A 57,671-nucleotide genomic window follows, 5' to 3' on the forward strand; every position below is an offset into this window, starting at 1 on the left:
TATTTAGGAATAGCCATCATTTCCGGTTTTTTCTGCAACAGAAAGGATTTTTTGCCATGAGTTGCGCAGTTTTTCACCTTGAAGACGGTCGTCGTTGCCGTGAGATGCCGAGACCATGTACCACGAAGACGGTCGTCACGGCGATAAGAACGGTCGTCATAGGCATGAAGACGGTCTTCGTGGCAAAAAAAGCGGTACATCGCTTTTTGGATATTCAGGCTCATGCCCACCTTTTGTTTGCTACAGACGATTCTCCGGAAGTTTAGCTTTTTCACAATGTTAGCAGTCCTTGCTTTTCTGTAACAAATATTTTTTGTTTTTCAATTTCTTGCCGATCTTATTCTACTAATTGCCAACGAATTTCTATAAAGAAAATAAAAACGTCATACATAAATCATTCAAAATTTCATTCAAATTAGAAAGATGTCCCAATAGGGGATATTGTACTTTTTAACAATTTGTTTTAAGATTCGGCAAAAGCTACAAAAGTGAAGAACAAACCGAGTACGAAAACAGGAACAAAATCAATATTTTAGGCGAATCTCCGCTTTTCACATTTCACTTAGTTTCATCCATTGCACTTGGTCGCATTTAAAGTGTTTCTATTTGGCATACTATTTTGTATCGTTTCGGACAATCTTTCATGTTTCAGCCTGCTGCTTGTATGGACATTACTCTCTATGACAAATGACAGTCAGGGTATTAGCTACCCCAAAGGCTATCGGGCTGTATAGCGGACAAGCGTGTATCGACCATGCAAATGGCAGATAATAAACTACTGTAAGTGTGTCAAATTGCGTCAGCCAATTCAAAGGTTTATGAGTTGCAAGCAGTGAATAGACACACAGATATAGAAACATCATTCTTTGGGTTGTCGAACGATCCCTATATAACAATACTTTATGCAGGCTACCTTTAATCCATAAAAAAGTTGTCCAAATTATGATTTTGTCATTTAATTTGTTATATTTGCAAATGAATTACAAATTTTGAGAATAAAATGGTACTTGAAATTCGTTTGAGCAACTTCTTCTCAATTAAAGATGAGGTGGTGCTGGATATGCAGGCAGCAAGCATCCAGACTAAAAAGGCAAAGGAACTTGAAGATAATACATTTGTATGCGGTGGTGAGCGGTTGCTTAAAACTGTTGCCATTTATGGTGCAAATGCCTCCGGAAAGAGCAGTGTTATCAAGGCTATTCGCGCTTGCGTGGGAATGATATTCTCATCTCACAATTACAACGAGAATACGATATTTGCCTTTACTCCGTTCAAATTCGGGGGTATTTGGAAGCCAAGTACATTCTTCATTCGATTCCTTCTTGACGGTATCGAATATGAATATTCTTTTGAACTCAATAAAGTTGAGATACTGAAAGAGGCACTGTACTATTATCCGAATGGCCGGCGTTCGCTGGTATTTTCTCGTGATGAGACAAAGGGACCCGCCAAAAAGGATATCTATGAATTCCGTTCAGTGATTCGCCGCCCTTTGGATGTTGCTGCCAATACGTCCAAGAAAACGCTTTTCGTATCGCGTGCCAGCCAGATGGATCGTGATGTTGCAAAAGATGTTTTTCGATATTTCAATGAGCGTTTTATTTTGAATTATTTCGGATATAATTCGTTCTCTGTCGAGCGCTTGTTGAATGAGAACAAAGAGCAGTTCCTTAATGTGCTGCGAATTGCCGACAGCGACATTGTCAAAATCGACAGCCGGCACGAGAATAAAGTCCTGTCTACTGCAGTGATTGACCCTGCAGATAATCAAATATTGTCAGTAGAAGATATTCAGAAACCACAGCTGCTCATTACGACCTATCACAGGAATAACCCAGATGTTCCTTTCAACTTTTTTGCAGAAGAGTCTGATGGAACACAGCGTTTATTCAGTATGATGCTGACAATTCTGGATATCGTAAAGAATAATAAAATATTATTGATAGATGAAATCGAAACGCAGCTGCATATAAAATTGGTAGAGTATATTATCGGTTTGTTCAATAAAAGCGAATCGGCGCAGCTGATATATACTACACACAATACATACCTGCTTAATACCAACAAGTTGCGCAAGGATCAGATATATTTTGTCAACAAACGGGATGACGGGTCCTCGGATTTGTATTCGCTGTTTGATTACAAAGATTTCCGCGACGGGCTGGATGCAGAGAAGGCATATCTGCAAGGTCGTTTCGATGCCATCCCGTATATTGACGAACAGACGGATAGTTTTATAAAATAGAAACTGATATGGGACGACAAATAAGAAAATCCAAAGGCAAAACAATGAAGCCAAACTTCTTTGTTTTCTGTGAAGGAGAGTCTGAGGTTGCTTATATCAGTCACCTCCGTTCACAATACCGTGCACCTATTCAGATTATCCCAAGAAAGAGCGATTCAAACATATCCGTTCGGTATATAGAGAATTGCAAGCGGGAATATATTGTAACCGAAAATGATAAAACATTTCTAATGTATGACCTTGATGTGGACAGGATGCTGGAACACCTGCAAAGTATTCCAGATGCAGTATTGCTGGTGTCGAATCCATGTATTGAGTTGTGGTATTTGCTACACTTTGAGGAGTGTCATGCCGAACTAACTCAAAACGCTTGCATCAAGAAACTGAAAAGACATCTTGAACACTATGTAAAGGGAATTTTGGCATTAAATGAGAAACAGCAACTGTCCGAAAAAACATCAGAAGCAACGGCAAGAGCCAAGGTGTTGGAGACATATAATAATCCGTCAACTACCATCTATAAAATGATAGAACTGCTGGAAAGTTTGTAATTTGAGAATCATGGAGAATAGGGGAATAAAATTGTAGGTAGAGGATGGAAATTCTTTCAGAGACAGTGAAAGTAGCCTGACATTCTAAAAAAATAATATGTCAAAAAGAAAAACTTCATGTGATGATAATTTTCATAGAGTGAATTGAAAAAAATCATTTATTCCATTTTACTTTTATTCCTTTGCAAGGTCTTTTATATAGAACGCCCATACGAATGAGTTCATAAAAAGGTTCGTGGAACATGAATGTATAACGAAATAACAATAACTATGTGTACAACGAGAAAATAGAAAACAGGAATACTGTTTATCACGATGATATTGGTTTGCGGAGTCGTAAATGCACAACATTGGCATCAGACAATGGTGAAGAGATTTGACAATTAACAAGAGAGCTTTTTGTAGAAACGTAAGTTTGACAAATTTTGATGTCGCTTTTGTTAAGCTTACGTTTCATATTTCAAACTTCCTTCAACTATTATCCCAATAATATGGATTTTCTCCGAAATTAACAATATATTTGCATCCTAATAACATGAATCAAACACATTATAATGCAAAAAACGATGGAATATTGGCAGAAAGATATTGAAACCATGAATCGCGAAGACTTGGAGAAACTGCAGTTGGAGCGATTGAAAAAGACAATTGAAGCGGCCGGAAATTCTCCTTTCTACAACAAAGTATTCAAAGAAAACGGCATAACAGCCGACAGTATCCAATCACTGGACGATTTGCAGAAGATCCCTTTCACGACGAAAGACGACCTTCGCAACAATTATCCGTACGGCATGGCGGCTATTCCTATCAAGGACTGCGTCCGCATCCACTCGTCGAGTGGCACGACCGGGAACCCGACAGTCGTGTTGCATTCGGCCAAAGACCTGGACCAATGGGCCAATCAGGTGGCACGCTGTATGTATATGGTAGGCATTCGCGACACGGACGTATTCCAGAACACTTCCGGCTACGGAATGTTCACCGGCGGATTAGGGTTTCAATACGGAGCTGAAAAATTAGGCTGCCTGACCGTACCGGCAGCAGCGGGAAATACCAAACGGCAGATCAAGTTCATCACGGATTTCGGGACGACCTGCCTCCACATCATTCCCAGCTACGCTACCCGCCTGGCGGAAGTGATGTATGAAATGGGCCTCGATCCCCGACGCGACACCAAACTGCACACCGTTTGTATCGGCGCCGAGCCCCACTCGGAAGAACAACGCCGCCGGATCGAGCAGTTGTTAGGCGTAAAAGCATACAACTGTTTCGGGATGTCGGAGATGAACGGTCCCGGCGTCGCATTCGAATGTACGGAACAGAACGGACTCCATATCTGGGAAGATAATGTAATCGTAGAAATTATCGATCCGGTCACACTGCAACCGGTAAAAGAAGGTGAAGTCGGCGAAATGGTCCTGACGACCATCAATCGCGAGGCTATGCCTTTGCTCCGCTACCGTACCCGCGACCTGACCTGTGTCCTTCCGGGCGAATGCCCCTGCGGACGGACGCACAAACGCCTGGCACGTTTCAAAGGCCGCAGCGACGATATGATCATATTGAAAGGGGTCAACCTCTTCCCTATCCAGATCGAAAAGATACTGATGCAGTTTAAAGAACTGGGCAGCAATTATCTGATTACAATCGAAACGGTAGGAAACAATGACGAGATGCTGATCGAAGTGGAATTGAGCGACCTGTTTACCGACGATTACAGCGTTTTGCAACGTCTGACAAAGGAAATCACCCGCCAGTTGAAAGACGAGCTGCTTCTGACTCCCCATCTCAAACTGGTGGCCAAAGGGTCCCTGCCGGTACAGGAAGGAAAAGCCGTCCGGGTAAAAGACTTGCGTAAACTTTGCTGAACTCATACATCATACATCTAATAAAATCATAAATCAACATGACAGTCAATCAGATCTCCATTTTTCTGGAAAACAAATACGGTAAGTTAAGCGAAATCCTCGCTTTACTGGCCGAAGAGAAGATACGGATTATTGCCGCAACGGTAGCAGACACGTCCGAATACGGAATCCTGCGCATTATAGTCAGCGATCCGCAAAAGGCTTATAAAATCCTGAAGAGCAACAATGTCAGCGCGAACCTGACCGATGTGCTGGCAATCGTCACAAACTCCTGTGCAGGCAGTTTTGCCCAGACATTGTCCTGTTTCACGAAAGCCGGCGTCAGTATCGAATATATGTATTGCTTCTCAGCCAATGAGAAATCGATCCTGATCTTACGGACGAACAACCGGGAAGCCGCCCGCGAAGTGATCCGTCGTCAGAATCTGGAATATATTAATGAAAGTGATTTGATCAAATTATAAAAAGCAACAATACATGTTCGGAATAAGCGATCCCGGCATATGGCTGGCCTACCTGTTAGCCCTCGTCTGCCTGTTCTATTCCATTTGGTTCGGTGTAACCCATTGGAATAAAGGCGACGAGGATAGTACTAACCCACAACAGCCGGAAAAATGAACACACTGACTTTAGGTATCGTAGTAATCATCTATATGTTCATCCTGGCCTGGCTGGGATACATCGGATACAAACAGACGAAAAATGCCAGCGACTATCTGCTGGGGGGACGGAAAGTGAATCCCATCATCATGGCCCTTTCCTACGGGGCGACCTTTATCTCCGCATCGGCCATTGTCGGTTTCGGAGGGGTTGCGGCCACGTTCGGTATGGGAATCCAATGGCTTTGCTTATTGAATATGTTTATGGGCGTCGTCATCGCTTTTATCATATTCGGGCGGAACACCCGTAAGTTAGGCGAAAAGTACAATGCCCGCACATTCCCGCAATTATTGGGATTGCACTACAATTCGCGTGCCATACAGATATTCATTGCCGCCATCATCTTTATCGGCATGCCGCTGTATGCAGCAGTCGTGATGAAAGGAGGTGCAGTGTTCATCGAACAGATGTTCCATATAGACCTGCATCTGGCACTGCTTATTTTCACGCTTATAGTAGCGGCCTATGTCATCACGGGAGGTATTAAAGGCGTGTTATATACGGATGCTTTGCAAGCCGTCATCATGTTCGCCTGCATGCTGTTCCTGCTATTCTGGTTCTATCGGGTGATGGATATGGGCTTTATCGAAGCCAACCGGAAACTGACGGAAATCGCCCCGCTTGTCCCTGAACGGTTCAAGGAGGTAGGACACCAGGGATGGACAGCCATGCCGGTGACCGGGTCTCCGCAATGGTACACCCTCGTAACCTCGCTGATCTTGGGAGTCGGCATCGGCTGCCTCGCCCAACCGCAGTTGGTCGTACGTTTCATGATGGTGGAAAGTACCAAGCAATTGAACCGGGGCGTTCTGATCGGCTGTGTTTTCCTGATCGTGACCGTCGGAGCCATTTATCATGTCGGAGCCTTATCGAACCTCTTTTTCCTGAAAACGGAAGGCGTGGTTGCATCGGAAGCCATCAAGGATATGGATAAAATCATCCCGCTGTTCATCGACCGGGCAATGCCGGAATGGTTCAGCGCCGTTTTCATGCTCTGCATCCTGTCGGCAAGTATGTCCACGCTCAGCGCCCAGTTCCACACGATGGGGGCCTCTTTCGGGGCAGACATATTCCCCAAGCTGGGACATCGGAAGAATGCCAACTCGACGATAGGCGTACGTATCGGAGTGCTTTGCTCCATCCTTGTCAGCTACATAATCTGCTATACGCTGAGCGCAGGAGTCATAGCACGCGGAACGGCCCTGTTCATGGGGATTTGCGCCGCCACTTTCCTCCCGGCCTACTTCTGTTCCCTTTTCTGGAAGAAAGCGACCAAGGAAGGAGCGCTGGCAAGTTTATGGACGGGGGCGCTGGCAAGTTTGTTCGCCATGTTGTTCCTCCACAAGGCGGAAGCCGGGGCGGTCGGTTTATGCAATATGCTGTTTGGGCGTGATGTCCTGATCGACGTTTATCCCTGGTTCGCCATCGATCCGATCCTGTTCGCATTGCCTTTATCCACCCTTGCGATGGTTCTCGTAAGCCTGATAACATATAAAAAGCAAGATATTTGAAGATATTAGATTTTATTAAAATCGGAAGAACAAAATTTAATACTTTATCTATTGACAATGACAGGAGTATCCGTACATTTGCAATGTGGTTTTTTCATAATAGTATTAGATTTAAGGTTAACAAAGTTGGTTAGGGGTTGTCGTGAGACAGCCTTTAATTTTTTATATACATGCCTTCCCTTTTCCCCTCCACCCCTGATAACTTGTCAGTCAAAATGTCATTTTGTTCGTTTGGCATTGTTTTTGTAACTAAACATTGCGTGAACAATTATAGTTATAGGTAACAATAAGTATAACATCAAAATATTTTATATCGGATTATGGCAAAACAAGGAAACATCGGTGTTACGAGTGAGAACATCTTCCCCATCATCAAAAAGTTTTTGTATAGTGATCACGAAATTTTTCTTCGTGAACTGGTATCTAACGCAGTTGATGCAACGCAGAAGTTGAAGACACTGGCTTCTGTCGGCGAGTTCAAAGGAGAACTGGGAGATTTGACTGTACATGTCAGCTTCGATAGCGATACGATCAAAATCTCCGACCGCGGTATCGGTATGACTGCCGAAGAGATCGACAAATATATCAACCAGATCGCCTTCTCCGGCGCTGAAGAGTTCGTTGAAAAATACAAGAACGACGCAGCCGCCATCATCGGCCACTTCGGACTTGGTTTCTATTCTTCTTTCATGGTTGCCAAGAAAGTGGAGATCGTCACCAAATCGTATAAAGAAGGAGCCGTTCCTATGAAATGGAGTTGCGACGGCACACCCGAATATACATTGGAAGAGACGGAAAAAGAAGATCGCGGAACGGATATCATCCTGTATATCGACGACGAGAACAAAGATTTCCTGAACAAAGACAAGATCAACAGCCTCTTGACCAAATACTGCCGTTACCTGCCGGTTCCCATCGCATTCGGAAAGAAGCAGGAATGGAAAGACGGCAAATATGTCGATACCGACGAAGACAATATCATCAACGATATCCAGCCGGCATGGGTTCGCAAGCCGACGGATATGACGGATGAAGACTATAAGAAATTCTATCAGGACCTGTATCCGATGTCCGATGAACCTTTGTTCTGGATTCACTTGAACGTGGATTATCCGTTCCACCTGACCGGTATCCTGTATTTCCCGCGCATCAAGAGCAACATCGACCTGCATCGCAACAAAATCCAGTTATACAGCAATCAAGTGTTCGTCACCGATTCGGTTGAAGGCATCGTCCCTGAATTCCTGACATTGCTGCACGGCGTGCTCGATTCTCCGGATATCCCGCTGAACGTGTCCCGTTCTTACCTGCAGAGCGATCAGAACGTGAAAAAGATCTCCAACCACATAATGAAAAAGGTGGCAGATCGCCTGGAAGAAATGTTCAAGAACGACCGTCCGCAATTCGAAGAAAAGTGGGACAGCCTGAAACTCTTCATCCAGTACGGAATGTTGAGCGAAGAAAAATTCTACGATCGCGCAGCCAAATTCGCCCTCTTGAAGGATGTAGACGGCAAATACTATACATTCGAAGAGTACAAAGCGCTGACGGAAGCCAACCAGACAGACAAGGAAGGCAACCTGATCTACCTGTACACAACGAATGCCAATGACCAGTACAGCTATATCCAGGCTGCAAAAGACAAAGCCTACAGCGTGCTGATCATGGACGGTCAGCTGGATGTCCATGCCATCAGCCAGATGGAACAGAAGTTCGAAAAGACACGCTTCGTCCGTGTGGACAGTGACACGATCGACAATCTGATCCGCAAGGACGATGTCAACAAGGTAACGCTGAACGAGGACGAAAAGAACGCCCTGCAAGAGATGTTCAAGAGCCAGCTGCCGAAGATCGAGAAGACGGACTTTATTGTCACATTCGAAGCGTTGGGCGAAAGTTCCAACCCGGTCATGCTGACGCAAAGCGAGTATATGCGCCGTATGCGTGAAATGTCAGCCATGCAACCCGGCATGTCGTTCTATGGCGAATTGCCGGACAACTACAACTTGGTAGTGAACACAGACCATGAACTGGTTAAGAAAATCCTGACCGAAGAAGAAGCGGCCTGTGCCGAAAAACTGAACCCGATTCTTTCCGACCTGAAAGGCTGGAAGACACGTCAGTCCGACCTGCGTGAGGCTCAAAGCAAAAAGAAAGAAGAAGAAATCACTTCCGAAGAAAAGGAAGACATGACGAATACGAACAAAAAGATCGACGAACTGGTAGAACAACGCAACAGCATCCTGTCCGAATATGCCGGCGAAAATAAACTGGTCAGCCAGTTGATCGACCTTGCCTTGTTGGCAAACGGCATGTTGAAAGGCGAGGCATTGAGCCGGTTCATCAAACGCAGCGTTCAGATGATCGGTTAAACCGAAGCCGGAATATAATAACAAAAGGGTGTCAAAATCCCCATTTCCGCACTTGATATGGGAAGGGGAAGTCGGACACCCTTTTTTATTCCGGCCGGCAACCGGAATCAAGTTTATCCGCATGATTAACAAAACGGACCCATTTTATGTTGTATTTTATATATCTCAAACTCTTGTAGTCTGAGAAATAACGACTACATTTGAATTCATTAAGCAGAGAAGATACAAGTATGAAAAGAATAGCTGTACTGACAGCCCTGTTGTTTGCGGCCTTACAAATAGGATATGCCCAGAAAGTGGGATTGGTTCTGAGCGGCGGCGGTGCGAAAGGAGCCGCCCATATCGGAGTGATCAAAGCACTGGAAGAAAACGGAATACCAATTGATTACATAACGGGGACATCTGCCGGTGCGATCGTCGGCAGCCTCTATGCGATGGGATATACCCCCGAAGAAATGGTAGACCTGATGCTCTCCGAGGAGTTCAGCTACTGGCAGACCGGTACGGTGGAAAACGAATACAAATACTATTTCAAACGCCCCGACCCGACACCTGAATTCGGACATTTCTCCATCGACATGACCGACTCGTTGCAAGTAAAAGCCAGTTTCTTCCCGCAAAGCCTGATCAACCCGATCCAGATGAACCAGGCGTTTATGGCCCTGTTCTCGCAGGCTACGGCAAAAGCCGGCTGGAATTTCGACAATCTTTTCGTCCCGTTCCGTTGCGTGGCCTCGGATATTTACAGCAAAAAAGCCATTATCTTCAAGAATGGAGACCTCGGAGACGCCGTCCGTGCATCGATGACATTCCCTTTCTTTTTCCAGCCGATCTGGAAAGACAGCGTCCCCATTTTCGACGGCGGCATCTACGACAACTTCCCGGTCGGCCCGATGAAGGAGGCTTTCCACCCGGACTTCATCTTCGGTTCGACAGTGGCAGGCGGCGACAACAAACCTTCGTCCAATCCTTATAACCAGCTTGAAACGATGATCATGCAGAAGACGGAATACGACGTTCCGGAAGACGAAGGGATGATGATCAAATTCAGCTTCCCTACCGTCTCCCTGCTCGATTTCCAAAAAGCGCGGGATTTGATGGATATCGGCTACAAGCGGACGATGGCGATGATCGACTCCATCAAAGCGCGTGTCCCCCGGCGTGTGGAACTAAACGAAGTCAACAAACGCCGCGAGGCTTATAAGCAAGGCCTCCCTCCGCTGATTTTCCAGAATATATATGTGACGGGGGTGAATGAATCGCAGAAGAAGTACATTGAATCCCAACTACATCGCGACATCAACCATGAGTTCTCGATGGAAGAATTCAAGCGGGCCTATTTCAAGATGCTGACCTATTCAAAGATCAAAGAGATATTGCCCCACGCCGTTTATAACCGGAAGGAAAAGAAGTTCGACCTGTATCTCGATGTCAAGATGAAGGAAGAGATCACAGTCGGATTCGGAGGCAACATCTCCTCCTATCAGGCCAACCAGCTGTTCCTCGGACTGGGATACCAGTATTTGAGACGGTATGCAGCCGATGTGAACGCCAATTTCCAGGTCGGCAATTCTTTCAGCGGCGTGATGCTGAACGGCCGTATCTATTTACAGACGAGAATACCGACCTACCTGAACTGGCAAGGCGTATTCTCGGACAAGAAATACTCCGAAAGCCAGTCTTTGTTCTACGAAGACGTGTTGCCGGCTTTCATCCACCAGAAAGAATTGTACACGAAGGTCAAGTTAGGATTCCCGTTCCTGAACCGTGCCAAAGCGGAGATCGGTTTTGCATACGGTCGGCTGAACGATTACTATTTTCAGACTTCCAACATGACATTTCCAAACGCGACCACCGATCACAGCTGGTATGATCTGTTTGCCGGCTCTCTCAGCATCGAACGTAACTCGTTGGACTACAAACAATATCCGATCTCCGGGCGAAAACAATTCTTAGTGGCGCAATATGTAACCGGCACAGAAAAGTATATGCCGTCCCCCATTACGGATATGGGCTCATTCGACCGGAAAGTCCATAGCTGGCTGCAAATGAAAGGCGAATGGGAACAGTACAAGACGATCAGCCCGCATTTCAACCTCGGCTTTATGAGTGAGCTCGTGCTCTCCAGCAAGAATCTGATGAACAACTACACGGCTTCCGTTTTGCAAGCGCCCGCCTTCACGCCGACGCCGCATAGCCGGATTGTCTTCAACGAAGCGTTCCGTGCCAACCAGTACGTGGCATTCGGATTATCGCCGATCTGGAAATTCAGCAAACTGCTGCACTTCCGCCTCGACATGTACGGTTTCGCGCCGTTATACGAGATAAAGAAAGAAGAAGTATGGAACAACAGCACATACACGGCCATCCCCTATTACGGGAAATTCCTTCATTCTTTTAAGTATATGGGAGAAGCAGCCCTTGTTTTGCAATTGCCTTTCGCCAGCATCAGCCTGTACGCAAACGGATACAGTTATCCGGCGAAAAATTTCAATTTCGGCTTGAATATTGGTTATCTGATATTTAACCCGAAGATGCTTGATTAGTTAAAAAAAAGATATCAAAAAGGCTTGCAAATATAAAAGAAAGTGCTACCTTTGCACTCGCAATCACGAAATAATGGCCGCGTAGCTCAACTGAATAGAGTAGCTGACTACGGATCAGCCGGTTACAGGTTTGAATCCTGTCGCGGTCACCATTTCAAGATGAAGTTTAAACAAAAATGAAGATTGGCCGCGTAGCTCAACTGAATAGAGTAGCTGACTACGGATCAGCCGGTTACAGGTTTGAATCCTGTCGCGGTCACCATTCAGATGAAGTTTAAACGAAAATATAAAGATTGGCCGCGTAGCTCAACTGAATAGAGTAGCTGACTACGGATCAGCCGGTTACAGGTTTGAATCCTGTCGCGGTCACAAAAAAAAGAGAATGTTATCAATTAGCATTCTCTTTTCTTGTTTTTTGAGGCATCATGAAAGTTCATTCTGCTCTTCACTATTTCCCGCCTTCTTTTGCGCCTCCATAAACTCCTGATGCAATTCGTAGAGCAAATCAATATCCTGTATGTCTTTAACACCCAATATCTCCTGTATCAAAGCAACCTTTCCGTTTTCAGCGTCTGTGTACGATATCATACTTTTCATGTTTTTTTAGATTATTCGAATTTACATTACTTGATATACCCAGATAAACAGTCTTGTTTTTTATATTGTTCACCGACCTCTGATATTTTTTCATTTCGCCACGTCAATCCGTTGCAGGCGGAGTGCGAAGTGCCGACACAGTATCTTGGGTGAAGTGCATATTTTAATCGATTTAAGACTGCACATATCTACTATTTTAAACAAAAACTCTACCTTTGCGAAAAGAACATATCACATTGGAGGTACAAGATTTACTAAAACAATATGCCGCTCATCCGCAGGTGGCGGCATTGAATACCCTGTTAAAAAGCGAAACGTCCCGCAATATATTTCTGAAAGGACTGAACGGTTCAGGGGCCGCAATGACAATAGCTTCTCTTTTTTCAAAAAGAAGGGGGAGCTATGTGTGCGTGTTGAACGACCTGGAGGAAGCCGGCTACTTTTATCATGATCTGGTGCAGCTCACCGGAGGCGACGGAATCTATTTCTTCCCCTCTGCCTACCGGCGTGCCATCAAGTACGGGCATGTGGACCCGGCCAACGAGATCCTGCGGACGGAAGTTCTCAGCACATTGCAGGATCCGACTGTCCCCTTCGTCATTGTCACCTATCCGGAAGCATTGGCGGAGAAAGTGATTTCACGGGAGGTCTTGAAAGAAAACACGCTGAAGATCAGTGTCGGCGAGAAGTTGGACAATATGTTTGTTTCCGACGTACTGGACGAATACGGCTTCGAGCAGGTAGATTACGTTTATGAACCGGGGCAATACGCGATGCGCGGCAGTATCTTGGACGTGTTCTCGTTCTCGTATGAATTTCCCTACCGTATCGACTTCTTCGGAAACGAGGTAGAGACGATCCGTTCGTTCGATGTGGAGACGCAGCTATCCAAAGAAAAACTGGACAGTATCCATATCGTGCCCGAAATGACAAAAGGGAACCGGACCAACTCGTCCCTGCTGGATTCATTGCCGTCCGAGACACTGCTCGCCGGCAAAGACCTGGCATGGGTAAAAGAGCGTATCGGCAGTATCTGGAATGAAGAGCCGATCATCGGGGACGAAGAATCGTTTGCCGACATCGAACAACTACGGGCCAAGTTGATTACCGGAGAAGATTTCCTGCGTGCGGCGCTCGGTTTCCGCCGGCTCCATTTCGGTACGCGGCCAACGGGAGTAGCCGATGCCACCCTGGCTTTCTCAATGGAGGCACAACCGATCTATCACAAAAACTTCGACTTGGTAAGCGAATCTTTCCACAAATATTTAGAAGACGGCTATACACTATATATACTGAGTGACGTAGAAAAGCAAGCCGCCCGCATCCGGGCCATCTTCGAGGACCGGGGAGACGATCTCCCCTTTACCTCTGTCAACAAGACCATCCATGAAGGCTTCGCCGACGAGACTTTGCGCGTCTGCCTTTTCACGGATCACCAGTTGTTCGACCGCTTCCATAAATTCAACCTGAAAAGCGACAAGGCAAGAAGCGGGAAGCTTTCCCTGTCGTTGAAAGAGTTGAACCAATTCACGACCGGCGATTACATCGTACATATCGACCATGGCGTCGGACAGTTCGGCGGATTGGTCCGCACCGAAGTGAACGGCAAGATGCAGGAAGCCATCAAGCTGATCTATCAGAACAACGACATCATATTCGTCAGCATCCACTCCCTCCATAAGCTGTCCAAGTATAAAGGCAAGGACAGCGGGGAACCGCCCAAGCTGAGCAAGCTCGGAACGGGAGCCTGGGAGAAGATGAAGGAACGCACCAAGTCGAAAGTAAAGGACATCGCCCGCGACCTGATCCTCCTCTACTCCAAACGGAAACAGGAGAAAGGGTTCGCCTACAGCCCGGACAGCTTCATGCAACACGAACTGGAAGCCAGCTTCATCTACGAAGACACCCCGGACCAGATGAAAGCGACAGCCGATGTCAAAACCGACATGGAGAACGACCGCCCGATGGACCGCCTGATCTGCGGAGACGTGGGCTTCGGGAAAACGGAGGTAGCCATCCGCGCCGCTTTCAAAGCCGTTTCGGACAACAAGCAAGTGGCCGTGCTGGTCCCCACTACGGTGCTGGCGTTCCAGCATTACCAGACCTTCTCCGAACGGTTGAAAGATTTTCCCTGCCGGATCGAATATATCAGCCGGGCACGTACGGCGAAAGAGATAAGGGAAACCTTGAAAGGCCTGAAGGAGGGAGAGGTCAACATCATCATCGGTACCCATCGCATCGTCGGCAAAGACGTCACATTCAAAGACCTCGGCCTGCTGATCATCGACGAGGAGCAGAAGTTCGGCGTGTCCGTCAAAGAGAAACTGCGCCAGCTGAAAGCCAACGTCGATACGCTCACCATGACCGCCACGCCGATTCCCCGTACCCTGCAATTCTCGCTGATGGGAGCCCGTGACCTGTCGAGCATCACGACCCCCCCGCCCAACCGCTACCCGGTCCAGACGGAGGTGGAACGTTTTAACCCGGACATCATCCGCGAAGCCATCAACTTCGAGATGAGCCGTAACGGGCAGGTTTTCTTCATCAACAACCGCATCCAGAATATCTATGAAATGGAGGCGCTTGTCAAACGCGAAGTGCCGGATGCCCGCATCGCCGTCGGGCACGGGCAGATGGAGCCGGACAAGCTGGAAAAGATCATTCTGGATTTCGTGAATTACGAATACGACGTGCTGATCGCCACGAGCATCGTGGAGAGCGGCATCGACGTGCCGAATGCCAATACGATCATCATCAATAACGCGCAACAGTTCGGACTCAGCGACCTGCATCAATTACGCGGCCGTGTCGGGCGAAGCAACCGGAAAGCCTTCTGCTACCTCCTCTCTCCGCCCCTGTCAAGCCTGACGCAGGAAGCCCGCCGCCGTTTGCAGGCGATCGAGAACTTCTCGGAATTGGGAAGCGGCATTCATATCGCCATGCAGGACCTCGACATCCGGGGAGCCGGCAATATGTTAGGAGCCGAACAAAGCGGTTTCATCGCCGATCTGGGCTACGAGACGTACCAGAAGATCCTGGAAGAAGCCGTTGACGAACTGAAAGCGGAAGAATTTGCCGACCTGTATTCCGATGCCACCGAAAAGCGGCCCGACACCGGTAGCGAATATGTCCGCGAGACCTATATTGAAAGCGATTTGGAACTGATGTTCCCGCCGACCTATATCCCGAACGATTCCGAGCGCGTCTCCCTCTATCGCGAATTGGACAAGATGGAAGAAGAACGTGATATCCTTGCTTTCACCGAGCGTCTGAAAGACCGTTTCGGGAAAGTGCCGAGAGAAGGGAAAGAGCTGATCCGTGTCGTTCGCCTCCGCCGCATGGCAAAAGCGTTAGGCATGGAAAAAATCATTCTGAAAAAAGGGCAGATGAGCATCTTCCTCGTCACCAATCCCGAAAGTCCCTATTATGAGAGCGAAGCTTTCGACAAACTGCTCGGCTTCATCCAGAAGCATCCGCGTGAATGCACGCTTCGCGAACAAAACGGAAAACGCAGTATCGTGATCAAGAACGTACCGACGGTGGAGGCGGCCTGCAGCTACCTCGATGAGATAGAAAAAGTTCGGACAATCGAGCGGGGTTAACCTCGAACCGGGGTTCGGAGCATGAACCGCATGCCGGTTGCCACGCCGAACACGTTCAGAGGCATAAAACACACGCCGTTTGCCTCTCCGAACACGTTCAGAGGCATAAAACACACGTCGTTTGTCACTCCGAACACGTTCGAAGGCATTAAACACACGCTGTTTGTCACTCCGAACACGTTCGAAGGCATTAAACACACGCTGTTTGCCACTCTGAACACGTTCGAAGGCATTAAACACACGCTGTTTGCCACAACGAACGCGTACGAGGACATAAAATACAGTTTGTTTACCACAACGAACACGTACGAGGACATAAAACCACGCTTGTCGGTGGAAAAGAACCCGGTCAATGAAGAGAATAAAAAGGTCCTCAGCCCCAAGAAGGTTCATAAGTATTTATCCAGCACCTTCATCAGAGTTGCGATATCGATCGGTTTAGCCAGATGGTAATTCATCCCTGCTTCGATGGCGTTCACCACATCTTCGGAGAAGGCATTCGCCGTCATGGCAACAATAGGCATGTTAGCGACATCCGAGCGGGCAAGCGTCCGGATACGGCGAGTCGACTCGTAGCCATCCATGACCGGCATCTGGATATCCATCAGAATCATTTGATAGTAGCCTTCTGCCGATCGGGATACGCTGTTTACGGCTTCAAGCCCGTTTACCGCCGTATCGATTGTGACACCTGTGCTTCCGATTATTTCGACTGCGATCTCCCGGTTCAATTCGTTGTCTTCCACCAGCAGGATCCGTTTGCCGGTGTAGTCGGCAACAGACAGTTTCCTGGGGCTTGCCACGGATTTCATCTCCTCATTCCTCGTAAACTTATTCAGCACCTGAAGCAATTTTGATTTGAACAGCGGTTTGGAGATGAAACCGTCGGCTCCCGCTTCCCTGGCATCAGCCTCATATTCTTCTATGTCATAAGCAGACAAAATGATGATCGGTACGTCCGGGCCTATCGCTCTTCTAAGCAGGCGAGTGGCTTCAATGCCATTCATGTCCGGCATCTTCAGGTCCATGATAACGATAAAGTATTCGTCGTTCATCTTTTGCCGCTTCTCAGCCATAGCGATCGCCTCCCGGCCGGAACAAACCCATTCGCTATCTATACCGATTTCCTCCAAACAATTGCAAGTGCTCTCGCAAGCGATCCGGTCATCATCCACCACGAGAACGGACAATCCCCGAATCTTTATTGTCTCGGCTGCAACCTGTTCCTGAAGTCGTAAAGGCATCTTGACCGTGAAACGGGAACCTTTTCCATATTCGCTTTCGACCCGGATCTCCCCACCCATCAATTGTATGATCTTATGGCTGATAGACATCCCAAGTCCTGTTCCTTGTATGCCTTTGATCAACCGGTCATTGGCCCGTTCAAACGGTTGGAAGATCTTTTCGAGGAATTCGGGTTCCATCCCTCTCCCGTTGTCTTCAAACACAAACTCATAGTTCCCCGTTCCATCTTGCGAAGGATGCTCGTCGATGCTTATCAGGATCCTTCCTCCATCCGGAGTGTACTTAACAGCATTGGAGAGGATATTCATCAGTACCTGCTTAATCCGCTGCGTGTCACCGATTACATTCTCATGTTGTATTCCCATCACATGAATATCCAGTTTATGCCGCTTGCTTTTAATTTCCGGTTGCATCATGACAATCAGATCTTGCAGCAGTTCCCCGATGTTTAACTCATCGGCAGACAGATTTAACCTTCCACTTTCGATCTTAGACATATCCAGCACCTCGTTGATCAGGCTAAGCAGCAGTTTGGAAGCGCCCGTGATCTTATTCAGACAATCTAAAACCCGCTCCTTATCATCGATATGAGCAGCGGATATTGCCGTCATCCCCACTATCGCATTCATCGGAGTACGGATATCATGGCTCATACGCGCCAGGAAATCGGATTTAGCCTGATTGGCTTTTTCTGCCGCAATAAGCGCCTCTTTCAATTGCATCGACTGCTCTTCCAGCTTTTTCTGCAGCTCACGCTGTTCGGTGATATCCGTGATATCGATATACACGATCAGATACACCGGTTCTTCCCCTTCCCACCCGATGCACTCCCCGTTCAATTGCAACCAGACATCATTCCCGCAACAGCTTTCCGATCGGATGACAAAGTGGACGGATTCACCTTTCTGCATACGCGGGACATGCTCATTCAGCAACTTACGGCTTTTCCTATCCAACCTCGAAAAAGGCGTAAAGGAGGAGAAAGATCCCTCGTCTACACCCGCAAAATGCTTATACTTGTCATTTGCTTCCATCAGCGTAAAACCACCGTCTTTTCTGATCCTATGCTTGGCTATGAAACCGGGAAGATTCTCGTAGGCAATCGTTTGTTCCAACCGCGCCTGCATGATGTCTTCCACATCGGTCATGACCGTATAGGACATCGGGATACCGTCCTGAAGCTGATCGGTGAAGGTCGAAGTCAATTTGATCCATCTCAGTCCGCCCTTCACCGGCATCCGGGTGACAAGTTCATAGCCTTCCGCTTTATTTTCAATCGTTTCATAAACTTTTCCGGCTAATACGTTCCAGAGATCCTGATGTTCCTTATAATATAAATCCGGTCTGTTGTGAAAAAGAGTTTCATATTCTTCTTTGGAATACTTTATCAGATCATAATAAAAATCATTCGCCCACAAAAGGGTGAAGTGTTCGTCCAACAGATGCTTGCTGACACTGACACCTGTGAGCCCCATCAGCAGGCTATATTCGAGATTTGTTTCCGATTGCATGATTCAATGATATTTTCTGATTATAGTACACAGTTTGTTATAACGGATTTCCAAATCCTCTTGTTCTTCCGGTATCCTTCCCAATTCCCCATGCCTGAGCTGTTCCGTGATCGGGACCAGGACTTCCAATAAATATCCGAGTTCAAGATTGGCAGCAATGCCTTTCATCGTATGAGCCTGCATAAATGCTTGCGAAATATCTCCTGCATTTATAAACCCGATCATTCTTTGAAAAGAACGATCCTGAATAAATTTCAACAGAAATTTTTCATATAACGCTTCATTCCCCATAAAGCGATCTAACGCTTTATCGACATCGACCCCCACACCGACCAGTTCTTGTTTGTATTCGCTTGTCATATAAAATAAGTTAATAAAGTATTTGGGAACATCCCTCTGACCACACCATTAATAGCTCATAAGAAATTATGATTCTTATCCTTCTGCAAAGGAAGGATTATCGGCAATAAGATGCAAAATTCATTTTTGGCATTATATGTTCCATTCTTTTCATTTACTTCCGGGATATCAAATAATATCTATATTTGACGCCAAAAAGAAATTTCAAATATGGATAAGCACATTACCTGGCTCGATTCACCTACGGATATTATGGTTAGCAAGTACACTTCCGCCAGTGAGCTTAGACCCTATATCGGTTCCTTCTTTAAAATCAGATCCGCCGTTTTTATCCTCTGCATGGGAGGCACCATAGAATGCTCCGTAAATTCATCCGAATGTATCGTCAAACAATACAATGTCATAACGCTTGTGCCGAATAGTTTTGTAGAAGTACATACGATTTCTCCGGATATCGAACTCTATTTAGTCGCTTTTTCTTCCGATTTCATGGGGTGCGTCAATTACATAAGAAGCACGATGAATTGCATAACGTACATATACCGGAAACCGATCATGCCTGTTCCTGCAAGCACGGCTTGTCTGTTCAAAGACTTTTATGACGTTCTATCAGGATATACCACCCGTCTCCATACGGTGGTCAACAAAGAGATGACAAAAGCAATTTTCATGATCTGCAGCCAGGGAAGCGTGGGACTATACAAAAAAAACGAGCCATTGGATGAACATGAGTTGAACCGTTATACCGAGATCTTCCAGAACTTTTTAGACTTGGCGCTAAAATTTTACACCACCCAGCATAACGTTTCTTTTTATGCGGAGAAGTTAGGGCTGACACTTTCCTATTTCTGTACATCCGTAAAAAAGGCGATTGGCAGGACTCCGTTGGAAATCATCGTCCAAATCATCATCACGGATGCCAAAGCCGAATTAAAAGGCACGAACCTCGAAATCAAAAAGATTGCGATCGGATTGGGGTTCAGCAACCTGTCGTTCTTTAATAAGTTTTTCCGCCAACATGTAGGGATGACGCCACAGGAATACAGAGGGAAATCATATACTTTTTGAATCCGCTGCCGTTTCACGCGCACGGATGCTTACAGCCGTTCTTACACGACGCGTTAAAAATTCAAGCACAATGAAAGTCCCGGACGATAAGAAACAGAACCGTTTGGCAACGGCGAAACGAGGCTCCGGCCTTGCAAAGAAAGCGAACGGGCTTTCTGCTTGTTGGAACGGGCCAAACCGAACATCGGGACACTGGCTAACACCAGACAGCCTCCACCAATCAGCGCTCCTATCGCTTTGTCCTGAGACATATCTGAAAAAAGCCCATACCCCACTCCGCCAACCCCGGCCAACAAAGAGGTCCATCCCAAGGTCTTGAAGATTTTATGCCTTTTCCAATAGACGGACTGTTGGATTTGAGGATGATCAAACGTCGCTGAGATATCCGAAACACCAGAAACAGTCTGTTCCGTCATGCCACAACAACAATCATCTGCGGGCATTTTATCCTGCCCACAGACGGATGTTGCCAACAATGAGATCAAAAGGAATGAAACAAATTTCAATTTCATATCATATAACTTAACAACAAATGTACTGTCTTTCTTTCATGCCGAATGTTTCCAACCCACCTTCGTCACCTTAAAACCAACTATCGGTATCCTCCCTTTTCAGAATTGGAAATAGATGAACGGCTGCACGCCGGCACTCTTGAACTGCACGACCACAAAGATCGCAATCGCCAGCATCACCGCCTGCACAAGCAAAGGGGAACGGGTCACGACTGCCTGCAAGCCGTTTTCCGCCGATTTCGGCATGAAATGCAGGACATACCCCACCACCATCAAAACGAATACGCCTTTATAGCCCATCACGAACTGCGTGAAGACCTCCGGATGGAAGTTCGTGAAAATCTGCGTCAGCATCTCGCCTACCGCCTGCATCGAGTCGGCACGGAACAGGATCCAGCCGAAGCAAACCAGATGGAAAGTGACCAGGACGCCCAACACTCTTCTCCAGGGCTTCATTTCCGATCCCAACGGCTTGAAGCTGCTGAAATGGTTCATCATGAACTTATGGACGGCCAGCGCGACCCCATGCAGGGCGCCCCAAAGGATGAAGCTGACGGAAGCCCCGTGCCACAGACCGCCCAGCAGCATCGTAATCAGCAGGTTCAGATACGTTCGTATTTTCCCCTTCCTGTTGCCTCCGAGCGATATATACAAATAATCTTTCAACCACGAAGAAAGCGAGATATGCCACCGCCGCCAGAACTCCGTGATGGTCGCCGACTGGTAAGGCGAATCGAAGTTCATGTTAAAGCGGAACCCCAACAGCAACGCGATCCCGATCGCCATATCCGAATAGCCGGAAAAGTCGCAATAGATCTGCAAAGCATAGCCATACACGCCCAACAGGTTTTCCACCCCGGTGTAGAGCAAAGGGGCATCGAAGATACGGTCGACGAAGTTCAGGCTGATATAATCGGAGATGACCGTCTTCTTGAAAAGCCCGCACAAGACGAGGAAAAGCCCTTCGCCGAACTCCGCCCGCGTGACGACCGGCGTCTTGTAAATCTGCGGGATGAAATCACGTGCCCGGACAATCGGGCCGGCTACCAGTTGCGGGAAGAAGGAGACATAGAAGACATAGTCGATCCAACGCCGGAGGGGTTCGATCCTTCCCCGATAGACGTCGATCACATAACTGATGGTCTGGAACGTAAAGAAGGAGATGCCGACCGGCAGGAAGATATCCAACGGTTGATAGGTGATGCTCTGCAACGATGTATTTCCTAACTGGTATCCTAATTCGTGGGCGGCGGCAGCCACGATCTCACGGAGGAAATTGAAATATTTGAAATAGCCTAATAACCCCAGGTCGATACACAGGCTCAGGACGACCCACGCCTTGCGCCTCCACCGGGAAGCCGTCGCGGCCATGCACCGTGCAATGCAAAAATCGGATGTCGCGACAAACAGCAGGAGAAAGAAAAACAATCCGCTGCTCTTATAATAGAAGTAGATGGAAAACAACGTGACATAGATGATGCGGGCCAACAGATGTTTCCTGAGCGACATATAAATGATCAGGAAACCGATGAAAAGAAAGAAAAACAATCCGCTGCTGAATAATATCGGGGCATTTTGCTGATAAATTAAGAGGTCTTTCAATTTATCAACTGAAAAGTGAGAATTGAAAAGTGAAAATTGAATGTCCATTACTTTCCAATCTGCCAATAATCCCGTCCACATATTTATAAATCCGTCCATTTTATTCTTCAATTTTCAATTCTCAATTCTCACTTTTCAATTTGCCCTGCATCAGGGCACGGTATAACAAGATTCCCTGCTCGCGATAGCCTTCCTTTGTGAAATGGATGCGGTCGCGGCCCATCAACTTTTCTTTCTGCCATTTGGCACAAGAGCTTTTCCCTCCTGTGGCGGCAAACAAATCCCAGCAGGCAACGCCTTCCTCACGGGCCGCTCTCACGATTGTCCTGGCGGCAAGCTGGGTGTTCGCGTTGCGGACATACGTCCGTTTCTTGTTGACATATGTCCGTTTGTAACATTCCGGCGGAGTGGTGAGCAGGATGGCCGTACCAGGCATATATTTCTTGACGAGAGAGACAAACGAGCGTACCTGGCCGCCAAACTCTTCCGAGTTAAAACGGCGGCCGAAAGTCTCGTTCGTTCCCATCGAGATGATCAGCAGGGAAGGCTTCAGCAAAGCCAACTGGCGCACGTAGGATTCATCCGTGTAATTGACATACATCGCCCCGTTCACACCGACCGAATGATAGAGGACGCCCGGACGGCCGTTTGTCAGGCTGAAACCGTAATAGACATTCTTGAAGGAAGAGGCCGGAAGCAGCTGATCCGTTCCCTGTTTCCGGCGGGTACTATGAAGTTGCAACGTGTCCACCTGATAAGCGATACGGAACGTATCGGCCAGGACACCCGCGACAGCCGGAGCCGTGGCCAACGAGGTCTTTACGGAATCTTTGAGCGGGCCTGCCGGCAACATCGGCATGGCTTTCTCCCCCCGGTAGAGGATCGCCTGGTTGAAGGAATAGCCGGCTCCGTTGTTAGGCGCTATCCGGACATCCAAATTGATAGAGGGGGAAACAGACTGGATACCGATCCCGCCGATCCCGACCGGGCATTTTTTATTACTCTGGATGCAACGTCCCGCCACCCATTCGCGGACGGAAGAAGAGATGAAATAGTCGTCCGGCTCATTCGTCTTGCTCAATTTGAACGGAGCGATCCATCCGCGTCCGGCATTCCCGAACTGCGCCTGCAAAAGACGCATCATCTTGCCGGAAAAATAACCGGCCTGTATGTGGGAATCGCCTAAATGGACGATCGTCAATACGGTGTCCTTTCCCGCCCTGAGCGAATCCAGTCCGGCAAAGAAGGGCTGCAACGACGAGGGCGACAGGATCGAGTCGACCTCCTTCCCGATCGAATAAGTGCGGGAAGGGAGCGGGATCGTGTCGAAACCGGCCAGTTCCCGCGCCTGGCGCGGATTCGCCAAAGAACTATCTTTATCCTGATAAAGCCGGTTCCCCTGCAATTCCACGTTTAACGCAGAACCGGGTAGCTTTCCTTTGGCACCGGCGGCGCTGATGCCTATCAAAACCAGGTAAGCCGATAGGCTAACGAGCCACTTTGTCTGCTTCATCATAAAACTCCTTTTCTAATAATATTGCTTTCAACAAGGCAGAAGCGATCTCTTTACCTCCCCTGAAACTCAAATGCGTATAATCTTTGCTGGCCCAGTTGTTCTCCACGAAGCGGACCATGCTGTTCTCTCCTCCCATCGCCCCGAAGACATTCCAGAACGCGACGCCCGAACGGCGGGCTGTCTGCCGCTGTGCGTGCAGCAAGGCCAATACGGCGGGCATCGTTTCGAATGTCCCGTCCACCTGCCGGCTCCTGTCCGAAACGCCCAACATCAGGATATCGGCATCGGGGAAGCAGACGCGCACGTGGCGTACGGCTTCTTCCATCCGCTTGGCGTACCAGCCGTACTGGAGCATGCTGTCGCTGACGATATTCAACCCGTACTGCAAAACGACCAGATCATAGGGGCGTATCGCGTTCAACTCCCGGCAACGGGCGCTGTCCAGCCTCGAAAGGATCATCCCCGAATTGCCGCGCAACGAATAATTGTCCACGATCACCCCGGAATTATCTTCGAGCGCGACTCCGAGAGCCCGGAAACCTGCCGTATCGGCAAAGCTGAAAGCGGCTTCCGTAAAGGTCCCTGTTTGTTCATATTGCGTGATGACGGATGTCGGCTCCAATGTTTCGCGGATCGTGTCCTGCGTGCCGTTGCAAACCAACGTCATCCGGGTGCGGGTATTCTTTTCATACAAGAGCTTGAGGGAAGAAACCGTTTTCAGTTCCGGATAGCGGTCTGTCGTCTTGACCGAGATAGTCGGCTTCTCGCCTTTCGGTTCGAACGTCATCCCGGAAAGCGTAAACCGGTGACGGTGGTCCGTCAGCATGGACCGGGTGGTCCAGCCTTCCGCCTTTTGCTCGACCGTCGGACGGAACTGGGCGGCTACCGACGTAACCGGGACGAAACCGACTCCGCGCCCTCCGAACCGCTTCTGCATTCCCGAACGGAAATCGGCCACCACGATATCGCCTTCGATAAACGAATCGCCCAAAAAGGCGACACGCACCGGGCGACCCGCCTGCCTGCTATTCCTCAAAGCGGCAAAGAACCGTTTCAGGCCGATGTGGCCGACGGAGTAATCCTCGATACGCGTTCCCAGCGAATCGGCTCCCTTGTCCGCGTACATAACCTTGTAGAGCGAATCGCGCAGTGCAAGGGCGACGGAATCGATACCGGTCGTTTTCAGGATCGAATCGCGCATGGCGGCCGAATCTATCCGGACCGTATCCGGTTGTTCCAGTTGCATACGCAAGGAATCCATAGACAGGGATTCAGGCTTTACCCTGAGATCGGAAAGCAAATCAACCTTTTTTATTTTCATTCCGAACAGCTGGTCCGGTAAGTAATAAAGCCCCAAACAGATACCTAACGCAATCAGTAGCAGGAGCAAAAGCCTGCCGAAATTATTATCTTTATTCATCTAAGTCCTCTCTTTCGAAGCCACAAAGATAAGAAACAAACGCAATTTATTACAAACTCTGCCGTTTCATATATACATATCCGTTACTTTTGGCTTGATCCAAAAGTAACCAAAAGATCAAGGCCGAACCTGCTTCGCTACTCCGTTCCCTTCGTTCGCTGTCGCGTCTGAAACTCGCTTCGCTCAAACAGCAGACGCTCCGGACGCTCACTACGGTCTCTGCGCTTAACGCTCACCAGCTTAGGCCGGAAGTAGAGCCTGACGGCTCTTGGGGGATGGCCGATACCGACACCTATATGACAGACGGTATCGGCCATCCCAAGAGAAAGCGGAGCTTTCTTGGAAAGGCCTAAGCGGACGGGCGTCAAGCGGAGGACAAAGGTGAAGCGGCAGGAGCCTGCGCTGTCTGAGCGAAGCGAGTTTCGCAGGCGACAGCGGAACCTTTGCCCGGAGTAGACCGGACGGTTCAGCCTTGATCTTTTGGTTACTTTTCCATCAAGGGAAAAGTAACATTAACAAATTACAAATATGGAAACTCCGAAAAACAAAAACTGGAAAGTACTGAAAAGTGAATATCTATCCCGCCAACCCTGGTTTACCGTACGCCGGGAAGAGGTGGAACTGCCGAACGGAAACAGGATTCCTGAATATTATATATTCGAATATCCGGAATGGATCAACGTGATCGCAATCACCAAAGAGCAGAAATTCGTATTTGTCAGCCAATACCGTCATGGCCTGGGTATCACGGCCTACGAACTTTGCGCCGGTGTCTGCGAAAAAGAAGACGCCTCCCCGCTCGTCTCCGCCCAGCGGGAATTGCTCGAAGAGACCGGCTACGGCAACGGGAACTGGAGCGAACTGATGGTGGTGGGCGTCAATCCGAGCACCCATACCAACCTGACGTACTGCTATCTCGCCACAGATGTAGAACCGGTCATGGCACAACATCTGGAAGACACGGAAGACCTGAGCGTCCATCTCCTGACTCTCGACGAAGTAAAAGAATTACTCCTGAACGACCAAATCAAACAAGCGCTCCATGCCGCTCCGCTTTGGAAATACATGGCGATGAATCATTTGATTTGAGAATACCGAATCGGCAACATCATTCCAGAATCAAGTTATTTTTTTTTACCGAACAATTCAGAATGGCTGCCGATTCTAAGCACATCAATTATATTTCCGTCAATCCAGATAAGAAGAAAATCTCCCTCTATGTGACATTCCATACAACCCCTATATTCGCCTTTCAACATGTGGGCTCTATACCCGTCCGGCAATTCAATTTCATTCTCCAGCATTCGAAACACCTCTAACAACTTTGCCAGCTTGATGGGGTCGTTCCGATACTTTTTGAAGTCCTTTTTATATTGTGTTGAATAACGCAATGTTTTCATCACTCACAGGACTTTATGAAGGCATCCATGCTGCTCGTGTTTATTGTACCGGCGAATTTACCTGCACGTGCCTCCTTTATGGCTGCAATCGTTTCCTCATTTGGTTCGGTGTACATAGCGTCCATTAAAGTGCTCTCTACAAAATTATTCAAGCTTCTGTTCGCTTTTTTAGCGTGCTCCTGCAAAAGTTGCAACAAGTCTTCACGCAGACGAAACGAAGTTTGTTTTCTTATCACTGTATCCATATTGTTGTTCTATTATATCGTATTACAAAAGTAATATACTTGCACACGAAAAACAAACTTTTAACGTACTTCGTTCATTCTACTTTGATGGTAATAAAGCAACGGATGGGTGGCAATTTTTCTTTTTCCCCCAAGAAAATGAACCATAAAAAGAATGCATCAAAAAGCTTTTGTGCAAAAAAAATGAATGGTCAGCTCAAACCCTTATTGTTCATTTTCCCAAAAATCCCCATTCGTCCAAATCGAAACCCATAGGCATGAAAATCGATTTTCATACCCGTGAAAATGGAATTTCCCGCAAGGGTAATATTTTTTAATAATCTTACACATGCTATAACGCTGATTCTCAACAGGCGTCAAAACCACGTTTTCCAGGGGGGATATTGTCATATTTTTTTGATTCTGCATACCGATGTATTGCACAATCCCGAAAAAGCATTATTTTTGTTCGCATTAGCAACATATCACCAATGAAGTTCAAACTTAGTATCATATTCGCGTTATTCTTTACCATACTTTGCGCCAACCGGTTACAGGCCCAGGAGAAAGCATTTCCCAAGAAAGGGGAAGGCGTCACCCTGTTCCTCAAACGCCACAACCGTACAGGCGCCGCTTATCAGAAGCAGTTCATCGAGCTGAACAAAAACAAGTTAGGCAAAGGGAACGCCCTTCGGATGGGAGTCAAATATACGCTTCCCCCCTTGCAGGGAAAAGAAGCTGTCGCAGCCGCCGCCAAACGGGCGGACTATGAACCGTTGTTCGGCAAAGAACTGGCCTCCTATAAAGTGACATCGTCCGAACTGAAAGGCGCCTGTTTCTACCTGGTCAGCGGGCATGGAGGCCCTGATCCCGGAGCAATCGGGCGGATTGGCAAAATCGAGTTGCACGAAGACGAATATGCCTACGACATCGTGCTTCGCCTGGCACGCAACCTGATGATGAAAGGAGCCAAAGTCCACATTATCATCCAAGATGCCAAAGACGGAATACGGAACGACAAATACCTGAAGAACAGCAAACGGGAGACCTGCATGGGCAGTCCGATCCCTTTCAACCAGGTTCGCCGCCTGAAACAACGGAGTGACAAGATAAACACGCTGTTCAAGCAGGATAAACACGCCTACAAACGGGCTATCTTCGTGCATGTGGACAGCCGGAACAAGGGGCACCAGACCGATGTCTTTTTCTACCACCAGGACAAGAACTCCGAAAGCAAGCATCTGGCGAAAACCATGCGGACGACTTTCACCCATAAGTATAAAAAGCACCAGCCGGGACGCGGATTTACAGGGACGGTGGACGGACGGAACCTCTACGTGTTGAGGCATACGACACCGGCCTCCGTTTTCGTCGAGTTAGGCAACATCCAGAACAGTTTCGACCAACAGCGAATCATCCTGAGCGATAACCGTCAGGCGCTCGCGAACTGGCTTTGCGAAGGATTTGTCACCGATTACAACCGATACAGGAAAAAAACACGGTAAAAAACAACATTCATCCGTTAAAAAGACTACTTTTGCATGTGAAACTAAATAGAACATCGTTTTAAGCATATCATGAGTACTCCATATATATCCCCGTTCGCGAAACCCGTATATGTCATGTTGAAGCCCGTCGGTTCGGTTTGTAACCTAGCGTGCGAATACTGCTATTACCTTGAGAAAGGGAAACTTTATCCGGAGGTGAAGAATCATATCATGAGCGAACAGTTACTGGAAAAATTCATCAAGGAATATCTGGAATGCCAGACGATGCCGCAGGTTCTCTTTACCTGGCACGGGGGTGAAACGCTGATGCGTCCGATCAGTTTCTACAAGAAAGCGCTGGAATTGCAACGCAAGTACGGCCGAGGACGCCAGATCGACAACTGTATCCAGACAAACGGGACGCTGCTGAACGACGACTGGTGCCGTTTCTTCAAGGAGAACAACTTCCTTGTAGGAGTCTCGATAGACGGCCCACAGGAGTTTCACGACGAATATCGCCGCAACAAACAGGGACTTCCCTCCTTCTATAAAGTGATGAAAGGAATCGAGCTGATGAAAAAGCATGGCGTGGAATATAACGCGATGGCAGTCGTCAATGACTACAACGTGGATTATCCGCTGGAATTCTATCACTTTTTCAAGGAAATAGATTGCCACTACATCCAGTTCACCCCGATTGTGGAACGCCTCGGATTCCATCAGGACGGAACATTGCTCACCTCGCCGGAACAGCAGGATGCCAATATCAAGCTGGCCCCTTTTACGGTCGATGCCGGAAAATGGGGAGATTTCCTTTGCGCGGTCTTCGACGAATGGCTGAAAGAGGATGTCGGGAATTATTATATCCAGCTTTTCGACTCCACACTGGCAAACTGGGTCGGCGAGCAACCGGGCGTCTGTACGCTGGCACGCACTTGCGGACATGCCGGAGTGATGGAGTTCAATGGCGATGTATATGCCTGCGACCACTTTGTATTCCCGGAATATAAGTTGGGGAACATCCATGCCCAGACGCTTACCGAGATGATGTACAGCCAGCGCCAACTGAAGTTCGGGGCGGACAAATATGAAAAACTCCCTACCCAGTGCAAGGAGTGTGATTACCTGTTTGCCTGCAACGGCGAATGCCCCAAGAACCGTTTCCTCCACACGGCAAACGGCGAACCCGGATTGAACTATCTATGTAAAGGTTACAAGAAATTTTTCAAGCATGCGGCTCCTTACATGGATTTCATGAAAAAAGAATTGTTGGCCGAACGCCCGCCTGCGAATGTCATGCAATGGGCGAAAGAAATTAAAAATTGAGAATTAAAAATTAAAAAATAAATCATCATTTATTATATGAAAATCAACAGACGTGATTTTATTAAAACAGGAGGTATGGTTATGCTTGGATCATTAGCGGCTCCTTCATTCTTAGGAAGCTGTACCGGGAACGGGGCAGATCAGGCTACCGGCATCTCATTCGCTCAGAACCATTTTGGTGTCAGTGAAAGCGACATGAAAAAAGTGCTGACTGCAGCACTTGAAAAAGGCGGCGACTATGCCGATCTTTTCTTTGAACATTCTTACCGGAATAACATCGGATTGCAGGACGGAGCCGTAAACCGTGCTTCTTCCAATATCGATTTCGGTATGGGTGTACGCGTATTGGCCGGTGACCAGACCGGTTATGCGTATGTAGAAAACGTGACTCTCGACGAGATGCTGAAAGCAGCCCGTACGGCAGCCCGTATCGCAACCGGTTCGGCGGGAAAAGCTCCGGCGGGCCTGACGGAGGAACCGATCCAGAATAATTATTACGGTGTACAGACTCCCTGGGACGAACTCGCCGTAAATGCAAAGACTCCGTATCTTCAGAAACTGAACGACCAGATTTTTGCGCTCGACAAACGGGTACACAAGGTAATGGCCTCATTGGGAGACACGACTTCACACATCCTGTTCTGCAACTCCGAAGGACAGATGTACTACGACTATCGCCCGATGGTGACGCTGAGTGCCGTCTGCATCATGGAGGACAACGGGAAGATCGAAAATTCGTATGCCTCCCGCGCTTTCCGTATGGGAGCCGAATTCCTGACAGACGATATCATTGCCGAAGTGGCCAAGGAGGCGGTGGAGAAGACTTCCATCCTGTTCCAGGCCATCAAGCCTAAAGGAGGCGAAATGCCGGTCGTAATGGGTGCCGGAGGGTCCGGTATCTTGTTGCACGAAGCAATCGGCCATGCTTTCGAAGCCGACTTCAACCGCAAGAACACGTCTATCTTCTCCGACCAGCTGAACAAGAAGGTTTGTAACGAACATATCAATGTGGTGGACGACGGTACGATTCCTTTCAACCGCGGTTCTGTCAATATCGACGACGAAGGCATTGCCGGACAGAAGACCTACATCGTGAAAGAGGGTGTACTGACCAGCTATCTGCACGACCGTATCAGCGCCAAGCACTACGGTATTCCGTCAACGGGCAACGGCCGCCGCGAATCATTCCGCCAGATGCCGATCCCGCGTATGCGTGCTACCTATATGGAAGCCGGAAACGTGACGGAAGAAGAGATGATCTCGACCGTGAAGAAAGGCATCTATGCCTCCAGCTTCACCAACGGGCAGGTACAGATCGGTGCGGGCGACTTCACCTTCTTCGTGAAAGACGGTTACCTGATCGAGAACGGCAAACTGACACAGCCGATCAAGGATATCAATATCATCGGTAACGGTCCGCGTGCGTTGGCCGATATCACGATGGTCGGAAACAATTACAAGATGGATAACGGCACCTGGACATGCGGCAAGGACGGACAATCCTGTCCGGTAACCTGCGGTATGCCGTCAGCATTAGTTAGTAAACTTACAGTAGGAGGAGAAAATTGATATGATAACAAACGAAAATAAAAAGCTGGCTCAGTGGGCCATGGAATTTGCCCTGAAAAACGGTTGCCAGGCCTCACGTGTAAGCATCTATAACGGATCGAGCAGTTCTTTCGAAATACGCGACATGAAAATGGACCGTTTGCAACAGGCATCGGAAAACAGCTTGGTGATCCATTTGTATGTCGACGGGCGTTTCGGTTCCTTCTCTACCAACCGCCTGGATAAAAAGGAACTGGAAGGTTTCATCCGTAACGGCATCGCTTCCACCCGCTTCCTGGCGGAAGACAAGGCGCGTACGTTGCCCGATGCTTCCCTTTATTATAAAGGAGGAGGCGCCGATCTGAAGCTGATCGATCCGAAGTTCGACTCGATCCAGCCGGACGATAAAGTGGCGTTGGCCATGAACGTCTGCAACGAAATGATGGGGAAAGATGCCCGTATCATCTCTGCCAATTCATCCTACAGCGACGAAAAGGATTTCAAATATATGGTTGCCAGCAACGGCTTCGAAGGGGAAGCATCCGGTTCTTCTTTCAGCCTGGTTGCCAGTGTAAGCATCAAGGGCGAAGGGGATGCCCGCCCGGAATCTTACTGGTTCGATTCTTCTCTTTACTACGATACGCTGGTCAAGGAAGGTTTGGGGGCAAAGGCTCTGGAACGTGTAATGCGTAAACTGGGACAGAAAAAAGTCGCCTCAGGCAAATATCAGATGGTTGTGGACAATATGAATTCCTCCCGCCTGCTCTCTCCGGTAATCGATGCGTTGTACGGTTCTTCCATCCAGCAGAAGAACTCGTTCCTGTTGGATAAAATCGACCAGAAAGTATTGGGTGACCGCCTGACGATCATCGACGAGCCGCACATGGTGGGTGCATCCGGCGCCCGTTATTTCGATGGCGAAGGGATAGCGACAAAACGTTTGCCGGTGTTTGAAAACGGCGTTCTGAAAACCTATTATATCGATACCTATTCAGCCAACAAGATGGGTATGAAACAAACGATCGCCTCTCCTTCTATCCTGACCATGCAGATGGGAAATAAAGATACGGATGGTCTGATCGCTTCTGTCGATAAAGGTATTCTGGTAACGGGTTTCAACGGCGGTAACAGCAACAGCACGACCGGGGACTTCTCCTACGGTGTGGAAGGTTTCCTGATTGAAAAAGGCAAACTGACACAGCCCATCTCCGAAATGAACGCGACAGGCAACATGATCTCCTTATGGACGGGCTTAGCCGAGGTCGGCAACGACCCGCGCACGTTCTCCAGCTGGCGTGTCCCTTCGTTACTATTCGACGGAGTGGATTTTAGCGGGCTATAAAAAACAAAACATATCGTAAAAAGGCGGGCTAAATCGAAGTCCGCCTTTTATTTTCCCTGATTATTTGTTTCTTCCGATATATTACTTACATTTGTATCACTATTAATCAATAAGCGAATTAACTATGAAGCGTAAAACGGGACAAGTATCGGTAACTCCGATAATCATCAATGAGAAACTTGGTGATTTCTTTATCGATATTGCCAAATTGGTCTTTGCAGGAGTTGTATTAAGTACGTTATTGGACATAACAAGTGATAAACTGTTAGTTTTAATATTGGGTATTTCAGCTACCGTTGTTTTTGTTATTGTGGGTCTTAAATATTACAAAGAAAAAGGAGGTAAATAATGGAAGCAGTATATTTATTTAGCAGTATGATTATTTTCGGATTAATTATGATTGCTATTCTTTCCTATCGGGAACGAAAGTATAAAAAAGAGCATCCGGAAGAATGTAATTAATAAAAAGGAGGTGTGTCAAAACTCCTTTATCACGATCTTTAAGGCACGGATTTCACGGATTACGCGGATTTACACGGATAAATTTATTATCTTTCCGTGTAATCCGTGTAATCCGTGCCTAAATTGTGTCTATTGTAAGCAGGATTTTCTTTTTGACACACCTTCTTTTCTCTATACCAACAGGTATATCGAGATAAAATGGCAGATGCTGCCTCCCAATACGAAGAAATGCCACACAGGATGCATATACTTATATTTGTCTAAAAAGAAAAACAGGCTGCCTGCCGTATAAAACAACCCTCCTCCGATCAACCAATACAGGACATCCATCGAACCGGTCTCACGAAAGACATGTAGCAAGGGTTTAAAAGCAATTACGACTACCCAACCCATAGCCAGATAACAGACCGTTTTCAGATGGTCTTTCTTTCTCATCTTCCGGAAACTCAGCCAGACACCTACCACTGCCGCGATCCAGACGATAGCGAATAGTGACCAGCCCCAATAGCCTTCCTGCCGGAGAGCCACCAACGTAAAGGGCGTATAAGTTCCCGCAATATGCAGATAAATCGCACTGTGGTCGAATCGTCGCAAGAGCCTTTTCTGTCGTGCGTGGGTCGAAGCATGGTAAAATGTAGAAGTCACATACGAAAGGGTCATACAAACGGCATAAACAGCAAAACTGCCAACCGCCCAAGGATTGCCGCTTCGAATAGCCGCCATCATCAAAACGACGATAGCGGCTATTCCAAAGAGCATTCCGGCGCCATGTGTCAAGACATTGGCTACCTCTTCACCATATGTTTGTCGTTGCCGGGCAATCATCCGCTTATAATTGTTCAGCCTTGAACCCGGCCTCTTTTACTGCTGCAATCACTGTAGCAGGAGCAATATCGACTTTCACCTCCAATACCTTATTCGGATCGGCCAGATCGATCGACCAGTCATCCGAAGCCATTACCGTATTGAGCTTTGCACCTATTGCCGCTACACATCCGCCACACTTCGCATTCGTTTTAAATTTTGTTGTTGCCATAATCATTCTAATTTTAAATTGTTATTTCATGAATTTTAATCGTAAACTATTCAATACCACCGATACGGAGCTGAAAGCCATTGCGGCGCTCGCCAGCATCGGATTCAACAGCAATCCGTTTATCGGGAACAGGACACCCGCAGCCAATGGAATGCCGATCACATTATATATAAATGCCCAAAACAAGTTCTGATAAATCAGGCGGACTGTTTGTTTGGACAAACGGATCGCATCGGGCAGCAACAGCAGGTCGGACGTGATAAGCGTGACCATAGCCACATCCATTGCAATATCGGTCCCTTTTCCCATCGCGATACTGACATCGGCCCGTGCAAGCGCCTGCGAGTCGTTAATGCCATCGCCGACCATCGCCACTTTCTTTCCTTGTTGCTGTAAAGATACGATATATTCCTCTTTATCGTTCGGCATTACCTCCGCCTTATAATGATCGATCCCCAATGTTGCGGCAACCCGTTCGGCAGTCCGGATACCGTCGCCTGTCAGAAGATGTACTTCTATTCCCTGTTTTTTCAGTTCCTTAACGGCTTCCGCTGAAGTCGGCTTGATACGGTCCGAAATCGCCAGGACAGCCAACAGACGGGCATCCTGACCATAGAAGACAACGCTTTGCCCCTCTTCCTGCCATTGTTCGATTTGCTTCCGTGCCTTTTCCGGAACATCGGCCCGGAAAATTTCAAGTAATCCCTGGCTCCCCACCCAGTAGGTGTCTCCTTCGACCTGGATACGTACGCCCCGCCCCGTCAGGCTCTCGAAATTTTCGGTCTCACAGACCTTTGCCCCGGAATCTTCCAACCATCGGATAATAGCGGATGCCAGTGGATGTTCGGACTTCTGCTCAGCCGTGTACAGGATATCCGAATAACGGGTATTGCCATCTGAAATCCAGTATGAATCCGTGACAACCGGCACACCTTCCGTCAATGTCCCGGTCTTATCCAAAACAACTGTATCGACCTTGCATAGATTTTCCAGGGCGAAGGCATCCTTGATCAGGATATGCCGTTCGGCTCCTTTTCCCATTCCGACCATCAAGGCCGTCGGCGTAGCCAATCCCAACGCACACGGGCAAGCAATCACCAGAACCGAGACGGCAGATAGCAATGCATACGAGAAATGGTTTCCTCCCCCTATCACCAGCCAACAAACAAAGGTGAGAAGCGAAAGCAATACGACGGCAGGGACAAATATGCCACTTATTTTATCTACAATCCGCTGAACGGGAGCCTTACTTCCCTGTGCCGACTGTACCATCTGCACGATCTGGGCCAACACGGTCGTCTCCCCGACACCTGTCGCCTCCATCGTGAAGGCGCCCTTCTGGTTGATCGTTCCGGCCAACACCCGATCACCGGCATTTTTCTCCACCGGAATCGGTTCTCCGCTCAACATGCTTTCGTCCACCGAAGAACTCCCCTGCAAAAGCGTCCCGTCCACCGGAATCTTTTCACCCGGCCGTACACTGACTATATTGCCGACCTGAAGAGCAGAAATAGGAACTTCCTCTTCTCTCCCGTCCGTTACCAAACGAGCTGTCTTAGGTTGCAATCCCATCAATCCTTTTATAGCCGAAGAGGTACTGTTCTTTGCCCGCTCTTCCATCAGTTTGCCCAACAAAACGAACGCGATGATCACGCCAGAGGCCTCATAATAAACATGCGGCTCCAAACCTTTCTCCAGCCAGAATCCGGGACATAAGGTATTGAAAAGGCTGAACAGAAAAGCAATCGAGGTACTGAGTGCGACCAATGTGTCCATATTGGCTTTTCCCTTGAGGGCATGCCGTACACCGTTCACGTAAAACGAGCGTCCGAAAAAGACCATAATGGCCAAAGCCAAGACCATCATGATCCAGTTCCCAAACGGCATATGCATGAACACCATCCCCAAAAGCGCCAACGGAATAGACAGCACCCATGCTCCTATGGTATTCCTCTTCAATATCTTATAATGCTTTCGCGCCATCTCTTCCTGCATGGCTACAGGATCTTCCGCTTCCACTATCAGATCATATCCGGCAGCCTGCACAGCTGTTTGCATAGCCTCCAAAGTGATAACGGACGGTTTATAAGTTACCGTCAACGTATTGGCAGCGAAATTCACGCTTGCCTTCTCCACACCGGGCAACGCCTGCACCGTACTCTCCACGTTCGCCGCACAAACGGCACAACTCATTTCAAGAACAGGCAATACCTTTGTTTCTGTTTCTCTCATATCGCGTTCAAATGTCAAATTTGTTTCATTAGTATAACAAAGATACGGTTTATTCGGTTATTTTGGAACCAAATAAATATTCTTTGATTTTAATAGAATTATTTGCAGAAAGAGGCTATTATTTAACATTCGAATATGCGACCTTTGTCCGGTAATCAAACGAATGAACGAATTAAAAAATAAGACGTATGATACTTGATTCATTGAACAACACTGAAAAAATCGAATGCCTGCATCCTTTATTTAAAAAAGCATTCGACTACTTGAAATCGACGGACTTCTCTAAAATGGAAGACGGTAAGTATGAACTGGAAGGTTCCCGTTTATATGTAAACGTTGCCAGTATCTTCGGTAAGGAAAAGAAAGATGCCGCTATCGAAACACACAAAAAATACATCGATATCCAGATGCCTTTGTTGGGTGTCGAAAAGATCGGTTGGAAACCGGGATGTGAATTGCAGGAAGAATCCTCTCCCTACAACGAACAGAAAGACATTACTTTTTATATAGACCGTCCGACAGCTTACACGAAAATTTATCCGGGACAATTCGCAATCTATTTTCCGGAAGACGGACATGCTCCCGGTATCGGGCAAGGAAATATTCGCAAAGTGATCGTAAAAGTACAAGTAGAAGAATAAATAACGGAGAGGCTGTCAAAACTCCATTCTGTTCTGGCAGGCTTGACCTGCCAGACATACATTGAAAGAAAATTCGAATAACATGGTATAAAACACACTTCTTTTGAAATTTATGTTCCAAATTTTCTTTGAAAATCAAAAGTTTTCTTTAATTTTGTGTCGAGATTTATGCAATAAGGAGTAATCATCCCAATGAAATCAAACGTTCTAACCCTATCCTAAGAATCAGATTAGGCTGGGGTTATGTGTTTTTATGACGGTGGTTCCAAGATTGCAAAATCAAATAGAAGATTATAATTGACGCAGGGTACACACTAAAAAGCCAAAAATGAAATTAATTCTAATTGTTGATGATAAACCGGAAATAGCAAAAATCGTTATGATCTACTTATCCAGTTCCTATCAGGTGGTTTACAAGGAAAATCCTGTAAAAGCCATATCATGGATGGATGAAGGTAATATTCCGGACGGCATAATCTCTGATTTGAATATGCCTGAAATGAGTGGGGAAGAATTTGTTCGTTATTTGAAAGGAAATGATCTTTTTAATCATATCCCTATTTTAGTATTATCGAGCGAAGAAAGCAGCGCTAAAAGAATACAGCTGTTAGAAGATGGGGCTGAAGATTTTATCGTAAAACCCTTTAACCCCGAAGAATTGAGGATTAGGGTAAAAAGACTTGTAAAATAACAGATATGGAATATATCTTTTTTGGTAATCACACCTCTCTGCCCGGCAGGTTGGAGAGAGCCTTGAATCAAACAGTTGTAGAATGTCCGACGCTCACGGAATTTTGCCAGGCAATGGTACATGTTAACACTGTCAACTGTTGTGTCTTTTTGGAAAGGGATAACATTAAGGCAGATTTGGACACGATTCGGAAATTACGCCAACTTTATATGTTCGCATATATCATTTTATTCAGTGGTCCTTTAGATAAAGAAGATAAAATTGCATATATCAAAGCAGGTGTCAACTGCGTAATCACAGAAAACATAACAAAAGAGGAATTGCTGCGTTTACTTGCGATTGCCGAAGACTTCCTAAACAAAAAAGCGATCTGCGAGAAGAAGGACGAAAAAGCGGACAGATTATACTCTTTCCGGTTGCCTTTTTGGAAACGGGCTTTTGATATCGTCTCATCTTTAGGAGCCATACTTTGTTTATCTCCTGTTTTCATTATCACCGCTATCGCTATAGAGTTGGAAAGCCAAGGTCCTGTCATCTATAGGTCCAAACGGGTAGGAAGCAACTATAAAATATTCGATTTTTACAAGTTCAGATCCATGTATCCCGATGCTGATAAAAGGCTGGCTGAATATAAAGCTCAAAATCAGTATAACGTAGAGATAGAAGGGCTAACCCCTTCTACCTCTGCGGCACTGCAGCAGACTCCATTAGCAAATGATCGATTGACAGGCGCTCTTCTATATTCCGATAACTTTAGCACGACAGAGCATGATTATCTAAAAAATAAATCGACGGAACGCGCCAATACTTTCTTTAAAATGGAAAACGACCCGCGTGTCACCCGTATAGGCCGGATTCTGAGGAAATACAGTATCGATGAACTTCCGCAATTATTCAATATCTTAAAAGGAGACATGTCTGTCGTTGGCAACCGGCCTCTACCCATTTACGAGGCGGAACAATTGACTTCGGACAATTACATAGAACGCTTCATGGCTCCTTCCGGGCTGACCGGCCTCTGGCAAGTGGAAAAGAGAGGGAACGGAGGCAACTTATCTCCCGAAGAACGTAAACAACTGGACATTAAATATGCCCGGACTTTTTCTTTCAGTTTGGATATGAAAATCATCTTCCGCACTTTTACGGCTTTCATCCAAGACGAAAATGTCTAAATCCCGAGGAGGAACAACATGAAAACAACACTTATATTATTATTGATATTCAGCACCATACATTGTGTAGCACAAAAACGTAAAAGCTATACGGACAATGCCACAGTGGTAGAAGTCGGCGCCAAGTCCGAATCCGACTCCATACAGGCTATGTTGGATGACTACGAACGCGTTCAATTGCCTCCCCTTTCAGTGTTTCTTCAATCCGTTTATGAGCATCCTTCGGTCAAAATATACGAAGCGAAACGGGACGAGGCTAATGCGGAAAGAACAATTACCCAACGGGAATGGCTTAGCTACCTAAGGTTACAAGGCACATATCAATACGGGCGAAATAATCTCTATTCTACTTCCTCTACAGATGGGGATCCCATAATCAGTAATGTAGGAAACAACCAGAATTTATATAATGCAGGGGTATCCGTCAGTATCCCGATCGGCGACTTAGTGAGTAGAAAACAAAAAAACAAAGTAAAGAAAGCACGATATGCTCAACTGCAATCTCAATATGAAATGTCGATAGAAGAACGAAAATTGATGATTTTACAAGCATATAATAATGTACTCCAGCAATTGGCAACGCTAAAAGCCAAATCTGATGCAGCCGCATTATATAATGCGCAAATGAAAATATCCGAACAGGATTTCATTAACGGGAAAATAGATATTACCTCTCTCTCTCTTGAAAGAGGACGCCGTTCAAGTGCAGTCATTACCTACCAAGAAGGCCGTGCCGCCTTGCATAATGCCGTCACATTATTGGAAATGCTTACGAATGTGAAGATTATCAACAGAAGCAGCCAGGAAGAATAATGAATATCACATTATACATAATACGTTTTCTTTACCGGATTCGATATCAAATGATATTTGGCACTGCTATTGTTACGGGATTAGTTATCTATTTTTCACGTTTCATACCTAAAACATATACTGTAAAAGCAACAATTTATACAGGCATTGTCTCCGACACCGGTCTGAATAGTGATCAACCGACCAACTGGAAATCTGTAGAAAATATGTTTGATAACCTTGTCAAATTGACTCAGGAAAAAGGTATACAGAAAAATATCGCAATCAAATTACTCGCTATAAATCTCGTCCACGGCGATCTCGATCAAGACAACGTTTATATAAGAGCCAAGAATTACCAAAATCTAATCAAAATCATACCGGAAGATTTATTACAGCTGGTTGACAAAAACTCGGAAGAAAAAACAATCGATAACTTCATGAAATACATGAAAAACGATCCGGAAAATTTTCTGTACGGATTACTGAACGGCGACGGACCGTTTTATAGCTATAAGAAACTATCTTCTCTTAACGCAAAAAGGTTGGGGAACAGCGATCTTATAGAGATTTCTTACCAAACTACGGATCCTGGTATCACTTTAAACACAATCAAACTCATATATGACGAATTGCGTACCGCCTATGAAGACATACGCTATAAAACGACCAATGATATCGTTGCCTATTACGAAAAAGAACTCAAAAGACAACAGACAAAACTATCAAGTCTGGAAGACAAATTAGTTAACTATAGTGTAGAAAACAGCATCATCAACTACTCGGAACAGACAAAATCTATCGCCAGTTCATATTCCGATTTTGAAAATCGATACGAAGCAACCCGGAGAGCTTACGAAAGTGCGGACAAAGTCATTCAGGAAATGGAACAATATATGAATATTCGAAGTAAACTGGTAAAAACCAATGACGATTTTATCCAAGTTCTGAATGAGATCTCTACTATCAACGGAAAAATTACCGAAATCGAAACATTCAGTTCGGAAGAGATGCAGGCTAAAAATACGAAACTTAAAGAATATAAAGAACAATTAAAGAATGCCGAACAGAAAATCGCCTCTTTGACAATGCTAATAAACAGCTACAAAGAAAGCAAAGAAGGAATTGCAATCAACGGACTTGTAGACGAATGGCTCAGGCAAACGATAGTGAAGACAAAAGCGAAAGCAGAATTGGATGTTTTGGATCAAAGAAGAGAGGTTTACAATGAACAATATAAGATTTATTCTCCTATCGGAACACAGATAGACAGGCAACAACGCGAAATTAAAGTATTGGAACAATCCTATTTGCAAATGTTACATGCACTGAATATGGCTAAAATGAAACAAAAAGACATACAGCTCACATCTGCAACATTGAGATTGATTTCCGAACCGACATTTCCCATACTTAGTGACAAAAGCAAGCGTTTGTTACTGGTTTTGGCATCTTTCTTTGGCAGTATACTTTTTATTATCGGATTCAATTTGTTGATAGAACTACTGGACCGTACTCTACGGGATGCCGACCGCGCTAAACGGCTTACCGGACTTCCGGTTCTGGCTGCATTTACCGGGCATATCAATCTGAAATATAGGGGATTTACGAAGGCTTCTAACAGAGTTGTCGCCGCCTATTGTTGTAACCAATTAAATGTATTCCTGCAACTTGGCCATACTTCAATCATCAATTTAATTAGTTTTGGAGAGCAAGAGGGAAAAAGTTTTATTGCATCCTATTTACAGGAATATTGGGAAGACTTAGGGTACAGTGTCAAAATCATATCCTACGGCAAAGACTATAATTCGCAATCGATGGTGTATGCTCAGGCAAATAGCATTCATAGTATTTACGAGCCACCATACGGACAAGAAAGTCCTGATATCCTGATAGTCAAATATCCTCCGTTAAGGGATTACCCTATCTCCACTGCATTATTACAGGAAGCACAGGTCAATCTGTTAGTTGCAGATGCTTGCCGGGTATGGACAACCAGCGATACACAGCTTTTGGAGCATTTCAAGAAACAGATAAAAGATAAACCTCTTTATTTACTCTTGAATCGTACAGAACGAGAATTTGTAGAAGACTTTACCGGTCAGCTTCCACCCTATTCAGGATTGAAAAATTGGATATTCCGGTTAAATCAATTTGGTATCACAGCCAATAAGGCATAAAAATGGAAGGGATAAAAGGAAATACTAATTTTTTCAGCCCCTATTCATTAGTGATAATAGGGCTTATCCTGTTAGCCTATGCGTTGTTAAAGCAAATATGGCTGATGGCGGCAGGTGTTGTAATTTTGCCTTTTTTTACTTTTTATATTGTTACTGTACTGAACAAGCCCTATTGGGGATTCATGACCTTATTTACGCTGAATTATTTTTTTATCGGAATACTGCGTTATGTAAATATCCAAAACAGCAGTGTAATAATGGATATCTTTCTCGTCTTTCTATTAGTCAGTACATTTCTTTATGCTTTATGCGGAGGTAAAATGCCCTGGCAAAGAGCTAACAATAAACTGCTGTATATATCACTCGTATGGATGATCTATGTTTTTTTTGAGTTGTTCAATCCGTCGGCTGTTACTGAAGCTTGGATATTCACTCGTGGTTCTTTTTACAATTTCACACTATTAGTGTTATTAACCTCTCTGCTATTAAACAAAGTCGAAGATATCAAAAAAATATTATTCCTGCTGTCCATATTTACTCTGATTTCAGTAGGTAAAGCACTGATGCAGCGTTATATAGGGTTTGATTCAGGAGAAACCGATTGGTTGATAAGAAGTACAAGTTATAGAACTCATCTTCTGCGAACCGGAACCCGCTACTTTTCCATATTCTCAGATGCCGGAAATTTCGGTTCGAATATGGGAATGGCTACTGCCATTTATATGATTTTATCCTTCTATGTCTCAAATAAAAAACTCCGATATTACTATAGGTTCGTGTCTTTGCTTGCAGCTTATGCATTAATGATGTCCGGTACACGCGGCGCTATGATTGTCCCTCTCGGAGGATTAGCGATGTTTATCCTTCTCAATAAAAACATCCGCTATATTGTAGGAGGAGCTATCTGTTTGCTTTTTATTTATATTTTTTTCGCTCAAACACATATTTTAGAGTCAAACCGGCAAATAAGCCGTATGCGCACGGCTTTTCATCCGGAAAAAGATGCTTCTTACCTGGTCAGGAAAGCGAATCAGAAACGACTTGCCGAATATATGGTTCATAAACCGTTCGGAGAAGGCGTCGGCTTGGCAGGTGGAGAAGGAAGGCGTTTTTCTCGTCGTTTTACAACCGAAATACCAACAGACTCGCACTATGTCAGTATTTGGGTACAGTTTGGAGTTGTCGGATTATGCCTGCATATCGCCATTTTATTGTTTGTCATTGCATACAGTGCTTATCTGATCATGTTCCGCATACGAAACAGGGAATTGAAAGGCATGCTGATAGCCATGAATTGCGGTCTATGGGGCATCATGCTTAGTGCATACGGCAATAATTTTTTCTGGCAGTACCCGACAGGATATATCGTGTATATATTTCAGACTTTTCTTGTTTTAGGGAAATCGTATGATAATGAATTAACAGAACAAACAAAGTTAGAACCCAATATAAATACATTATAAGATGGATTTTGAATATGAAATAAACAAATGGTGGGTCTCCAACGGAGACAAACTGATAGAATATGCAGATGCAATCATATTCCTTTTGTTTCTGATAGCTGTATTGTATATTTTTATTTTTTCATTGGCTTCTTTGAAAAAGACGAGAAACAAATATCCTCCCGCCCGGAAAAAGCACCGCTTTGTCGTTCTTTTTCCTGCTTACCAGGAAGATGCCGTCATTGTTAATTCTGTATGTTCATTTCTGGAACAGGATTACCCGTCCTATTTGTATGAGGTTATCGTGATAGCAGACAAGATGCAGGAAAGAACAGTTCAGACCCTGAAAGCATTACCATCCATCACGGTATTGGAAGCAAATTATGCTCAGAGTACCAAAACAAATGCACTCCGCCTTGCCATGGATTACCTGAGTACGAAAACTGAAAAATGCGATATGGTTGTAATCATGGATGCGGACAATATCGTGAACACGTCTTTTCTGAATAAACTGAATGATGCCTATTATTCCGGATGCCTTGCCATCCAAACACACCGGGTTGCCAAAAACAGGAATACCAATACGGCCGTTCTGGACGCGGTCAGCGAAGAGATCAATAATTCCATTTTCCGTTCCGGACATACCCGTCTGGGGTTCTCTTCCGCATTGATAGGCTCCGGTATGGCTTTTGATTATGATTGGCTTAGACAGTATATTTACAAAGCCGCTCATGTCGGAGTAGATAAGCAACTCGAAAGCATGTTGCTTTCACAAAATATTTATATCGAATTTCTGGAAGACGTTTATACTTACGATGAAAAAATCGAAAAGAAGGGGCAGTTTTACGAACAACGCCGCAGATGGATCGCTACACAATTCACGAATCTGTTTTCCGGCCTGTGGAAACTACCCGGAGCATTTTTTTCGGGAAACTGGGATTATTGTGACAAACTCTTACAATGGATGATGCCTCCACGGGTGATTTTATTCGGTTTTCTGGTGATACTTTCGTTTGTAACCACTTGGTATGACTGGACTTTATCCCTTAAATGGTGGGGAATCACCTTCATACTGATCGTCTCGTTTTTCATGGCGATCCCGGATTATCTGGTAGACCATCGTTTCCGGAAAGCCATTATCAGCCTGCCGCTTTTATTCCTTTTGATGTTCTTCAATCTTTTCCGTTTGAGAGGAGCAAGCAAAGAATTTATTCACACGGTACATAGTGACCATTCATCCGATAAGAATTAATATAAAACCCCGACAAAATGAAAATCGCGATAGAAGCCCAACGCATTTTCCGCCCGAATAAGCACGGAATGGATTTCGTAGTCCTTGAAACCGTACGCGAACTACAGAAGATCGATAAGGAAAACGAATATTTCATTTTTGTAAGTCCGGGAACAGATCACTGTCTGGAAGAAACGGATAATGTACATATCATCGAAGTGAAATGTCCCAGCTATCCCCTTTGGGAACAATGGGCATTGCCACGTGCGATAAATAAACTCAAACCGGATTTGCTTCATTGCACAAGCAATACGGCACCTTTATACATTCAGGTTCCTTTCATCCTGACTCTTCATGACATCATTTTTTTGGAGAATAGACAAAGCAGCAGCAAATCTCTATATCAAAATATGGGATGGCATTACAGACGTCTGGTTGTACCTCGTATTTTGCCTAAATGCCGAAAAATAATCACCGTATCTCACTTTGAATGCAACCGGATACGGGAAACGCTTCATTTGCCGGAAAACAAGATCATGGCCATCTATAATGGTTTTAGCAATCATTTCCAGCCGTTGAATGACATAAAGGAAGTCATACGAAAATATATACCGTCAACCGGCTATCTGTTCTTCTTAGGGAATACGGACCCCAAGAAAAATACCCCCCGCACATTGAAAGCCTATCATTTGTATCTGCAACAATCCAAAGAGAAACGCCCCCTGTTGGTTGCAGACCTGAAACCGGAATATGTAGATGAGATTTTAAAAGAAACAGGTTTGGAGGATATCCGTCCTTACCTCCATTTGCCGGGTTACATACCCAACACCGATTTGCCATTCATATACAATGGGGCTTTTGCTTTCCTCTATACATCCTTGCGGGAAAGTTTCGGCATCCCTTTGCTGGAAGCTATGGCTTGCGGCATCCCGGTAATAACCTCCAACACGTCATCCATGCCGGAAGTCGGAGGAGAAGGTGCTATTCTGACGGACCCGACAGACGAACGGTCGATAGCAGATCAACTTCTTTTGTTGGAACGGGATAAAGAATATTATCAAAAACAATCAGCTTACGGGCTCGGACGCGCCAAATGTTTTTCATGGGAACAGACAGCCCGTGAACTCTTAAAACTATATCAATCGACTGTCGAATCTAAATAATATCACCATGCAGAATCGCGACTTTATTATTACCAGCTTACAACCCTGGGATATCGAAATAGGCAGTACTATCAAAAACACGGCTTTGGAGATTTCCAAAACGAATCGTGTCTTATATATAAATACCCCGATGGATTATTCCACACGTCTTCGAGGAAATAAGAACGCAGCTTGGAAACGCAGGATGGACGTAATCAAGAAACGGGTATCCCCCATCCGCCAGATCAATGAAAGGATGTGGGTGGCAGATTGTCCTTTCTGTGTATTTCCGGTAGGCGGACTGCCTACGGCCCGTCTGTTCGACACCGTAAACAGGATAAACAACAAAATGATCGCGGATTATATTTGCAACGTGGCTTCCCAATTCGGATTCACAGACTGTGTACACCTGATCGATACCGACATCTATAGAAGCCAGTATCTAAAAGAATACATCAAACCGGCCCTTTCTATTTATTATTGCAGAGATTTCGTCATCGGGCAACCGTACTGGAAAAAAAACGGAGCACGGCTCGAAGCCATGTTAGCGACAAAATCGGACATTGTTTTAACCAATTCCACACAGTTTGCCATACGCTTCAAGAAATATAACCTTAACACCTTCCTGATCGAGACCGGTGTTAATTTGGAGCTATATGATGCCCGAAAAAAATGGGAGGTTCCCGACGACCTGAAACATATACCTTCTCCGATAATCGGATATGTGGGTAGTGTAATAGCACTACGTTTGGATTGCGATTTACTAATGGATGTGGCACAAAGCCGCCCCCAATACAATTTCGTATTCATTGGGCCGGAAGATGAAACATTCAGCCATCATCCTCTCCATCGGTTGCCGAATGTATATTTCTTAGGAAAAAAACGAGTAGAAACATTACCTGCCTATATTACCGGATGCGACGTCTGTATCAATCCGCAAATTATCAATGATATTACAGACGGGAATTATCCGTTAAAGGTAGATGAGTACTTGGCCATGGGAAAACCCATAGTGGCAACCAGTACCCATACGATGAGAGATATCTTTGCCGAATATGCCTTTCTGCCGGCAAATACCGAAGAATATCTTCAAGCCTTGGATGCCGCGCTGGAAGAATGCGGTGATAAATATAAAGAAGAACAACGCATTCGTTTCGCCCATACACACAGTTGGCAACATAGCGTCCAGAAAATATATAACATTATAGAACAGTTTCAAACCTTCTAATATGGTATCGATCATTACTATCAATTATAACGGATATAAAGATACATGCGACCTGATCAATAGCATCCGAAAGTATGAAACTTATCCGTATGAAATCATTGTCGTCGATAATTCTCCGACAAAAGAAGAAGCCTTGCGATTAGAAAACGATTATCCTGATGCAACTATTATTTCATCGGAACAAAATTCAGGATTTGCAGGAGGCAACAATTTAGGATATGAATATTCCGCAGGAGAATATATTTTATTTATCAACAATGATGTAGTCATAAACGGACCTTTCCTCGAAACATTGGTTAATCGCATGCAATCTTCACCAGCCATTGGGGCTGTCTCTCCGAAAATCAAATACGAGGATCACCCCAATATAATCCAGTATGCCGGTTATACACCGATGAATCCTATCCGAATAAGTAACCGGAAGATCGGTACAAAGCAAATAGACCATGGGCAATACGACCAAGCGATTCCAACTGCTTTTATTCATGGCGCCTGTGTTCTCACATCCCGCAAGGTATTGGAACATGCAGGACTAATGACCGAAATCTATTTTCTCTTTTATGAAGAATTAGATTGGAGTTTGCAACTTCAAAGAGCAGGATACCAAACCTGGTTTGAACCGGCAGTGTCCGTATTCCATAAAGAAAGTATGACAATCAAACGTGGCACACCGCTTCGTTTATATTATCTGACACGTAGTAGAATCATGTTTACAAGACGTAACTATAAAGCATTTGTTAAAGTGTTAGCATTATCTTATCTATTGTTTATCGTCATCCCTAAAAACATTTTATTTTACAGTATACATAATGAAAAGGAAATGCTTATCGCTTTCATTAAAGGTTCTTTCCATGGATTAAAAGATAATATAAAAGAGCCCCATGCCTGAATCCCGCTTACATAAGAGTTTTCTGAACGCGAAAGTGAATATTCTTTTCTATATAATCACCTTATTCGTCTCTTTTTTCTCCCGGAAAATATTCTTAGAGCAATTGGGAGCCGACTTCATAGGGTTGACGGGGACATTGCAGAACCTGTTAGGGTTCTTGAATCTGGCAAACTTGGGAATCGGCGCTTCAATGGGGTATATTCTTTACAAACCTTTATTCGAAAAGGACAAGGAAAAGTTACGGGAGATCATCTCCGTGTTAGGCTACCTGTATCGCTACGTCGGTTTATCCATTTTGATATCAGGCGGAATACTGGCTCTTTTCTTTCCGCTTATATTCAAAAATACGGAGATCGAACCGAGCGTTATCTATTTCGCTTATTTTTCTTTCTTAGCCTCTTCCTTGATCGGCTATTTTGTCAATTACCGCCAAGTTCTTTTAGGAGCGGACCAGCGTAATTATGTGGTTACAGCTTACTCGCAAACCACAAATCTGGTGAAAACGTTATTGCAGATGGCATTGATTTGCTATACAGGCAGCTATTATTTATGGATAGCGATCGATTTGATTTTCGGTATCTTGTATTCATTTATCTTGAACCGGAAGATCGATCAAGTCTATCCCTGGCTGAAATGCAGTATTGCCGTCGGTAAAGAAAAATATGCGGAGCATAAGATTATCATACGAAAATCCCGCCAATTATTCGTACACGTGTTGGCAGGCACAGGCCGTTCACAGTTGCTCCCATTTCTGATTTATTCATTTACGTCTCTGAAGTTAGTCGCTTATTATGGCAACTATATGTTGTTGATAACAAAGCTGAACTTACTGGTGAATAATTTTTTGGGAAGTACAGGAGCCGGAGTCGGCCATCTGATAGCCGAGGGTGACCAAAAGAGAATTCAGCAAGTATTTTGGGAACTCAATTCCTTGCGTTTTGTGATAGCCGGTTTTTTCACTTTCGCCCTTTATCACCTGATCGATCCGTTTGTCACCATTTGGTTAGGAGCAGATTATGTCTTGCCGCATTCTGTTCTGATTATTATCCTGGCTAATTTTTTTGTCAGCCAGTATAGGGGTACGGTCGATCAATTCATCAATGGCTATGGTTTGTATCATGATACCTGGGCTCCGATCGTGACACTGACCATAACAGTCGCCGTAGCCTTGGCAGGCGGTAGCATATGGGGACTTCCGGGCGTTTTATTGGGCGATATAGCCAGTTCGCTGACTATCGTTTGCGTATGGAAAGCCTATTTCCTGTATAAACAAGGTTTCAGAATACCAGTTTCCTTTTACTGGAAAAACATTGCGAAATATACGGCATTGCTTTTGTTATCCTGGTCGGCGACCGATGGAATATTATTCGTCTTTCCATTTTTTAATCCGACAAACGGATACGGAAGCTGGATTCTTTACGCTTTCTATTCATCGACACTATTCTTATCGATATTCATTCCATTGTTCTATATTTTTTCAGACGGAATGAGGTTTTTATCGAGACGGATCTGGAAAGCAGTCCAAAAATAGTAAACATTATATATCAAGGTGTAATGACAAGATTAAAAAACTTATATCAAAAAGTCCTCCGCGAATTGTGGCTGTTCAAGCACAGAGGACACGATTATTCTTGTCCGTTCTGCGGATATTCTTCGGACACAATGCTCCCCTTCGGGCAAGAATTGGCAGAGGAAGTAAAAAAGTATCACATCATTGGAGGGGGAAGACGAAACGTGCGCTGCCTGAAATGTGGTTCTCACGACAGGGAGAGGTTAATCTATATTTACTTGAGAGAGATTGCACACATATTCGATTCCGATAAGGAAACTCACCTCCTGCACATTGCCCCCGAACCCAGGTTATCACAAGCATTGCTGAAAGCCGGTATTGACTACGTGTGCGGTGATCTCTTTACAGAGGGATATACCTATCCTGAGTATGTACGAAACATGGATGTGCTACATCTCCCGTTTGAAGACAACACTTTCGACATTATTCTGTGCAACCACGTACTGGAGCACATCCCGGAAGATCGAAAAGCCATGCTAGAAATCTTCCGGACTCTAAAGCCCGGTGGCTTCTCCTTACTGCAAGTCCCGGTCAGTTATCTGTTGGAACATACGATAGAGGACTTTACGATCGAAGATCCTCATCAGCGGGAGATCACATTCGGACAGCAAGACCATTGCCGCCTCTATGGAAAAGATTACATAAACAGACTGCAAGAAAATGGCTTTGAAGTAGAAATAGTGAACATCTCAAAAGAATACGCACAGTTCTGTCTCAATCCAGAGGAAAATTTGTTCGTGTGCAAAAAGAGACTCCATCCAAGCGACTCTTTTGCTTAAAGCAAACTTATTGTACGGTTTCCCCAAATACCCATTGGTCTGGATCGAAACAGTAGCGCATGAAATTTGATTTTATACCCCATATATTTCAAATTTCATGCAAGGGTAATATTTTTTAAGAAACAAGATATTTGACAAAAAACTGAATATCAACAAAATATGAATATTTGCTTTTTGGGGAGGGGTTCTTGTATTTTTTATTATATAGAATAGGTTCAAATATTGGCAAAAGTGAACCATTTATGCAATGGAATATTTTGTTGTAGTTGGCCTGATAGAACTTGGGAGATTTGAAATTATGAATATTTTTTCGTTATCTTCGCAACAGAATAAAGCTGAATCGTATGAAATACCCTATCGGAATACAGAGTTTTGAGAGTCTTATCAAAGACGAATATGTTTATGTGGACAAAACCGACCTCATTTATCAGTTAGCCACCACTGGACGTTATTACTTCCTGAGCCGTCCACGTCGATTTGGAAAAAGTCTGTTGATTTCCACCTTAGAAGCCTATTTCAGAGGACAGCGGGAACTTTTCGAGGGACTTGCCATAGAGAAATTGGAAAAGGAATGGACGAAATATCCTATTCTGCATCTGGACTTGAACACAGGTAAATATGACGAAAAACACAACCTTGCCGATGTTCTGAACGACACTCTGTATTTTTGGGAGAATTTGTATGGAAGTTCCCTTAGCGAAGTAACCCCGGAACTGCGCTTCAAGGGCATTATCAGACGTGCAGCCGAAAAGGCCGGCCAGCGCGTGGTCATCCTTGTCGACGAATATGACAAGCCCATGCTCCAGGCACTCGGAAACGAGGAGTTGCAGGACGAATACCGCAATACGCTCAAAGCCTTCTATTCGGTGATGAAGACGCAGGACAAGTACATACGCTTCGGATTGCTGACAGGCGTAACAAAGTTCGGAAAAGTAAGCGTGTTCAGCGACCTGAACAATTTAAAGGACATTTCCATGGATGACAGGTTCCAGACGATATGCGGCATCACCCAGGAGGAGATTTTCGCCAACTTTGAAAAGCCGTTACAACGACTTGCCGCGGCAAACAGCACTTCCTATGAAGATGTATGCCTCCGCCTGAAAGACTGCTATGACGGATATCACTTCGTGGAAAACGGTACAGATATTTACAATCCGTTCAGCCTGCTATGCACGCTTGACAGTTTGAAATTCAAAAGCTATTGGTTCAATACAGGCACACCTTCCTTTCTTGTGAAGCTACTGAAGGACAGCAACTTCTGCCTGCCGAACCTTACCGATGAAGGAGTTACCGCAAAGACTCTTACGGACGTGGAGTCGTTCAAGGACAATCCCATTGCCGTGATCTATCAAAGCGGATACCTCACGATAAAAGGGTATGAGGAACGATTTGACACCTATCAGTTAGGATTTCCGAACAAAGAGGTAGCAGAAGGTTTCATCAATTATTTAGTACCTTATTATACACCTGTCAAAGATACAGAATCCACCTATTATGTGGTGAATTTTATCAACGATGTAGAGAAAGGGAACCCCGAACAATTCATGAAACGCCTTGCCACCATGTTTTCCGACACGGACTATAAAATTGTGGGCGATGCTGAACTCTACTTTCAGAACGCTTTCTTCATCGTGATGCGCATGTTGGGATTCTATACCAAAGTGGAGCGTCCCACGAGCGAAAGCCGCATGGATATGGTCATAGAAACAAAAGACTACGTCTATATCGTGGAGTTCAAATTGGACGGGACACCCGAAGAGGCCCTGAAACAGATTGAGGAAAAAGGATATGCCAAGCCATTCGCCATGGACAGCCGGAAACTGTATCGCATCGGGGTCAACTTCTCGTTGGAAAAAAGATGCATCGACAGGTGGATAATTGAATAGATTATAGAGCTAACGTCTGAACTTGGCTTTCAGCAAATCGGAAAATGTCTTATAAATATTCTCCCAACACTCATGGCAAAGCCATATAGACAAAGCTTTAAAATAACCTTGCCGACCAAAATATTTACGACATCGCACCACCCAAGAATAGCTATATATATACTTATCCTTACGCCCTATCCGGTGAAGAAAACGATTGAGTCGGCAAGCGACGGTCACACGTGCCAAGAGATTCCTCAGCACAGGAGCATATTGCAGAGAATCTTGTCTGACCGTAGCGCAATAAATAGAAGTGGAGCAAGCTGTCGCCTTACGAGCATAATAGTCCACATAAGCCGAAAACATCACATCGTTTGCCGCCGGTGTTTCATCAAAACAAATAGAATGCTCCTGCACTAACCTTGCAGAAACCATCTTTGCCCACGGCACGTCATTACGATATTTCAAAAAATCTACATCCATGCCTTCTCCTATTTTTTCATATACCCCGTAATACCCTTGGCGTGACGGAACAGGCTTCAGAGTATCACAATCGGCACTTTCAGCACGGAAAGTTACTAAATCATAATCCGTATCACAATAAGCATCCAATGCATCCAAAAAGTTCGGCAAAAAGAAATCATCTGTGTCTGCAAACAACAACCATTTACCCTTAGCTCGTTTCAATCCTTCATTACGGGCATAACCTGCGCCTCTGCCCTTTTGGGTGAAGACAATTTCAACATCACACCGCTCTTTTCCGGGGAAATGCGCAAAATCCACAACTTCGGGAGAACTGTTGTCATCAATTACTATAATTTGTATATCCTCTCGCTGAGGGATAGAGTCCAAACATCGCTGTAACAACTGCGGGATATTCTTGTGAGGTATAATAATTGAATATGACACTTTTACTAAGTTTTAAATATTTAATTTTTACGAATGTGGTGCATGTAAGAATGACGTTATATTCATCTTTATCAAAAAAATCATATAACAATCATATAAACCATAGAGACGGGCTTTCAATAATAATTTTCCTATTTTATCAAGCTTATAGACCGGATGGTAATAATCACACATCATCCTATAATTATTGCTTACAAGCAGACATAAATGAGAAACCCTTTTTTTACGGGAGACATTATGCCTTTGCCAATAATCAGTTTTTAACGACCAATCAAACCCCAACATCACAGAAGCATACAATCCCCTTTGTTCTTCTTTTTGCGGAAAAGTCCATTTTGCGGTTAACTTTGCCAACAAATCCTGATAGAAGCAAAATCCCGTATATACGGAATCAAAAGAATGAAGAGTCCGGCAACCGGAGGTGGAATATCTGACATAGATATAGTTTGACGTATTACTCAATACTAAATAATCACAATGCAACATATATTGATACATGAAGAAAAGATCTTCCAGCACTTTAATCCTTTCGTCAAAACAAAGTTCATATTTCTGAATTAACTTTACATCGTATAATTTCGATGCAATATACCCTTGTTCATACAATCGATAATTACAAATAGCCATACCAAAGTTTATCGATTCAACAAATGCATCCCCTGCCTTTTTCTTGGAAATTTCTTCTCCTTCAGGAGTCACTTGTACAAGACTCTGAATAATAAGTCCGCTTCCTCTATCCAAACGTAAATTTGCATATAAATCGGCTAAATAGCACGGAGAAATATAATCATCTGCATCCACAAATGCAAGATACTTCCCACGCATTTTCTTCAGCCCCAAATTCCTCGCAGCACTGACTCCCGCATTATTTTGATGAAAAAACCGTATCCTATTGTCCTTAGACGCATAATTATCACATATAGAAGCACTATCGTCAGAACTTCCATCATCTATCAGCAACAACTCAAAGTCAACGAATGACTGGCATAAAATACTTTTTATGCATCTGTCCAAATGCAGCCCGGCATTATATATCGGAACTATAACAGATATTTGAACATGAACTTCCATAAATATAATTTTCACAAAAATAGGAATTTAATTTTTCACATTCTGTTTTTCTTATATATTTCTTATTTAAACTGTATTCGGAATCATTTTTTTATGTAGTTTTGTCTAAAAATCTCATGAGCATATCTAATCTAATAAAAAAAATAAGAAAACGTATTTGGTTTAAATATAGAATTGCATGTATCAAGGCCTTCCTGCGCTTAAGTGTCGGATACATAATCCTGCACCTCTTTAAAAGAGAAATATTAAAGAAAAAGATATGGTTGGTAATGGAACGGGCTACGGAAGCTCGTGACAACGGTTTTTCTTTTTTTTGTTACATGAGAGACATGCATCCTGACATTGACACTTACTATGTCATAATAAAAAACTCGCCTGATGAAAAAAAATTAGACCGATTCAAAACCAATGTTATCCATTACAATACTTATAAGCATATTTTCTATTATTTAGCTGCCGAATGCAGTATCAGTACTCACGAACGAGGCGTCACATCCCCCTATTGTTTTCATGGGTACACCGGATATAGCTGTATCGAATCATTGAGCTGGTTTGTCCCGGCTAAACAAACCATCGTGTTCCTTCAACATGGCATTATTCAAAAGTACCTCAATCTGATTGATAAAGAGAAACAACCAAAACATCTTACGCCACATCTATTTATCACGACAGCACCACGTGAACGAGATTTTATCGAAACCATGGGGCATTGGCCTAAAAATACGGTCGTCAGTACAGGTTTAAGCCGTTTCGACTCTTTATTCAACAATATGGGAAAATGCAAAAAACAAATCTTAGTTATGCCAACGTGGCGGAAATGGTTGGCAGCGAACAATACTACAGCCGAAGCCACTAACATAGAGCAAAACAAATTTATGCTCAGTTCTTATTATAAAACATTCCAACACCTGCTGAATAGTGATGGTGTAGCAAATCTTTTGAATATCCATAATTATCAATTAATCTTTTATCTGCATTATGAATTACAAAGTTATATTAATGTCTTTTCATGTAACAATCCCAAAATCACGATTGCTGGCCGAAATAATTTTGACGTACAATCATTACTTATAGAAAGCTCCATTTTGATAACAGACTACTCAAGTGTCGCCTTTGATTTTGCATATATGAGAAAACCGCTTATCTACTATCAATTCGATCAGAAAGAATACAACGAAAAGTACCATCAAGGGGGATATTTCAAATATGACTCCGATGGATTCGGGCCTGTTGTGACCCAAGAAAAAGATTTAATTTTACAGATAGAAGACATTCTGAAAAACGGTGATATCAATAAAACATATTTAAAAAGAATAAACGAATTTCTGCCTCCGCTTGACAATCGGAATTCTGAACGGATTTATAACGCTATCTTACAGAAAACATCTGAAAAGAAGAATCGAGAAAGATAACTACGGCGTCCTTCCATGTTCCGTATGGATAAACCTCTTGTTAGCCCCCTTCAAGCGGAAAAGATTCAGGAACATGCTGAAAAATGTCTCCGGCAATTCCATGACGGCGACAAGTAGTTGCCTTGTATATAACCTCTTTGGGACAGCCAGCAACAAAGAAACTACCAGCAAGCAGAATAAGCCCCACCATTTCAGAGAGACCGGCCAGGAAATACATGTAATGACCAAAGCTATCGTAAACGTTTCACCCAACAGGAGCAAACGGGGAATGCTCATCTGCTGGAACAACTTATCACAAAAATTCCAATTCCTGCTCAACAAGGCATCCGGCACATCGCCAATGAACTCCTGCAGGTAATGAATTTGGGCCGACAGCCAACGCCTGCGTTGGCGGGCAAAGTCCCGGCGGTTCTGCACCTTCTCATCCAAAACAAAAGCATCCGGCAAATAATCGATGCGTTTACCGGCTTTAAACAACGTAAGTTCCAAGGCACGGTCGAAACCGCCGATCGCATGTATATCGGACAACACCTTCTTTATCAATTCGAAATCAAAGACCATACCCGAACCGATCAGGGCAGCCGACAACCCTACATTCACGTGCCCTTGCCGGAAAATACTGTTATTGATCTCTTCGCTTACGGCATCGAGGTAAGCAAGGCTCGTGTTCTTATTCTTGGCTGTCCGGTGCGTCTGGTAGCCGACGATGTCCCCGGTGAAAGGAACCGCATTGATTTGGCGAAGATAGCCGGGGCCTATGGTGTTATCCGCATCCAAGATCAAAGCAAGATCATAGCCCGTTAAGCGGCTCATCGCCAAATTCAGCGCTTTCGCCTTCGTACTGTTTTCGAAACGGACGATTTCCAGGGTAACAGGCAATGCGGCCAGCCTCCCGTTCGTTTCGGGATTCATCTGATCGGAAATGACGACGATATCATACAGGTCACGCGGATAATCCTGTTGCAGGCAGGACTCCACACATTCCATAATCACCCGGTCCTCCTTATAAGCAGGTATCAATACGGCAATCCGGCGGAAAGGCACACTTCCCCTCCCTCTTTCCTTCCGCCTTCTACGCAAAGAAGCCAGGCTGAAAACAAATAAATAAAGTATGTTGACGGAGAAACAGACAAACAATATGATCTCCAATACCTTCAGCAGCATTATCATATCCTTCCCTCTACAAACTTTGAAAATACCGGATAGTCCTTTTCAGTCCCTCTTCAAGTGGCACGGACGGGGTCCATCCGCCAAGTTTCTCCCTGGCAAGCGTGATGTCGGGCTTCCGCTGTTTCGGATCGTCGGACGGCAAAGGGCGGAAAACGATCTCCGAACGGGAACCCGTGAGGCGGATGATATGCTGCGCCAGCTCGAGCATCGTAAATTCTTTGGGATTACCGAGGTTGACAGGCCCCGTGAAACTATCCTCTGTTGCCATCATGCGGGCCATACCTTCCACCAGGTCATCCACATACTGGAAACTGCGGGTTTGCCGGCCATCGCCATAGACCGTGATATTCTCGTTCCGCAACGCCTGGACTATAAAATTAGAAACGACACGGCCGTCATTGACCGCCATATTCGGACCATAGGTGTTAAAGATACGGATGATCTTTATCTTCAGCTTTTTCTGCCGGTGGTAATCCATGAAAAGCGTTTCGGATGCTCTTTTCCCCTCGTCATAGCAACTGCGGACACCGACCGTATTCACATTTCCCCAGTAGCTCTCCGGCTGCGGATGGATAAACGGGTCGCCATACACTTCGCTCGTGGAAGCCTGAAGAATCCGGGCATCATGCGCCTCGGCCAATTCAAGCATGTTCATCGCGCCTAAGATAGAAGTCTTGATCGTCTTGATCGGATCATACTGGTAATGGATCGGAGAAGCCGGGCAGGCCAGGTTGTAGATCTCGTCAATAGCCGATGCCGTCTGATACGGGATTGTGACATCATGCTCGACCATCTGGAAATTAGGCTCTGCAAGCAGTTCTCGGACAATGCTTTCGGAACCTGTAAAATAGTTATCCAGACAGGTTACCCTGTTTCCTTCCTTCAACAGCCGCTTGCACAAATGAGATCCTATAAATCCTGCTCCGCCAGTCACCAATATCGATTTCATGTTTTACCCTTAGTATTTGTTTATTTAATTTAAAAGCCTAACAACGGGCAAATGTAATAATTTATTTTTTGACAATTCCAGAAGTATCTTGATTATTATAGCTTTTTTCCTACAGCCCTCTCATTTGCCCTCCCTCTTGTTTTCCTGAAACACCTCCGATCCGAGTAAGGAAAAGGAATCATAGATGAAAGAGCACGGCATTTTTCAAATATCAGCAAGGCATTTAGAGAGGAGGAAAGAAAAAATAATTACATTTGCGCAGTTTGTAATATAATTTATGCAAAACACCATGGAA

49 protein-coding genes and 3 tRNA genes (2 of these 52 cut by a window edge) are annotated in these 57,671 nt (G+C 45.2%); 35 read left to right on the forward strand and 17 right to left on the reverse strand.

Annotated features, from left to right (window positions below):
* Window positions 1-275, reverse strand: partial view of a hypothetical protein gene (locus ACW6QF_RS09655; RefSeq protein ID WP_456087653.1) — the 5' portion only. Its footprint begins 1 nt before the window's first position; the window shows 275 of its 276 coding nt (coding positions 1-275); its start codon is at window positions 273-275; its stop codon straddles the left edge of the window (only 2 of its three bases are visible, at window positions 1-2).
* Between the two features lie 725 nt (window positions 276-1,000).
* Here ACW6QF_RS09655 and ACW6QF_RS09660 point away from each other — a divergent pair.
* The 11 genes from ACW6QF_RS09660 (at window position 1,001) to ACW6QF_RS09710 (ending at window position 12,122) form a co-directional block, all read left to right on the forward strand.
* On the forward strand, window positions 1,001-2,245 hold the full coding sequence (locus ACW6QF_RS09660) for an AAA family ATPase (protein WP_456087654.1): 1,245 nt from the start codon (window positions 1,001-1,003) through the stop codon (window positions 2,243-2,245).
* A gap of 8 nt (window positions 2,246-2,253) precedes the next feature.
* A complete protein-coding gene (locus tag ACW6QF_RS09665) occupies window positions 2,254-2,796 on the forward strand; it encodes an RloB family protein (protein WP_308573024.1) in 543 nt (180 codons plus the stop codon).
* 566 nt (window positions 2,797-3,362) lie between these two features.
* Window positions 3,363-4,664, forward strand: coding sequence for a phenylacetate--CoA ligase family protein (locus ACW6QF_RS09670; protein WP_298553364.1), 1,302 nt, complete (start codon window positions 3,363-3,365; stop codon window positions 4,662-4,664).
* 38 nt (window positions 4,665-4,702) lie between these two features.
* Window positions 4,703-5,128 (forward strand): acetolactate synthase, encoded by a 426-nt coding sequence (locus tag ACW6QF_RS09675; protein ID WP_298553354.1) that lies wholly within the window; start codon window positions 4,703-4,705, stop codon window positions 5,126-5,128.
* 13 nt (window positions 5,129-5,141) lie between these two features.
* Window positions 5,142-5,282 carry a symporter small accessory protein gene (locus tag ACW6QF_RS09680; protein WP_298553352.1) on the forward strand — a complete coding sequence of 47 codons (141 nt, stop codon included), beginning with the start codon at window positions 5,142-5,144 and terminating at the stop codon, window positions 5,280-5,282.
* The gene (locus ACW6QF_RS09685; protein WP_456087655.1) at window positions 5,279-6,835 is read left to right on the forward strand and encodes a sodium:solute symporter family protein; all 1,557 of its coding nucleotides are present in this window, start codon (window positions 5,279-5,281) and stop codon (window positions 6,833-6,835) included. Before ACW6QF_RS09680 ends, ACW6QF_RS09685 begins: the two co-directional genes overlap by 4 nt.
* Before the next feature lie 320 nt (window positions 6,836-7,155).
* Window positions 7,156-9,207 carry a molecular chaperone HtpG gene (htpG, locus tag ACW6QF_RS09690; protein ID WP_298553348.1) on the forward strand — a complete coding sequence of 684 codons (2,052 nt, stop codon included), beginning with the start codon at window positions 7,156-7,158 and terminating at the stop codon, window positions 9,205-9,207.
* A 230-nt stretch (window positions 9,208-9,437) separates the two neighbouring features.
* Window positions 9,438-11,753 carry a patatin-like phospholipase family protein gene (locus ACW6QF_RS09695; RefSeq protein WP_456087656.1) on the forward strand — a complete coding sequence of 772 codons (2,316 nt, stop codon included), beginning with the start codon at window positions 9,438-9,440 and terminating at the stop codon, window positions 11,751-11,753.
* Window positions 11,754-11,828: 75 nt separating this feature from the next.
* Window positions 11,829-11,905 (forward strand) — tRNA-Arg (locus ACW6QF_RS09700).
* A gap of 33 nt (window positions 11,906-11,938) precedes the next feature.
* A tRNA-Arg gene (locus ACW6QF_RS09705) sits at window positions 11,939-12,015 on the forward strand.
* A 33-nt stretch (window positions 12,016-12,048) separates the two neighbouring features.
* Window positions 12,049-12,122, forward strand: a tRNA-Arg gene (locus ACW6QF_RS09710).
* A gap of 54 nt (window positions 12,123-12,176) precedes the next feature.
* On the opposite strand, the gene ACW6QF_RS09715 is transcribed toward ACW6QF_RS09710, so the two are convergent.
* Window positions 12,177-12,341, reverse strand: a complete 165-nt coding sequence (locus ACW6QF_RS09715; RefSeq protein ID WP_308573023.1) for a hypothetical protein — start codon at window positions 12,339-12,341, stop codon at window positions 12,177-12,179.
* Between the two features lie 245 nt (window positions 12,342-12,586).
* On the opposite strand from ACW6QF_RS09715, the gene mfd reads away from it, so the two are divergent.
* Window positions 12,587-15,952: a transcription-repair coupling factor gene (gene mfd, locus ACW6QF_RS09720; RefSeq protein WP_456087685.1), complete on the forward strand. Its 3,366-nt coding sequence runs from the start codon at window positions 12,587-12,589 to the stop codon at window positions 15,950-15,952.
* Between the two features lie 30 nt (window positions 15,953-15,982).
* Entirely contained in the window at window positions 15,983-16,405 is a 423-nt protein-coding gene (locus ACW6QF_RS09725) for a hypothetical protein (RefSeq protein WP_456087657.1), read from the forward strand.
* Here ACW6QF_RS09725 and ACW6QF_RS09730 read toward each other — a convergent pair.
* Together ACW6QF_RS09730 and ACW6QF_RS09735 are read right to left on the reverse strand one after the other, a co-directional pair.
* Window positions 16,342-18,708, reverse strand: coding sequence for a response regulator (locus ACW6QF_RS09730; RefSeq protein WP_456087658.1), 2,367 nt, complete (start codon window positions 18,706-18,708; stop codon window positions 16,342-16,344). The two genes, ACW6QF_RS09725 and ACW6QF_RS09730, sit on opposite strands and share 64 nt — an antisense overlap.
* Before the next feature lie 3 nt (window positions 18,709-18,711).
* The gene (locus ACW6QF_RS09735; protein WP_456087659.1) at window positions 18,712-19,068 is read right to left on the reverse strand and encodes an Hpt domain-containing protein; all 357 of its coding nucleotides are present in this window, start codon (window positions 19,066-19,068) and stop codon (window positions 18,712-18,714) included.
* Between the two features lie 210 nt (window positions 19,069-19,278).
* Between ACW6QF_RS09735 and ACW6QF_RS09740 the strand changes: the two genes are divergently transcribed.
* Complete coding sequence (locus ACW6QF_RS09740; RefSeq protein WP_298553338.1) at window positions 19,279-20,136, forward strand: helix-turn-helix domain-containing protein; 858 nt, start codon at window positions 19,279-19,281, stop codon at window positions 20,134-20,136.
* Between the two features lie 53 nt (window positions 20,137-20,189).
* Here the strand turns inward: ACW6QF_RS09740 and ACW6QF_RS09745 are convergent, their stop codons facing one another.
* The 4 genes from ACW6QF_RS09745 to ACW6QF_RS09760 all read right to left on the reverse strand — a co-directional run bounded on the left by ACW6QF_RS09745 (window position 20,190) and on the right by ACW6QF_RS09760 (window position 25,186).
* Window positions 20,190-20,648, reverse strand: coding sequence for a hypothetical protein (locus ACW6QF_RS09745; RefSeq protein WP_456087660.1), 459 nt, complete (start codon window positions 20,646-20,648; stop codon window positions 20,190-20,192).
* Window positions 20,649-20,747: 99 nt separating this feature from the next.
* On the reverse strand, window positions 20,748-22,331 hold the full coding sequence (locus ACW6QF_RS09750; protein ID WP_456087686.1) for an MBOAT family O-acyltransferase: 1,584 nt from the start codon (window positions 22,329-22,331) through the stop codon (window positions 20,748-20,750).
* Between the two features lie 40 nt (window positions 22,332-22,371).
* Entirely contained in the window at window positions 22,372-23,766 is a 1,395-nt protein-coding gene (locus tag ACW6QF_RS09755; RefSeq protein WP_456087661.1) for a GDSL-type esterase/lipase family protein, read from the reverse strand.
* Window positions 23,738-25,186 carry a hypothetical protein gene (locus ACW6QF_RS09760; protein ID WP_456087662.1) on the reverse strand — a complete coding sequence of 483 codons (1,449 nt, stop codon included), beginning with the start codon at window positions 25,184-25,186 and terminating at the stop codon, window positions 23,738-23,740. Before ACW6QF_RS09760 ends, ACW6QF_RS09755 begins: the two co-directional genes overlap by 29 nt.
* A 528-nt stretch (window positions 25,187-25,714) precedes the next feature.
* Here ACW6QF_RS09760 and ACW6QF_RS09765 point away from each other — a divergent pair.
* A complete protein-coding gene (locus ACW6QF_RS09765) occupies window positions 25,715-26,275 on the forward strand; it encodes an NUDIX hydrolase (RefSeq protein ID WP_456087663.1) in 561 nt (186 codons plus the stop codon).
* Between the two features lie 35 nt (window positions 26,276-26,310).
* On the opposite strand, the gene ACW6QF_RS09770 is transcribed toward ACW6QF_RS09765, so the two are convergent.
* Together ACW6QF_RS09770 and ACW6QF_RS09775 are read right to left on the reverse strand one after the other, a co-directional pair.
* Complete coding sequence (locus ACW6QF_RS09770) at window positions 26,311-26,586, reverse strand: type II toxin-antitoxin system YafQ family toxin (protein ID WP_298552580.1); 276 nt, start codon at window positions 26,584-26,586, stop codon at window positions 26,311-26,313.
* Entirely contained in the window at window positions 26,586-26,831 is a 246-nt protein-coding gene (locus ACW6QF_RS09775; protein ID WP_298552575.1) for a toxin-antitoxin system protein, read from the reverse strand. Before ACW6QF_RS09775 ends, ACW6QF_RS09770 begins: the two co-directional genes overlap by 1 nt.
* Window positions 26,832-27,301: 470 nt before the next feature.
* On the opposite strand from ACW6QF_RS09775, the gene ACW6QF_RS09780 reads away from it, so the two are divergent.
* From ACW6QF_RS09780 to ACW6QF_RS09800, 5 genes are all read left to right on the forward strand, one after another.
* Window positions 27,302-28,315: an N-acetylmuramoyl-L-alanine amidase family protein gene (locus tag ACW6QF_RS09780; protein WP_456087664.1), complete on the forward strand. Its 1,014-nt coding sequence runs from the start codon at window positions 27,302-27,304 to the stop codon at window positions 28,313-28,315.
* Window positions 28,316-28,387: 72 nt separating this feature from the next.
* Complete coding sequence (locus tag ACW6QF_RS09785; RefSeq protein WP_298552571.1) at window positions 28,388-29,623, forward strand: anaerobic sulfatase-maturation protein; 1,236 nt, start codon at window positions 28,388-28,390, stop codon at window positions 29,621-29,623.
* 36 nt (window positions 29,624-29,659) lie between these two features.
* Window positions 29,660-31,192: a TldD/PmbA family protein gene (locus tag ACW6QF_RS09790; RefSeq protein ID WP_298552569.1), complete on the forward strand. Its 1,533-nt coding sequence runs from the start codon at window positions 29,660-29,662 to the stop codon at window positions 31,190-31,192.
* Between the two features lies 1 nt (window position 31,193).
* The gene (locus ACW6QF_RS09795) at window positions 31,194-32,513 is read left to right on the forward strand and encodes a TldD/PmbA family protein (RefSeq protein WP_456087665.1); all 1,320 of its coding nucleotides are present in this window, start codon (window positions 31,194-31,196) and stop codon (window positions 32,511-32,513) included.
* Window positions 32,514-32,637: 124 nt separating this feature from the next.
* Window positions 32,638-32,862 carry a DUF6722 family protein gene (locus ACW6QF_RS09800; protein ID WP_298552565.1) on the forward strand — a complete coding sequence of 75 codons (225 nt, stop codon included), beginning with the start codon at window positions 32,638-32,640 and terminating at the stop codon, window positions 32,860-32,862.
* Window positions 32,863-33,146: 284 nt separating this feature from the next.
* Here ACW6QF_RS09800 and trhA read toward each other — a convergent pair whose 3' ends face one another.
* From trhA to ACW6QF_RS09815, 3 genes are read right to left on the reverse strand one after another with little or no spacing between them, the layout of a single operon-like run.
* The gene (gene trhA / locus ACW6QF_RS09805) at window positions 33,147-33,800 is read right to left on the reverse strand and encodes a PAQR family membrane homeostasis protein TrhA (protein ID WP_456087666.1); all 654 of its coding nucleotides are present in this window, start codon (window positions 33,798-33,800) and stop codon (window positions 33,147-33,149) included.
* A gap of 4 nt (window positions 33,801-33,804) precedes the next feature.
* Entirely contained in the window at window positions 33,805-34,011 is a 207-nt protein-coding gene (locus ACW6QF_RS09810) for a heavy-metal-associated domain-containing protein (protein WP_186929001.1), read from the reverse strand.
* A 21-nt stretch (window positions 34,012-34,032) separates the two neighbouring features.
* On the reverse strand, window positions 34,033-36,243 hold the full coding sequence (locus ACW6QF_RS09815; RefSeq protein ID WP_456087667.1) for a heavy metal translocating P-type ATPase: 2,211 nt from the start codon (window positions 36,241-36,243) through the stop codon (window positions 34,033-34,035).
* A gap of 188 nt (window positions 36,244-36,431) precedes the next feature.
* On the opposite strand from ACW6QF_RS09815, the gene ACW6QF_RS09820 reads away from it, so the two are divergent.
* From ACW6QF_RS09820 to ACW6QF_RS09880, 13 genes are all read left to right on the forward strand, one after another.
* Entirely contained in the window at window positions 36,432-36,884 is a 453-nt protein-coding gene (locus ACW6QF_RS09820) for a YhcH/YjgK/YiaL family protein (RefSeq protein ID WP_298552557.1), read from the forward strand.
* A gap of 328 nt (window positions 36,885-37,212) precedes the next feature.
* Window positions 37,213-37,575, forward strand: coding sequence for a response regulator (locus ACW6QF_RS09825; RefSeq protein WP_298552555.1), 363 nt, complete (start codon window positions 37,213-37,215; stop codon window positions 37,573-37,575).
* A gap of 5 nt (window positions 37,576-37,580) precedes the next feature.
* Window positions 37,581-38,747, forward strand: coding sequence for a sugar transferase (locus tag ACW6QF_RS09830; protein ID WP_456087668.1), 1,167 nt, complete (start codon window positions 37,581-37,583; stop codon window positions 38,745-38,747).
* Between the two features lie 18 nt (window positions 38,748-38,765).
* Entirely contained in the window at window positions 38,766-39,560 is a 795-nt protein-coding gene (locus ACW6QF_RS09835; protein ID WP_456087669.1) for a TolC family protein, read from the forward strand.
* A gap of 50 nt (window positions 39,561-39,610) precedes the next feature.
* Window positions 39,611-41,719, forward strand: coding sequence for a GumC family protein (locus ACW6QF_RS09840; protein ID WP_456087670.1), 2,109 nt, complete (start codon window positions 39,611-39,613; stop codon window positions 41,717-41,719).
* 2 nt (window positions 41,720-41,721) lie between these two features.
* The gene (locus ACW6QF_RS09845; protein WP_456087671.1) at window positions 41,722-43,182 is read left to right on the forward strand and encodes an O-antigen ligase family protein; all 1,461 of its coding nucleotides are present in this window, start codon (window positions 41,722-41,724) and stop codon (window positions 43,180-43,182) included.
* 1 nt (window position 43,183) lies between these two features.
* A complete protein-coding gene (locus ACW6QF_RS09850) occupies window positions 43,184-44,413 on the forward strand; it encodes a glycosyltransferase (protein WP_298552542.1) in 1,230 nt (409 codons plus the stop codon).
* 17 nt (window positions 44,414-44,430) lie between these two features.
* Window positions 44,431-45,555, forward strand: coding sequence for a glycosyltransferase family 4 protein (locus tag ACW6QF_RS09855; protein WP_456087672.1), 1,125 nt, complete (start codon window positions 44,431-44,433; stop codon window positions 45,553-45,555).
* Between the two features lie 7 nt (window positions 45,556-45,562).
* Window positions 45,563-46,762: a glycosyltransferase gene (locus ACW6QF_RS09860; protein WP_456087673.1), complete on the forward strand. Its 1,200-nt coding sequence runs from the start codon at window positions 45,563-45,565 to the stop codon at window positions 46,760-46,762.
* Window position 46,763: 1 nt separating this feature from the next.
* Entirely contained in the window at window positions 46,764-47,651 is an 888-nt protein-coding gene (locus tag ACW6QF_RS09865) for a glycosyltransferase family 2 protein (protein WP_456087674.1), read from the forward strand.
* Window positions 47,644-49,182: a lipopolysaccharide biosynthesis protein gene (locus tag ACW6QF_RS09870; protein ID WP_456087675.1), complete on the forward strand. Its 1,539-nt coding sequence runs from the start codon at window positions 47,644-47,646 to the stop codon at window positions 49,180-49,182. The genes ACW6QF_RS09865 and ACW6QF_RS09870 overlap by 8 nt, the downstream gene beginning before the upstream one ends.
* Before the next feature lie 23 nt (window positions 49,183-49,205).
* Window positions 49,206-50,000 (forward strand): class I SAM-dependent methyltransferase, encoded by a 795-nt coding sequence (locus ACW6QF_RS09875; RefSeq protein ID WP_456087676.1) that lies wholly within the window; start codon window positions 49,206-49,208, stop codon window positions 49,998-50,000.
* 344 nt (window positions 50,001-50,344) lie between these two features.
* Window positions 50,345-51,886, forward strand: a complete 1,542-nt coding sequence (locus ACW6QF_RS09880; protein WP_456087677.1) for an AAA family ATPase — start codon at window positions 50,345-50,347, stop codon at window positions 51,884-51,886.
* A gap of 9 nt (window positions 51,887-51,895) precedes the next feature.
* On the opposite strand, the gene ACW6QF_RS09885 is transcribed toward ACW6QF_RS09880, so the two are convergent.
* Both ACW6QF_RS09885 and ACW6QF_RS09890 read right to left on the reverse strand, forming a co-directional pair.
* Complete coding sequence (locus ACW6QF_RS09885) at window positions 51,896-52,774, reverse strand: glycosyltransferase family A protein (RefSeq protein ID WP_456087678.1); 879 nt, start codon at window positions 52,772-52,774, stop codon at window positions 51,896-51,898.
* A 27-nt stretch (window positions 52,775-52,801) separates the two neighbouring features.
* Window positions 52,802-53,860, reverse strand: a complete 1,059-nt coding sequence (locus ACW6QF_RS09890; RefSeq protein ID WP_456087679.1) for a glycosyltransferase family 2 protein — start codon at window positions 53,858-53,860, stop codon at window positions 52,802-52,804.
* A gap of 101 nt (window positions 53,861-53,961) precedes the next feature.
* On the opposite strand from ACW6QF_RS09890, the gene ACW6QF_RS09895 reads away from it, so the two are divergent.
* Window positions 53,962-55,257, forward strand: a complete 1,296-nt coding sequence (locus tag ACW6QF_RS09895; protein WP_456087680.1) for a CDP-glycerol glycerophosphotransferase family protein — start codon at window positions 53,962-53,964, stop codon at window positions 55,255-55,257.
* On the opposite strand, the gene ACW6QF_RS09900 is transcribed toward ACW6QF_RS09895, so the two are convergent.
* Entirely contained in the window at window positions 55,258-56,427 is a 1,170-nt protein-coding gene (locus tag ACW6QF_RS09900; protein ID WP_456087681.1) for a glycosyltransferase, read from the reverse strand.
* 10 nt (window positions 56,428-56,437) lie between these two features.
* Window positions 56,438-57,376, reverse strand: a complete 939-nt coding sequence (locus ACW6QF_RS09905) for a UDP-glucuronic acid decarboxylase family protein (protein ID WP_456087682.1) — start codon at window positions 57,374-57,376, stop codon at window positions 56,438-56,440.
* A gap of 277 nt (window positions 57,377-57,653) precedes the next feature.
* On the opposite strand from ACW6QF_RS09905, the gene ACW6QF_RS09910 reads away from it, so the two are divergent.
* Window positions 57,654-57,671: the start of a glycosyltransferase family 2 protein gene (locus ACW6QF_RS09910; RefSeq protein WP_456087683.1), read on the forward strand. It continues 1,188 nt past the right edge of the window; 18 of the gene's 1,206 nt are visible here — the first part of the coding sequence; its start codon is at window positions 57,654-57,656; the stop codon falls past the right edge of the window.

The organism is Parabacteroides sp. (assembly GCF_977054455.1).

Bases quoted from the DNA above. Each gene is read 5' to 3' on its own strand.
- ACW6QF_RS09820 (WP_298552557.1), top strand. From the start codon at position 36,432: ATGATACTTGATTCATTGAACAACACTGAAAAAATCGAATGCCTGCAT.
- ACW6QF_RS09790 (WP_298552569.1), top strand. From the start codon at position 29,660: ATGAAAATCAACAGACGTGATTTTATTAAAACAGGAGGTATGGTTATG.
- ACW6QF_RS09730 (WP_456087658.1), bottom strand. From the start codon at position 18,708: ATGCAATCGGAAACAAATCTCGAATATAGCCTGCTGATGGGGCTCACA.
- ACW6QF_RS09860 (WP_456087673.1), top strand. From the start codon at position 45,563: ATGCAGAATCGCGACTTTATTATTACCAGCTTACAACCCTGGGATATC.
- ACW6QF_RS09840 (WP_456087670.1), top strand. From the start codon at position 39,611: ATGATATTTGGCACTGCTATTGTTACGGGATTAGTTATCTATTTTTCA.
- ACW6QF_RS09680 (WP_298553352.1), top strand. From the start codon at position 5,142: ATGTTCGGAATAAGCGATCCCGGCATATGGCTGGCCTACCTGTTAGCC.
- ACW6QF_RS09725 (WP_456087657.1), top strand. From the start codon at position 15,983: ATGCCGGTTGCCACGCCGAACACGTTCAGAGGCATAAAACACACGCCG.
- ACW6QF_RS09685 (WP_456087655.1), top strand. From the start codon at position 5,279: ATGAACACACTGACTTTAGGTATCGTAGTAATCATCTATATGTTCATC.
- ACW6QF_RS09835 (WP_456087669.1), top strand. From the start codon at position 38,766: ATGAAAACAACACTTATATTATTATTGATATTCAGCACCATACATTGT.
- ACW6QF_RS09795 (WP_456087665.1), top strand. From the start codon at position 31,194: ATGATAACAAACGAAAATAAAAAGCTGGCTCAGTGGGCCATGGAATTT.
- ACW6QF_RS09810 (WP_186929001.1), bottom strand. From the start codon at position 34,011: ATGGCAACAACAAAATTTAAAACGAATGCGAAGTGTGGCGGATGTGTA.
- ACW6QF_RS09905 (WP_456087682.1), bottom strand. From the start codon at position 57,376: ATGAAATCGATATTGGTGACTGGCGGAGCAGGATTTATAGGATCTCAT.
- ACW6QF_RS09695 (WP_456087656.1), top strand. From the start codon at position 9,438: ATGAAAAGAATAGCTGTACTGACAGCCCTGTTGTTTGCGGCCTTACAA.
- ACW6QF_RS09865 (WP_456087674.1), top strand. From the start codon at position 46,764: ATGGTATCGATCATTACTATCAATTATAACGGATATAAAGATACATGC.
- ACW6QF_RS09845 (WP_456087671.1), top strand. From the start codon at position 41,722: ATGGAAGGGATAAAAGGAAATACTAATTTTTTCAGCCCCTATTCATTA.
- ACW6QF_RS09715 (WP_308573023.1), bottom strand. From the start codon at position 12,341: ATGATATCGTACACAGACGCTGAAAACGGAAAGGTTGCTTTGATACAG.
- ACW6QF_RS09785 (WP_298552571.1), top strand. From the start codon at position 28,388: ATGAGTACTCCATATATATCCCCGTTCGCGAAACCCGTATATGTCATG.
- ACW6QF_RS09740 (WP_298553338.1), top strand. From the start codon at position 19,279: ATGGATAAGCACATTACCTGGCTCGATTCACCTACGGATATTATGGTT.
- ACW6QF_RS09830 (WP_456087668.1), top strand. From the start codon at position 37,581: ATGGAATATATCTTTTTTGGTAATCACACCTCTCTGCCCGGCAGGTTG.
- ACW6QF_RS09670 (WP_298553364.1), top strand. From the start codon at position 3,363: ATGGAATATTGGCAGAAAGATATTGAAACCATGAATCGCGAAGACTTG.
- ACW6QF_RS09855 (WP_456087672.1), top strand. From the start codon at position 44,431: ATGAAAATCGCGATAGAAGCCCAACGCATTTTCCGCCCGAATAAGCAC.
- ACW6QF_RS09780 (WP_456087664.1), top strand. From the start codon at position 27,302: ATGAAGTTCAAACTTAGTATCATATTCGCGTTATTCTTTACCATACTT.
- ACW6QF_RS09660 (WP_456087654.1), top strand. From the start codon at position 1,001: ATGGTACTTGAAATTCGTTTGAGCAACTTCTTCTCAATTAAAGATGAG.
- ACW6QF_RS09675 (WP_298553354.1), top strand. From the start codon at position 4,703: ATGACAGTCAATCAGATCTCCATTTTTCTGGAAAACAAATACGGTAAG.
- htpG (WP_298553348.1), top strand. From the start codon at position 7,156: ATGGCAAAACAAGGAAACATCGGTGTTACGAGTGAGAACATCTTCCCC.
- ACW6QF_RS09850 (WP_298552542.1), top strand. From the start codon at position 43,184: ATGGATTTTGAATATGAAATAAACAAATGGTGGGTCTCCAACGGAGAC.
- ACW6QF_RS09735 (WP_456087659.1), bottom strand. From the start codon at position 19,068: ATGACAAGCGAATACAAACAAGAACTGGTCGGTGTGGGGGTCGATGTC.
- ACW6QF_RS09895 (WP_456087680.1), top strand. From the start codon at position 53,962: ATGAGCATATCTAATCTAATAAAAAAAATAAGAAAACGTATTTGGTTT.
- ACW6QF_RS09870 (WP_456087675.1), top strand. From the start codon at position 47,644: ATGCCTGAATCCCGCTTACATAAGAGTTTTCTGAACGCGAAAGTGAAT.
- trhA (WP_456087666.1), bottom strand. From the start codon at position 33,800: ATGATTGCCCGGCAACGACAAACATATGGTGAAGAGGTAGCCAATGTC.
- ACW6QF_RS09825 (WP_298552555.1), top strand. From the start codon at position 37,213: ATGAAATTAATTCTAATTGTTGATGATAAACCGGAAATAGCAAAAATC.
- ACW6QF_RS09665 (WP_308573024.1), top strand. From the start codon at position 2,254: ATGGGACGACAAATAAGAAAATCCAAAGGCAAAACAATGAAGCCAAAC.
- ACW6QF_RS09745 (WP_456087660.1), bottom strand. From the start codon at position 20,648: ATGAAATTGAAATTTGTTTCATTCCTTTTGATCTCATTGTTGGCAACA.
- ACW6QF_RS09815 (WP_456087667.1), bottom strand. From the start codon at position 36,243: ATGAGAGAAACAGAAACAAAGGTATTGCCTGTTCTTGAAATGAGTTGT.
- ACW6QF_RS09800 (WP_298552565.1), top strand. From the start codon at position 32,638: ATGAAGCGTAAAACGGGACAAGTATCGGTAACTCCGATAATCATCAAT.
- ACW6QF_RS09760 (WP_456087662.1), bottom strand. From the start codon at position 25,186: ATGAATAAAGATAATAATTTCGGCAGGCTTTTGCTCCTGCTACTGATT.
- ACW6QF_RS09900 (WP_456087681.1), bottom strand. From the start codon at position 56,427: ATGATAATGCTGCTGAAGGTATTGGAGATCATATTGTTTGTCTGTTTC.
- ACW6QF_RS09755 (WP_456087661.1), bottom strand. From the start codon at position 23,766: ATGATGAAGCAGACAAAGTGGCTCGTTAGCCTATCGGCTTACCTGGTT.
- ACW6QF_RS09880 (WP_456087677.1), top strand. From the start codon at position 50,345: ATGAAATACCCTATCGGAATACAGAGTTTTGAGAGTCTTATCAAAGAC.
- ACW6QF_RS09770 (WP_298552580.1), bottom strand. From the start codon at position 26,586: ATGAAAACATTGCGTTATTCAACACAATATAAAAAGGACTTCAAAAAG.
- ACW6QF_RS09750 (WP_456087686.1), bottom strand. From the start codon at position 22,331: ATGTGGACGGGATTATTGGCAGATTGGAAAGTAATGGACATTCAATTT.
- ACW6QF_RS09765 (WP_456087663.1), top strand. From the start codon at position 25,715: ATGGAAACTCCGAAAAACAAAAACTGGAAAGTACTGAAAAGTGAATAT.
- ACW6QF_RS09875 (WP_456087676.1), top strand. From the start codon at position 49,206: ATGACAAGATTAAAAAACTTATATCAAAAAGTCCTCCGCGAATTGTGG.
- ACW6QF_RS09775 (WP_298552575.1), bottom strand. From the start codon at position 26,831: ATGGATACAGTGATAAGAAAACAAACTTCGTTTCGTCTGCGTGAAGAC.